Here is a 56,287-nt window from a genome sequence, read left to right on the forward strand (position 1 = left end):
CCGCAGCAGCGGCGTGATCATTGTGAGGTTGATCAGGTCCTGTAGGTAGTTGCGCACGACGTCGTCGATCACAACGCGTTGGCACGCGTCGTTCCAGTATTGGTCGAATTCGGCTCGGGTCGGGGGCCATTGCTCCTCGGTGACCTGCAGGGTAGTGCCCAACGGGAACGCCGACCGGTAAAAGTGCTCGGCAAGTTCGCCGGACAGCTGACCGCGCAGCAGTTGATAGGTGTCCTCCAGGCCGACGAAAAGACATGCTGCTACCCACATCTGGAGGTCACGATCGAAGCCGCTGTACTTCACCGGGCTCGTCGGCTTCGATCGGACTTGGCGGTGCGCGACGTCGACCGCGTCGCGGTAGGCAGCGCGCTCGGCAGGGCTGCCCATGATCGCCACCGCCAGGTAGCTGAACGTGGTGCGCGCCCGCTTCCAGGGATGCTTCATCAGGCTCCCGGAGTCGACCTTGCTCTCGACCACTCCGTAGCCGACCCCGGGCGAGGACAGCTGCATGACGACATTGGCAGCACCGGCAGCAAATGACCAGAAGTCCAGTGCATCGGCCACCGTGGCAGGACGGTCGTCCCAACGTGCTGTGCGCCGAGCGATGTGAATGCGGGTGTCGGCGGTGGTCAGTGGAGCCGATGGGACGTCTGTACTCATGTCATGCACACGTCAGCGAACAGCAGAACCGGCCACGATACGATCGACCCGAGGAAGGACACCACCAGGTCGGCGCCGTGCATGTGGTGCAGATGATCGGTGTGGGTGGTCGACCAAATCATTCCAACCAGCAGGTACGGTGTTCCAACGAGCAAACTTAGCCCGATCAGCTCGGCGATCGTGAGCTGGAAGCCGAGCAGCTGGCGTACCTTGCCCAGCATGGGCGGTTCCCTCCTCGTCGGCACCCTCGGTCAACGGGTTGAATACCAATTATGTTAATGGAGATTCTCACCCCTTGGTAGATTTCGGTTAAGTTTTTCCAGACCTAAATCTGACGCTAGGGTTAGGCGGTGACGACCGCCCGTACCGACTCGGCAGCCGAGGTGCGCCGGCGGCCGAAGGACCGCAAGGCGCAGATCGCCCGGGCTGCTGCCGAAGCGTTCAGCGCGCTGGGCTATCACGCGGTCAGCATGGAAGCCATCGCGACGCGGGTCGGGATTTCCGCGGCGGCGCTATACCGGCACTACTCAGGCAAGTACGAGTTGTTCCGCGGAGCCGTGTTGGCGCTGAGCCAGCAGTTGGTCGACTCGACCGACTTCGTCGACATCGAACCCGCGCACGCTGACCCGGCCGCGACGCTGCGACGGTTGGTCGACGCACTGATCGACGTGACGTTGGCCAACCGGGAGTCCGGCGGACTCTACCGATGGCAGGCCCGCTACCTGCACGGCGAGGACGAGTCCACGTTGAAGGACCAACTCCGACTGGTTAACCGCCGAATCCAACGACCGCTGCTGATGATCCGGCCGGGGCTGACCTCATCGCAGCGGTGGATGCTGTCGTCGGGGCTGCTCAGCGTCATCGGCAGCATCGTCGACCATCGTGTCCGGCTGCCCGACGATGAAATCCGCCCGTTGTTTGCCGAGGCTGCCGCGGCGGTCCTGGACGCCGAGCTTCCGCACCCGGACGACCCCATCGCCCGTCCACCGACCTGGCGCATCTTCGCCTCGGATGCCGGGGTTTACGAAGCGCTGCTACATGCGTCGATGGTGTTGTTCAACCACCATGGCTACCCCGAGACCAGCATGGCGCAGATCGCTTCGGCGGTCGGTATCCCGGTGTCGGGCATCTACCGGTACTTCTCCGGCAAGTGCGAGATTCTTTCCACCGGTCTGCGGCGGGCGGCCGACCGGGTATCGGGCCACCTCTCGGCGATTCTGGGTGATCTCGCCGAACCGCACCAGATGCTGACAGTGTTGATCGAAGCGTTCGTGGCGACATCGTTCGCCAACCCCGAACTGGCCGCCATCTACTACACGGAACGGGTCAATTTGACCCGGGCTGATCAGGAACTACTCCGCGACGTGCAGCGGTCGACGATTGATTCGTGGGTGCGGCTGCTGGCATCGGCACGGCCGGCGCTCAACGAAACACAGGCCCGATTTCTGGTGCACGCCGCGATGGCGCTGGTGGTCGATCTGGGCCGGTTGGTGCAGTACGACGTGCCGGCGGACAACTCGGCCTACCCGCAGGCCTGCGTGCGAAAGCTGATGCAGGCTACTGTGTTTGGCTGTTCCGAATAGCCGTACCGAGCAGGTAGGCCACGTAGCCGATCAACCCGACGATCGCCAGGCTGCGTGTGCGCCGTTCGGAAAAGCCCAGGCCCAACATGGTCTCGATACCGCCGTTGGTGTAGATGTGTTGACGGGTGCCTCGTGGAAACACCGGCTTGCTGATCGGCTCCCACAGCTGCGGGCTGATGAAGTGGGATAACCCGACGCCGGCCAGAGCCAAACCGGAGAATCGGGCCAGGCGCGAGCTGTTGCGGGACATGAATCTCCTTTACGCAATCGCGTAGTCGTCCAACGGGAATCGCGACCCTTCCCGTACCGCGTTGCGCACGGAGGTGGGTCGTAGCAGCGTTGCTTCGCCGCTCGGGTTGAAATAGTAGGACCGCGACGTAACGCAGTCACCGGAGTAGAACACCGAACTGTCCAGGTGTCGGGTCATGCGATCCAGGAAGCGGGCATTGGCCTCTTCGGTAACCTCGAAAGTGGTTGCGCCCCTGCGCTTCACCTCGCCGAGCAACCTGTCCATGTGCCGCATCTGATATTCCATGGTGTTGAAGAACGACAGTCCCGCGAAGGCGTACGGGCTGGCCAGGCTCAGGTAGTTGGGGAAGTACGGGATGGAAACACCCTGATAGGCCTGGAACCTGTGGTCGCGCCACCACTTGCCCAGGTTGCGGCCCTTACGGCCGATTACCTCGATTGCGGGGAAGTTGGCTTCCCACAGGTCGAATCCGGTAGCCAGCACCAGGGTGTCGATGGGAGCCTTGTGCCCGTCCTTGGTGACGATCCCGTCCGGCTCGATCCGCTCGATGCCGCTGGTCTCCAAGTGCACATGGGGTTTGGTGAAACTGCGGTAGTAGTCGTTGGACCAGCTCGGTCGTTTGCAGCCGAGGTCGTAGTCGGGCGTCAGCTTGCGCCGCAACTCCTTGTCGCGCACCTGCGCGAACCGATGCATCTTGCACACGTCCATCCCCCCGATCGCCACACGGCGGAAATAGCGATAGTTCAGCACGGCGGTGAGCGTCATGAACTCGAGCAGCCCGTCGGTGAGCCACCGCAGCGCCCGCTGGGTGAGCGGCACGCGGGCAAACAGTCGCTGCACAGCGGGGGAGATCGGGAAGTCCAGCTTGGGCGCCACCCAGATCGCCGTGCGCTGATAAACCGTCAAGTCGGCGACGATCTTCGCCAGTTCGGGGATGAGCTGGATCGCGGTGGCCCCGGTGCCGATCAGCCCCACCCGACGGCCCGCAAAGTCTTGGCTGTGGTCCCACGCCGTGGTGTGGACGACTTCGCCGTCGAAACCGCTGATACCCGGAATATCCGGGGTGTGCGGCTGGGACAGGAAGCCGGTGGCGGTGATCAAGAATCGTGTGGTCAGCGTCTCGCCGCCGGCCAGCACCACCCGCCACAGCTGCGTCTCCTCATCCCAGTGCGCGCCCTCCACGGTGGTGTTGAACCGCATGTGGCGGCGCACGTCGTACTTGTCGACGATGCGGTCGACGTACTGCTTGATCTCGGGGCCGGGCGCGAACAGCCGCGACCAGTACGGGTTGGGCTCGAACCAGTACGAGTAACTGGTCGACGGGACGTCGACGGCCAGGCCCGGATAGTGGTTGACATGCCAGGTGCCGCCCAGATCTGATTCGCGATCGAGAATGGTGATGTTGTCGAAGCCGAGGCGCTTGAGCTGGATCGCCGCGCCGATTCCCCCGAAGCCCGCCCCGACGATGACACCGTCGTATTGCTTCGTAGTCATAAAAAAACGGTACCTGAGTTGACAGTAAGTATGGAATTAGCGGCGCCTGAGCGATGTTACGTGTCACGGCAATCCGCAAAAGTGCCGTCGGCCACAAATGTCGACAACCGTCGCCCGAAATAGACCGCGTGCGCCACCCCCGACACTGGTGAACAGTGAGTTTGGCAGCGCCCGACCCAAGAGTTGCAGCGCGGCGTCGACCGCCAGCGCCGCTACATCAACGGTCTTCGATGCCAAATCGTGACGTGCGCCGGTGATCTCGACGATCCAGGTCGGCGCCGGGATCAGGGCGGCCGCACCGCGCAACTCGTCGAGAGTGCCGAAGGGATCTGACGTGCCGTGCGTGAAGACCGTCGGCACGCTGATGTCGGGCAGGTGCTCGGTGCGGGCGCGGTCCGGCTTACCGGGCGGATGCACCGGATAGGAGAACAGCGTCAACACGTCCACTGACACCGAACCGTCGGAAACCACCATCGACGTCTGCCGGCCGCCGTAGGAGTGGCCACCGGCGATCAGCGGGCCGTCGGCAAGTCCGCGGCACACCGTGATCGCCTCCACGATGCCGGCACGGTCGGCGGCCGCCGAACCGGACGGCGGTCCTTTGGGCCGGCGTCGCCGGTAGGGCAGGTTGTAGCGCACCGCCAGCCAGCCACGCTGCGCCCATTCGTCGCAAAGTCGTTGTAGCAGAGCAGATTCCCGGCTGCCACCGGCACCGTGTGTCAGCACCACCACGCCGGAGGGTGTGCCCTCGGGTTCGTGAGCGACCCCGGCGATCTGATCCAGGTTCATGTGTCGAGCCGAAACAGCGGAGACACCGGGCCGTGGCCGTGACCGAGTGGATAGGAGGCGCGGAGGCATTCAGTCACCCAGCCTTTGGCGAACGCGACAGCATCCGGAACGGCGTTGCCGTGGGCCAGTGCACAAGCTGTGGCGGCGGCCAGCGTGTCCCCGGCACCGTGGTCATGGGCGGTGTCTACTCGCGGCGACTCGAACTCGTGAAAGTCGGTGCCGTCGAACAGCAGATCCGTGCTGTTGGCCGATCCCTGCAGATGCCCGCCCTTGACCAGCGCCCACTTCGGTCCCAGCGCGTGCAGAGCGCGGGCGGCGTCGTGCTGCGAATCGGAATCGATGACCTCGATGTCGACCAGTAGCCGCACTTCGTGCAGATTCGGTGTCACCAGTGTGGCCAGCGGAAACAGTTCGGCGCGAATCGATTCCAGCCCGCCGGAGTCCAGCAGCGGGTCACCGTGCATCGATGCGCACACCGGATCGACCACCAGAGGGACATCCGGTCCATGGTCACGCCAACTGTCCGCCACCGCGGCGATGATCTCGGCGGAGGCCAGCATCCCGGTTTTCGCGGCCTGCAGGCCGATATCGTGGCACACCACCTCGATCTGCGCAGCGATCACGTTGCCCGGAACTTTGTGGAAACCCCTGACTCCCACCGAGTTCTGCACCGTCACCGCGGTCACGGCGCACAAGGCATGCACACCCAGCAACGTGCAGGTGCGCACGTCGGCCTGCAGTCCGGCACCGCCGCCGGAGTCCGATCCGGCGATGGCCAGCACCCGCAGCGGCGTCGTGCCCGGCGGCGCCAGCGGCAGGTAGTTCACTGTGCGAGCGGTAGATACACCCGATTGCCGTGCTCGGCGAACTCGGCCGACTTCTCCGCCATCGCGGCTTCGATGGCTTCCTCACTGTCGAGTCCGTGCTTGGCGGCGTAATCCCGCACGTCCTGCGTGATGCGCATCGAGCAGAACTTCGGCCCGCACATCGAGCAGAAGTGCGCGGTCTTGGCCGGCTCGGCGGGCAGCGTCTCGTCGTGGAATTCTTTTGCGGTATCGGGATCCAGCGACAATGCGAACTGGTCGTTCCAGCGGAACTCGAACCGCGCCGTCGACAATGCATCGTCCCGCTCCTGGGCACGGGGATGCCCCTTGGCCAGGTCGGCGGAATGCGCGGCGATCTTGTAGGCGATCACCCCGTCTTTGACGTCTTTGCGATCCGGCAGCCCCAGATGCTCCTTGGGTGTGACGTAGCAGAGCATCGCGGTGCCGGCCTGCGCGATGATCGCGGCACCGATCGCCGAGGTGATGTGGTCATAAGCAGGGGCGATGTCGGTGGCCAGCGGGCCCAGCGTGTAGAACGGGGCTTCCTCGCAGAGTTCCTCTTCGAGCCGCACGTTCTCGACGATCTTGTGCATCGGGACGTGGCCGGGGCCTTCGATCATCACTTGGGCGCCATGGGCTTTGGCGATCTTCGTCAGCTCGCCCAGCGTGCGCAGCTCGGCGAACTGCGCGGCGTCGTTGGCATCGGCGATCGAGCCGGGCCGCAGCCCGTCGCCCAGCGAGAACGTGACGTCGTAGCGGGCGAAGATGTCGGCCAGTTCCTCGAAGTGCGTGTAGAGGAAGGATTCCTGGTGATGCGCCAGGCACCAGGCGGCCATGATCGACCCGCCGCGCGACACGATGCCGGTAACCCGCTTGGCGGTCAGCGGTACATACCGCAGCAGCACTCCGGCATGCACGGTCATGTAGTCGACACCCTGCTCGCACTGCTCGAGCACGGTGTCGCGGTAGATCTCCCACGTCAGCTCGGTCGGATCACCCTTGACCTTCTCCAGCGCTTGATAGATCGGAACGGTGCCCACCGGAACCGGCGAATTGCGGATGATCCACTCGCGGGTTTCGTGGATGTCCTTGCCGGTGGACAGATCCATGATGGTGTCGGCGCCCCAGCGGGTCGCCCACACCATCTTGTCGACCTCCTCGGCGATCGAGGAGGTAACCGCCGAGTTGCCGATATTGGCATTGACTTTCACCGCGAACGCCTTGCCGATGATCATCGGCTCGCTCTCGGGATGGTTGTGGTTGGTCGGGATCACCGCGCGGCCGCGGGCCACCTCGTCGCGCACCAACTCGGCCGGCATGCCTTCGCGGTCGGCGATGAATGCCATCTCCGCGGTGATCTCGCCGGCGCGGGCCCGTTGCAACTGCGTGCCGCGGTCGCGCACCACACCGGGACGCGGCGGCAGACCGCGATGCACGTCGATCACCGCGTCCGGATCGGTGTAGGGGCCGGAGGTGTCGTAGAGGTCGAAATGTTCGCCGTTGGACAGGTTTACCCGCCGGAACGGCACTCGAAGAGCGGCCCCGCCGCCGGGCACCTCGATGTCGCGGTAAGCCTTGCTGCTGCCTGCGATCGGGCCGGTGGTCACAGCAGGTTCGACGGTTGCGGTCATATTTCCTCTCCCTACGCCGGCATTACCCGGTCAGGTTCATACGGTCGACGGCCCCCGAGCCGTCCTCTCAGCGCACTTCGGTGCGCTCCCGCGTGGATTGTGGACCCTGCCCACGCTAGCGCAGCACAGCGGCGGTGTCAGAAGCGCTCGGAAACGACGTGCCTAGACCTCTTCCATCGCCTGGCCGAGTTCTTCGAGCAACTTGTTGTGGTGGTTACTGGCCAGGACATGCCCGGCGGCGATGACCAGCGCCACCGGCCAGTCGATGAGCTCGAATGCGGCCAGTGCGGCCAGCCCGCCGTAGTACGCCAGTTGCTCGGGCCGCGGCACCTGCACCTGCCCGACCAGCGGCAGGTTGACCGCGAACGTCTCGCCTTCGCGGATGTGTTCGACCGCTTCGCGTTGCGATGCGGTGCGGCGCGTTTTCTTTTCGACCATCATTTGCCTTTCCGAAACGTTGAGTTTGCCGCTGAGCCGGGTACTGCCGTCACTGTCGGACGTATGTCGACGACCGATGCTCTGGCTGATCCACTAGCTTCAGCGCTCGCTCAGCTGTTGACGGTGCCGGTGACCGAGTTGTACGCGGTGTTGTGGCGCGTCGGCGTTGTGGAGGTCGGGAAACCTGATCGGGTTCCGGCTCCACAGGGCGTTGACCAGCCAATCGCCGGGTTGCAACAGCCACCGCGACGGTTGCCGCCGCGGCTGCTCCCAGCGCTTGCGCCCACGCGAGCGGGCCAAGCGGCGTACAGCCGAGCAGCTGGCTGACCCCCGGAATACTGATGATTGTCGCCATTGCGGCCAGCGAGCCGACGGCGGTGCCCACCACCAGCGGGGCATGTGAGTCGAGCAGTGTCTGGCCCAGCTGAGCGGCCACCAGCGCCACCAGCGCCACGGTGGAGGCGCGCTGGGGGCGCCCGGTGACGCCGGCCATCACCCACGCCGCCGTTGCAGCGGCCGCCGTCGTCGCACCTCGGATCCCGACTGCACGCCATAACGCGCGCTGATCAGGACCGCGTCCCTCCCAGTTGTCCGCCCCGGTCGTCGGACTCACCGCAAGCGCCGCGGCCGGCAGCGCGTCGGTGAGCATGTTCACCAGCAGCAGTTGGCGCGTGTTGAGCGGGGAGCGACCGGTGATCGCGCTGCCGATGACCGAAAAGCCGACCTCGCCGGCATTGCCGCCGAGCAGCACCGACACCGCCGCCTGCACCCGCCGCCAAAGTTCCCGGCCTTCCTCGATGGCCTGCAGTAGCGCCTGGATGCGGCCGTCGACCAGGACCACGTCGGCCGCGGTGCGGGCCGGGTCGCTGCCGCGCGCGACGACGCCGATCCCGACGGTGGCGGCCCGGATGGCGGCGGCATCGTTGGAGCCGTCCCCGACCATCGCGCAGACCTTGCCGGCGCGTTCCAGGGTCTGCACGATCTGCACCTTGTTTTCCGGCGACATGCGGGCGAAGATCACCCGCTCGGCGACTGCGCGTTCCTGGTCCTTGCGGGACAGGTTGTCCCACTCCGTACCGCTGATCACCTGGCTCGGGGGCACCGGCATTCCCAGTTCCCGGGCGATCGCGGTGGCGGTGATCGGGTGGTCGCCGGTGATCAGCCGCACGGCCACCTTCCGCTCAGAGAGCGCCGCGAGCAGGCCGGCGGCTTCCGGGCGCGGGGTGTCGGACAGTCCCAGCAGTCCGGCCAGCGACAGCTCGCCGTCGGCCAGCCCGGCGATGGCGTCGTCGTCGTCGTTCTGCACGGTCTGCGCCTGCGCGGAGGTGAGCCGTCGCCGCGCCACCGCGATCACCCGCAGCCCGCCGGCGGCCAGCCCGTCGACGGTTTTCCACATGTCCGGGCCGACGTCTGCACAGTTGGCCAGCACAACTTCCGGTGCGCCCTTGATGGTCAGCTCTTCTCCCGACACCGATGCCGAGAACGATCGGCCGGAGCGGAACGGCAGATGCGCGTCGGGATCGCGGGCGGGACCGGCGCCGTTCACCGACAGCGCCGCCTCGGCGATGGCCCGATCGGTGGCGTGGATCTGGGGCGTGCCGTTGGACGGCGGGGTGGCATGCGCCGCGTAGTGCAACACCTCTTCGCGGGAATGTCCGCCGACGGGATGCACCTCGGCGACCCGCAGCCGGTTCTCGGACAGCGTTCCGGTCTTGTCGAAGCAGACCACGTCGACGCGGCCGAGCGCCTCCACCGAACGCGGGACGCGGACCAGCGCCCCGAAGGTGGTGAGCCGCCGCGCCGATGCCGCCTGCGCGAGAGTGGCCACCAACGGCATCCCTTCCGGGACCGCCGCCACGGTGACGGCGATGCCGCTGGCAACGGCTTCCCGCAAGCCGCGGCGACGCAAGATTCCCAGCGCGCTGACCAACGCACCGCCGGCCATGCTGACCGGGAACGCCCGATTGGTGAGCTGGCTGAGCTGGTGTTGCAGCCCGACGGTGGGCAGCTCGCCGGACGCCAGTTCGGCAGCGCGCCGGGCCTGGGTGTCGGCGCCGACCGCGGTCACCACCGCGACCGCGGTGCCCGCCACCACCGTGGTCCCCTCGAACAGCAGGCAGCGGCGCTCGGCCAACTCGACGCCCGGGGTGGCGTCGACTTGCTTTTCCACCGACAGCGATTCGCCGGTGAGGGTCGACTCGTCGACTTCGACGTCGACTTCCTCGATGACCCGGGCGTCAGCAGGCACTACCTCATGGGTGCGCACCTCGATCACGTCGCCGGGCCGCAGTTGCTCGGCGGCGACGTCGGTGTAGACCGGTGCGCCGTCGGGGCCGGCCGTTACCTTCCGAGCCGGCGGAACCTGTTGCGCCAGCAGGCGATTGAGCCGACTCTCGGCGCGCAGTCGCTGGCTGGCCGCCAGGACGGCGTTGCCGGTCAACACCGAACCGACGAGCACCGCGTCGACGGGTGAACCCAGCACCGCGCTCGCCGCCGAACCCAGCGCCAGCACCGGGGTCAACGGATCGGACAACTCGGCGCGCACGGCCGTGACGAACTGCCACACCGCGCGACGTGGGCGTCCGGCCAGTTCGACGCCGCGTTGAGCGGTTTCCACGGCGCGACTGGGCTTCGCGATTTCGGGCGTTTCGGGCGGCGGCAGCTCACGGCGAACCTGCTCGACTGTCATCGCATGCCACTCGTGCACAGGCGCCGGCCGCGGCGGGGATGCCCGAACCGTCTGACGGGCCAGCCAGTAACCCGAGAGCAGACCGGCGGCCGCGCCGGTGGTCACCGGACCCGGCCCGCGGCCGCGGACCCCTGGCAGCATCAGCAACGCGCCCAGCGCCGTCGCACCGGTGGAGATCTCGATGCCGCGCCGGCTAGCCGACTTGGCCGCAGGCAGCGCGTGCAGCACCCGCCAGGCAGCGGTCAGATCCGGCAACAGCAGATCGGCGTACCACGGCGGCGGCTCGGAATCGTTGCGCGGCATGATCCCCAACGCGACGTCGGCCGACGACAGCGCCTGGCCGCCGGCCGTCGACAGCACCGCCACCACGTGACCGTCCTGCTGCAGTTCGGCCAAGGCGTCGGTGAGCGCGTCGTCGACGGACCCGACATCCAGCGGCCGGATCTCGTCGAACGCGGGCCGAAGCTCGCCGAGCGAATCGATGTCGACGGAGATCAGATCCACCCCGCAGCGGCGCGCCTCGGCCATCATCGCCGGCGCCATCGGATCGTGGGTCGGGCAGATCAGCGCCTCGACGCGCGACCTCGGTCTTGGGGCTGGCATGCCGGGAATCGGGTGCCAGCCCGCACGCAGGTCGCCGTCGTCCAACAGTGTCTGGGCGCGGTGCCACGCTGCGGTGAGCTCGTTCTCCGGCGCGCCGCGCACGCGGACCACCCGTAGCGTCTCGGTGCACAGCACCCGGGGGTCGACGAGCAGCGCGTCGATCTGGTCGAGCCGGCGCAGGCTTTCCGGCCGCAACGGCAGCACGCCGTGCTGGTCGGCCCAGGCGTATCCGAGTGTCGCGGCGAAGGACTCGCGGGTGGTGCGCAGCGCTTTGGGCGCCGTCACCAGTGCGGCCGTCGACGCCATGTTCAGGCTTCGGGTGCCCGCGCCGATCACCGCGGCCCCGACGGCTTGCGCGACAGCGAAGCGCTGAGCGTGCCGTTGGGCTGCGCCCACCGGTGGCGGCACCGGCCGCGACGACGGGTGGGCTTCGGGGTGGTCGGCATGCCGGGCCAACGCCGGTTCGTGGCGGCGCCAGGCTTGCGCTTCGGCGCGGCACTCGGCGGCCTTGAGTGCCTCCATCATCAGATCCACCGCCAGCGACGCCGGCGACAGCGAGACGATATGTGCCGCAGTCATCGCGACGGTCAGCGCGGTGTCGGTTGCCGCGTGGCCGATGCGGTCTTCGAGCACGCGACGCAGCCGGGGCTGGAAGTCCACCGCCACCACGGCCGCTTCGACACTGTCCGGCAGTCGCGGCCAGCGCAGCGCGCGGCCCGCCATGGCTGCGGCCATGCCCGCTGCGGTGGCACCGACCGCCACCGCCTTGGTGGCCACTACCAGACCGTCACCGGGCAGCGATTTGGGGCGAGGGTCTCTGCCGACGACATCTGTTCTGGGACAGCGCTTTTCGGCTTCGCCGACCACCCGGCACAGGTCGTGCAGCGAAACCCGGTCGCCATTGAGGACGACGACCACCCGCGACAGCGGGCGGTTGAGGCTCGCCGAGGCGACTCCGGGGCGGGCGCGGACGGCGTCGAGGACGATACGGCCGAGTTCAGCGCCGTCGGGACGGTCCAGTCCGCGCACCTCGATCCAGGCGCGGCCCTCGCCCCGCCAGGCATGCCGGCGGGGCGGTGGTCCGGGCAGCTCGCCGGACAAGGCTCTGACGCCTTCCCGGACCGGAATGGTGACCATGCTGGCGCCGATGGACGCCGCGGTGCTCAGAGTCTGGATGCCCACCGCGACCGCGCGCAGCGGCATGGGTCTTCGCACGGATTCGACGGTACTCAATCGCGGAAACTAATGACGGCCGCGTGATTGTGTGCCGCGAGACTGCCGCGTCGATGCCTGTTTGGTCGGCGATGTTCGCCGGGGCTGTGACTTCTTCGCGGCCCCGGTCGATTTGGCCGGGCTCGATTTCGCCGGGGTCGACTTGGCCGGGGTGGACCTGGCCGGCGCTGTGGTGGCGTCGCGCGGACGATTCAGCTGTCGCAGCACCAATGCCCCGCCGCCGACGGCCAACAACACCGGCCATTCGACTAGCCCGCTGACGCCGAGAGCGCCCAGTGTCAACGCGGCGGCCGCCTTCGAGTGGCTCCCGCTGTCGATCCCGCGCTGAATGCCGGCCGCGGCTCCCGTCACGCCGCCGACGACACCACTGACCGCCGCGCCGCCCACCGCGCCCGCGGCGGCAGTCGTCGCCGCTGCGGCGCGACTCACCGTTCGCGTCACGCTGCGCACTGCACCGCCGACGACACCCATGACTTCTATTGTTCCCGCGTTAGCGACAGTTGTATACCTGCGAATATCAGCCGACGGCCGACGTCAGGACCGACCCGGTGCTTTCGGTGATGACTTGGCCGTTGACGGCGGCGCTGGAGGCGATGTTCGCGTCGTGGCGTGCCGGCGTTTCCAAACCCCACCGGCCGGCGGGCAGCCGAGTCGCGACGGCCAACGCGGCGGTCGCCGCAGCCGCCGATCCCGTCGCCTGCGCCCAGCCGATCGGGCCCACCGGCGTACAGCCCAGCAGCTGGCTGACTCCCGGGGTGCTGATCATCAGCATGAATGCGGCCAACGACCCGGCGGAGGTGAGCAGCACCAGCGGCGCCTGCGAATCCACCAGGGTTTGGCCCAGTTCAGCGGACACCAACGCGATCAATGCGACGGTGGACGCGCGTTGCGGCGTCCCGGTGACCGAAGCCATCGTCCACGCCGCCGTGCCGGCTGCGGCGGTGATCGCTCCGCGGACCGCCACTGCCCGCCACAGCGTGCGTTCGTCGATGCCCTGCCGGACGTGCTGTACCGGTCCGCTGGGTGTGCTGACTGCAAGAGCCGTGGCCGGCAGCGCGTCGGTCAACGTGTTCATCAGCAGCAGTTGGCGGGTGTTGAGCGGCGAGTTCCCGGTGATCGCAGTGCCGATGACGGAGAAGATCACCTCGCCGGCGTTTCCGCCGAGCAAGCCGGCCACCGCCGCCTGCACTCCGCGCCACAGTCGGCGGCCTTCGTCGATGGCGGCCACCAGCGACTCGATACGGCCATCGGTCAGCACCACGTCGGCCACGGTGTGGGCCGCGTCGCTGCCGCGGGCGACGACACCGATGCCGATGGTGGCGGCCCGGATCGCCGCCGCGTCGTTCGCACCGTCGCCCACCATGGCCGTCACCCGTCCGGCCCGCTCCAACGTCTGGACGATTTGCACCTTGTTCTCCGGTGACATCCGGGCGAAGATCACTCGCTCGGACACCACTCGCTCCTGATCTTTGCGGGACAACTCGTTCCACTCGGATCCGGTGATGACCTGATCGTGGGTCACCGGCAGGCCCAGTTCCGCGACGATCGCGGTGGCCGTGATGGGATGATCACCGGTGATTAGCCGGATGGCCACTCCCCGCTCGGCCAGGTCGGCCAGCAACTGCGGCGCTTCGGGTCGCGGGGTATCGGCGAGCCCGAGAAAGCCGGTCAGCGACAACCCGTCGTCGCACAAGTCCATGATGGTGTCTTCGTCAGCCTGTACCGCCCGAACCTGTTTGGCGGTCAGCTTCCGCCGTGCCACCGCGATGACCCGCAATCCTTCGGCCGCCAGTTCACGCACCGTGGGGTCCATGCTCGCGCCGACGTCCGGGCAAGCCGCCAGCACCACTTCCGGTGCGCCCTTGACGGTCAACTCCGCTCCCGACACCGACGCCGAGAAGGCCCGACCGGAGCGGAACGGCAAGTGGGCGTCCGGTTCAGACCAGTGACCCGAACCGTTGGCCGCGGCCGCTGCTTCGACGATGGCCTGGTCGGTGGCGTGCGCGTGCGCGGCGCTTTCGGGCGCCGGTGCGGCCTGGGCTGCACAGTGCAGCACGTCCTCGCGCGAATACGTCGACACCGGATGCACGTGCGCGACCCGCAGCCGGTTTTCGCTCAGGGTTCCGGTCTTGTCGAAGCAGATCACTTCGACGCGGCCGAGCGCCTCCACCGACCGTGGCACCCGCACCAGGGCACCGGAACCGGTCAGGCGCTGAGCCGAGGCATGTTGCGCCAGTGTCGCCATCAGCGGCATTCCCTCCGGGACCGCGGCGATCGCGACCGCGATGGCGTTACCCAGTGCTTGGCGCAGGCCTCCGCCGCGCAGCAATCCGAGCCCACCGACCAGCGCGCCACCGCCGACACTGACCGGGAAGGCCCGAGTGACGAGCTGGCTGAGGTGATGCTGCAAGCCGACTTCGGGCAGGTCGCCCGACGCCAGTTCGGCCGCCCGGCGCGTCTGGGTGTCGGCTCCGACGGCGGTGACCAGCGCGAGCGCGGTGCCGGCAACGACGGTGGTGCCGGCGTAGAGCATGCAGCGGCGGTCGGCGAGATCGGCCCCCGGGGTCGCTTCGACCTGCTTGTCCACCGACAGCGACTCACCGGTGAGCGACGATTCGTCGACCTCGAGGTCCTGTTCTTCGATCACTCGGGCGTCGGCGGGCACCACTTCGTTGCTGCGCACCTCGATGAGATCGCCCGGCAGCAACTGCTCCGAGATCACTTCGCTGTATGTCTGCGCACCATCCGCGCCGACCGCGACTTTGCGGGCCGACGGGGTCTGTTGCGCCAGCAGAAGGTTCAGCCGGTTCTCGGCCCGCAGCCGTTGCGCGGCAGCGAGGATCGAGTTTCCAGTCAATACCGTGCCGACCATCACCGCGTCGATCGGCGACCCCAACATCGCGGTGGCCGCCGAACACAATGCCAGCACCGGAGTCAGCGGGTCCGACAGCTCCGCCCGGACGGCCTTGACGAACTGCCAGACCGCGTTGGGTTGCGCCGTGCTCGGTTGGAGGGCATCGCGGGCCCCCTGTGTCTCTGCTTCGGAGTCGGCCGGCACCAACAGCTCGCGGACCTGCTCGACCGACATCGCGTGCCACTCGTAGGCGGGCGCCGGCCTCGGCGAGGCCATCCGGACTACGTCACGGGCCAGCAGGTATCCCGAGAGCATGCCGGCCCCGGCGCCGAGAGTCACGGGTCCGGGCCCATGCCCGCGCCCACGGCGGAGACCCCGGACGCCGGGCACCATCAGCAGCGCCCCCAGCGACGACGCGCCGGTGGAGATCGCGATGCCGCGTTCAGTTGCGGCCCTGGCGGCGGGCAGCGCGCGCAGCACCTGCCACGCGCCGGCCAGGTCGGCCAGGATCAGATCCGCATCCCACGGCGGCGCGGCTTCGCCGGTGGGCATGACACCCAACGCCACGTCCGCGCGGGAAAGCGCTTGTGCGCCGGTTGATGACAGCACCGCAACGGTGCGGCCGGCCTGTTGCAAATCGGTCACCGCGTCGGCCAGCGCCTCGTCGACGGCGCCGTCCCGGACCGGCCGGATGTCGTCGAAGGCGGGCCGCAACTCGCCGAGGATGTCGGCGTCGACCGAGACCATCTCCGCGCCGGACGCGCGTGCCTCGGCCACCACCGCGGACGCCAGGGGCTGCTGCGCGGGCAGGACGAGCGCCTCGACCGCGCCGTTTTGTCGGGATCTGCGGGTTGTTATGCCGGGAATCGGATGCCAACCGGGGCGCAGGCCGGATTGTTCGAGCAGGCGTTGAGCCTGTTCCCAGGCCTCGGTCAGCTCGTCGTCGCGGGCACCGCGGACCCGCACCACACGTAAGGCGTCATCGCACAACGTGCGGGGGTCAATCAACAGTGCGTCGACCTTGTCGAGGCGTCGCAGGCTCTCCGGGCGCAACGGCAGCACCGCGTGCCGGTCGGCCAGGCCTTGGCCAAGCGTCGCCGCGAACGACTCGCGGGTGGTGCGCATGGCTTTGGGCGCGGTGACCACCGCGGCCGTCGCCGCCATGCCGACGTTGCGGGTGAACGCACCGACCAGCGCAGTACCCAGCACCTGGACGACGGCAACGCGCTTGGTGTGTCGTTCGACCGGCCCTTCCGGCGCCGGCACCGGCCGCGACGGCCGGTGAACCTCGGTGTGGTCGGCATACTTGGCCAGATCCGGTTCGTAGCGGGCCCAGGCCTGCGCCTCGGCGCGGCACTCGGCGGCCTTGAGCGCCTGCATCATCAGATCCACCGACAGCGATGCCGGCGACAAGGTGACGATGTGCGCGATCGTGGTGGCCGTCGACAGCACGGTGTCCGTCGCGGTGGTGCCGATTCGGTCCTCGAGCTGGCGCCGCAGCCACGGTTGGTAGTTGGCGATCGCCACGGCGGCGTCGACAGCGGTCGGCAGGCGCGGCCACCGCAGCGCCCGTCCCACCAGTGCGATGCCGAGGCCCGCTGCGTTCAGGCCCACCATCGCGCCGGTGGTCGCCAGCAATAAACCATCGCCCGGCAGGCTGCCGGCCCCGGTGCCGGCGCCGTCGGTCGGCCGGCAGCGCTTTTCGGCGTCGTCGACGACCGGACACAGGTCACGCAGCGACGCCTGATCACCGTCGATTTCGACGACAACCCGCGATAGCGTGCGGTTCAGGCTGGCCGAGGTGACGCCGGGCTGTGCCAGCAGGGCGTCGACCACAGCGCGCCCGCGTTCGTCGCCGCCCGCGCCGTTCAGCCCGCGTACCTCGATCCACGCCCGGTTATCACCGCGCCAGCAACGCCGAGTCAGCGTCGAGCTGGAAATCTCGCCGGACAGTACCTTGACGCCTTCGCGGACCGGAATAGTCGCGATGTCGAACGCGGCCGACGCGACCGTCCCGACGGTCTCGGTGGCGGCTGCCGCACCCTGCATCGTTGCGCCGACGAGCGCGGTGGTTGCCTGCATTCCTTTTGCGGCCGCGCGCAGCGGCGTGGATAGTTGCACGATTCGACGGTACGCAATCGTGAATCAGCGACGGCCGCGCGACTGCGTGCCGCGTGATTGCCGTGCCGTTGCCCGCTTGGACGGAGACTTTTGTCGTGCCGGGGATTTCGCCGCGGACGACTTGGTGGGGCGAGTCGATTTGGTGGGGCCCGACTTGGCCGGGGCCGGCTTGGCCGGCGTGGGCGCCGTGTCGCGCGAATGGTTCAGCCGCCGCAACACCAATGCGCCACCACCGACGGCCACCAGCACCGGCCACTCGACCAAACCGGTGGCGCCCAGGGCGCCCAGCGTCAGTGCGGCCGCCGCCGTCGAGCGATTGTCCCCATTGAGGCCGCGCTGGATGCCGTTCGCGGCGCCTGTCACACCAGTGACGACGGCACCGCCCATCGCGCTCGCGGCGGCAGTGGTCGTCGTTGCCGCGCGGCCCACCGTTCGCCTTACGTTGCGTACTGTGCCGTCGACAACACCCATCATGACTCCTTGACGTTTCATTGTTTTTCGCGTTTGCGCCGGTTGTGTGCCCGTACGCGCGCAGAGTTCACCCGATGAACTCGATTGTGTCCGCATTCGCCGCTCTATTGGGCTACGGAGGCCGAACGCATAGACAACTCATATCAAGCGTCCCGCACGTCCACCAGCACCGGCGCGTGATCGCTGGGGGCTTTGCCTTTGCGTTCTTCGCGGACAATCTGGGCGTCGGTGACCCGGTCGGCCAGCGCAGGTGAGGCGAGGATGAAATCGATACGCATGCCCCGCCGTTTGGGGAACGCCAGCCGGGTGTAGTCCCAGTAGGTGTACACGCCCGGGCCCGGCGTGAAAGGCCGCACCACATCGGTGAATTGCGCGTCGACGATCGCGTTGAACGCTTTACGTTCCGGCTCGGAGACATGCGTGCAGCCCTGGTAGTACTCGACGCTCCAGATGTCGTCGTCGATTGGGGCGATATTCCAGTCGCCCACCAGCGCGATCGGCGCTGACGGATCGGTGCGAAGCCAACCCTCCGCCGTATCACGCAGTGCGGCAAGCCAATCGAGCTTGTATGTGTAGTGGGGATCACCCAGGGCCCGGCCGTTGGGCACGTAGAGACTCCACACTCGGACCCCACCGCAGGTGGCGCCCAGCGCACGGGCTTCGGCTGCGGCCTCTAGTTCCGGCTTACTGCTCCAGGTGGGCTGACCCTCGAAGCCGACCTCGATGTCGTCAAGGCCGACCCGCGATGCGATCGCCACGCCATTCCATTGGTTGAACCCGCAATGCGCCACCTCATAGCCCAATTCGAGAAACGGCAGCGTCGGAAACTGCTCGTCGGAGCATTTGGTCTCCTGCATGGCAAGCACGTCGACGTCGCCGCGTTCCAGCCAATCGAGCACCCGGTCCAGCCGGGAGCGAATCGAATTCACGTTCCAGGTGGCCAGCCGCAGCATCCCTACAGCGTAGGTCGGTGCAGCGATTCGGCTGGATGCGGCTCTGGCGGGGGAATTCATGAAAGACGCGGCCCAGATGAACGACGAGATGGCCACCCTGGCAAATGCCTGCCCGACCTGACCGCCCGAAAGCCAGATAATGGCGGGATGGCTCCACCGGTTCTTCGTATCTTGCTGGGTGTGGTGTCGCTGATTGGCAGCGCGCTGGTGGCGTTCAACCCGGGGCCGCCGGGGTTCCGCGCGAGTCGTTCCTTAACCGGCGTGGGTGTCATGCTCATCGCCGGTGCCGTCTGGATGATCGTCGCAGCGTGGCGCGACCACCGCGACGTGAAAGCTGCGGGCTACGGGCGGCATTCCAGCGGGAACCCATCCCGCCACGCCGCACAAGAGAGCCGAACCAGCAAGATCCGCCTCTGGGCCAGCCTTGCCATCGCTACCCCGGCCAGCTGCTGGATGCTGTGGTGGGGGATCGATTCTGGCTACCTGTCGCTGGTTGGACTGGGAATCATCGGCGTCGCGTTCAGTGTGGTCGCACTCGTCACCTTGGTTCTCTATCCCGACCTCAGATAGACCAGAACACCAAAACCGCTCAACCCGAGCGTGATTCGGGGTCCCACGGATCATCAACGGCGTTAATGGCACCCCATCCGATCGAGTCGCACTTGGCGAAGTCGAGTTGCTCGTCAAGCCCGACAGTGTTGTCGACGATGTAGGCTACATACACCGGAAAGTTCTTCATCCCAGCATGAATTCGAGTTCCTGCCTGCAGGCTCGCGATGACGATCGCCGGTACCCAGACGAACTGGCCGGCCTCATCGATTCGATGGCGATAAACTCCGGTTGTGTTCGGTCCCAGTCGAACTGCGCCGAGGGATGATATTTGACGGGCCTCGTGAAGATCGCCGAGAAGTAGTCGTCGCGATCCGGGCCGGGAATGCGGTCGTAGTCGATATCGACGAGCTCGAAACTCGCCACGCTCACCCCCGTTTGCCGGCGCGTGGGCTTGACGCTACACCCGCCTGCCGGACACCCACGTTGACGATCGGTGATGCATGACCTGCGTCCTAGGCATTCCAGCCGTCGTTGATGCCTATGCTGGGCCCGTGGTGACGGTCCGCGAAACTAATGCGGTCGCGCCGCTGTGGCGGGCGGCGCAGGTGTTTCGTGCACTGAGTTGCCTGTATGCGTTGGGGTTTCAGATCGCGGTCAACTCCGACCTAGAGCAGCCCACGCTGGCGTGGATTCTGTGCACGCTCTTGCTCGGTGTCAGTGCGGTGTACGCGATCGCCTACGTCAAGGGCTTTGGGCGCCGGCCCGCATGGGTGGTCGCGGAGATCGTGATCGTGGTCGCGCTGATGTGGTCCAACAGGATTGTGGCGTCGGTGCAGTGGGCGTCTGACAATCAAACCTGGCCCACCACTCTGTGGGCGACCAACCCGACGATTTCGGCGGCTCTGCTGTCCGGGCCGGTCGCCGGGATGACGACTGGGCTGGTGGTGATGGCCACGAATTTCGCGGTGAAGAACTATTTGACCTTCGACTTCACCCACAATGCCACCCTGATCATCGAGGTCGCACTCGGCCTGGCCATCGGTATGGCCGCCGGCACTGCGCGTCGCGCCCACGCCGAACTGCAGCAGGCAATCCGGCTGTCCGTCGCGGTCGAGGAACGCGAACGCCTGTCTCGTCACGTGCATGACGGCGTGATCCAGGTGCTGGCGCTGGTCACCAAACGGGGCCGCGAGATCGGCGGGGCTGCAGCCGAACTGGCGGACCTGGCCGGCGAACAGGAACGAGCGCTGCGCCGGCTGGTCGCGGCGGCGGACTTCAGTCGCGACGGCGACGCGCAGGCTGTCGATCTGCGCACCTTGTTGGCCCGACGCCAAGACGACCACGTGTCACTGAGTTTGCCGGCCACGCCGGTGCCGCTCGAGCGGCGGGTAGCCGAGGAGCTCGACGCGGCGGTCGGCAACGCGCTGGACAACGTGCGCGCTCACGCCGGCCCACAGGCTCGAGCGTTCGTGCTGCTGGAAGATCTCGAGAATGTGGTCACGGTCAGCGTCCGCGACGACGGGATCGGGATCGGCGCCGGCCGCCTCGAGGAAGCCGCCGGCCAGGGCCATGTTGGTATTTCTCAGTCGATTGTGGGACGGCTGGAGTCGTTGGGGGGCAGCGCGCAATTGAGCACCGACGTCGGCGAAGGCACCGAATGGGAACTCACCGTCCCACACCGGGAGAAACGTCGTGGCTGAGCAGAAGCCTCTGTCGGTGATGGTGGTCGACGACCATCCGATCTGGCGCGACGCGGTGGCCCGCGACCTGGCTGCGCGCGGCTTCACGGTAGCCGCCACCGCCGACAGCGTTGCCGCTGCGCGCCGCCGCGCCGCGGTGGTCAAACCTGATGTGGTGCTGATGGACATGCGACTGGCCGACGGCGACGGCGTGCAGGCGACTATCGAAGTGATCGAGGTCTCGCCGTCATCGCGGGTGCTGGTGCTGTCGGCCTCCGATGAACACGACGATGTCCTGCAAGCCGTCAAAGCCGGCGCGCTGGGGTATCTGGTGAAGAGCGCATCAAGCGCTGAGCTGGCCGAAGCGGTGCGCGCCACCGCGGCAGGGCGTCCGGTGTTTACCGCGGGCTTGGCGGGACTGGTGCTGGGGGAGTACCGGCGTCTGGAACGTTCCCGTCAGGCCGGGCCGGGCACACCCGCGTTGACGGAGCGCGAGACCGAGGTGTTGCGTTTCGTCGCGAAAGGGTTGTCGGCCAAGCAGATCGCTGAGAAGCTCTCACTGAGCCACCGCACTGTGGAAAACCACGTCCAGGCGACATTTCGTAAGCTGCAGGTCGCCAACCGGGTGGAGTTAACCCGCTACGCCATCGAACACGGGCTGCACGAGTAGCCGGCGAAGTCGAGTAGTTCTACTCATCCTTTGCGGCGCGCCGGAAGACATCGTGGCAGGTATGACCCAACCGCACGCTGTCATCACCCGCCTGTCCGCTGATTTCGAGTCGATCTCGCGGCAAATGTCGCGGGTCTCCGGCGACTTGGCTGAACTCGACCGCTACTTCACCAGCTGGGCGGCGGCCGCTGCACCTATTGCGACACCGGCCCCGGAGCAGCCTCGGCCAGCACCCCGTACCGCGCCCCCGCCGGCCGCACAGTCAGCGCAGTGGGGCGAGCCGCCACCGCCGCCGGCCTGGACGCCTCCGCGTGAGCCGCGCGAGTGGCGGCTTCCGGATGCGAGTGTGATCGGCAAGGTTCTGGCTGTCGCCGGGGTCGCTGTCACGTTGGTCGGTGTGGTGTTGCTGCTGGTCCTGGCGGCCAAAGTGGGTCTGCTGCGCCCTGAGATTCGGGTGCTCGGCGGCGCCGCCCTTGCCGCCGCGCTCGTCGGGGTGGGTGCGCGGCTGCACGGCCAACCGGGTGGGCGGATCGGGGCGATCGCGCTGGCCGCCACGGGCATCGCCGCCGGCTACCTCGACGTCATCGCCGTGACCACCATTTACCGGTGGGTGCCGGCCGCGGTCGGACTGGCTGCCGCCGCCGCGGTGGGTGCAGCGGGTCTTGCCGTGGCGCGGCGGTGGAACTCGGAGCACCTCGGTCTTCTGGTGCTGGTCCCGCTGATCGGGCTGGCGCCTGTGATTACCCGTGGCCTCGACCTGATGCTGACCGGTTTCATGCTTGCCCTGTCCGCTGCAGCCCTGGCGGTGCAGTGGGGCAAGGACTGGATCTGGATGTTCGCCGCCCGCATCGCGGCACCCACCGTGCCGCTGCTGATCGCACTGGCCGCCCGTGGCGTCACCGAGAACCCGTGGGTATTCGGCGGCTTATGCGGGCTGGCGGCGCTGCTGGCCATCGTCTCCGGGCTGACGATGATCCCCACCATCACCGCCACGACCGCACTTACTTTGCTGACCGCGGCCGGCACCCTGCCGGTGCTGGCCTGCGGCGTCACCGTGGACCGGTTGCTGGCCACGCTGCTGACTGGAAGTTTGGCCGCTGGCCTGCTCGCACTCGTCATGCTGGGCACCGGCCTGCCGCGCATCGTCGTGCAGGTCTGGTCGGCGTTGTCCGCGGTGTCGGTGCTCATTGCGGTCAACACCGCGTTTCACGGCTACCTGGTAGCTCCTGTGTTGCTGGCGATGGCGATCACGGTCGCCGTCGCAGGGCGCAAGGATGCGATTGCGCGTTGGGTCGCAGCAGGGTTCGGTGGCATCGGAATCCTGGTGTTCCTCAGCGCCGCCCACCCCACCAACCTGCTGCACGGTACCGCGGTGGCGACGTCTGTTGCGGTCGCCACAATGGTCACCAGCCTGCTGGCCATCGCCTACGTGGCCGTCATGTACCCGATGCACGCGCTCGTCGCCGGGCGCGACCCCGACGTCGCACGGGTGCTGGCTGGCGTCGGCGCCGGATATCTCGTCTACTCGGTCACTATGTTCACCGTCACCGCCGGTGTTCTGCTCGGCGGCACCAGCGCCGGGTTCCTGGCCGGGCACATGGTGGCCACCATCTGCTGGATCGCCATGGCCGCAACACTATTCATCTACGCTCGCAGATCCTCAGGCCAGCGGCGCACCATGGCCGTCACCGGCGGGCTGGTCCTGACTGCAGCGGCCATCGCCAAGCTGTTCCTGTTCGACCTGGGCACCCTCGACGGCATCTTCCGCGTCACCGCGTTCATCGTCGTCGGCCTGGCGCTGCTTGCCATGGGCGCGGGCTACGCCCGTTCTCTGGCGCAGTGCGACACCCCGGCCCACTGAATCTGTTCTACAGAAAGGTATTTGGACACATCATGCCCACAATGACGGGTCTTCCCTCTCCTGAGGAGCTGGCCGCGGCCACACCCGCGGAGCGCGATCGCGCCCTGGACGTCATACGCATCACTGCCCTGATCGCCGTCGTCACCGGCCACACCGTGATGGCGATCAGCACCATCCGTGGCGGCGTGCTCATCTGGGACAACCTGCTCACCACATCCGTTGCATTCCAAGCACTCACCTGGGTTTTCCAGATCATGCCGCTGTTCTTCTTCGCCGGTGCCGCCGCCTGCCTGACCTCGTGGCAACCCGGCGCCAACTGGGGCAGCTGGCTGATGACCCGCTGCACCCGCCTGTTCCGTCCGGTGTTCTACTACCTCGGATTCTGGGCCGCAGCACTGTATCTCCTGCATCCACTTGTGCCACAGCACGTCTACGACCCCATCGCCGGCGTCTCCACCCAGGCGATGTGGTTCCTCGGCGCCTACGTGCTGGTGCTGGCCGCGATGCCGATGCTGTACCGGATCACCACCACCGCCCGCCTGGCCGGCGGCGTTGCCGCCGTCTACGGGACCATCGCGATTATCGACGTCATGCGGCTGCATTGGGATGCCGCGTCACCGCTGGGTTACCTAAACCTCGCCGTCTGGCTGATCCCGGCCATGTTCGGCGTCGCCTACCGCCGCCACCTGCTCACGGCACGTACCGCACTCGCGACCGCCGCCGGCGTCTTCGCCATCAACCTGGCCCTGGCCTGGTGGGGGCCATATCAGGTGAGCATGGTCGGCACCGGCGACCACCATCTGTCCAACACCAGCCCCCCGTCACTGCTTCTGGCCGGCCACGCCATCATCCTGAGCCTCATCGCGATCGCCGCCGCCCCCGCCATCGGACGCTGGGCGCGACGACCACGCGTGTGGTGGTGGACCGCACTCGGCAATTCCGGCGCCATGACGCTCTACCTGTGGCACATCCCCGCCCTGCTGGGCATCCACCTGTTGTTCGACGAACTCGGCCTGCCCCGCTACCCCGGCCAGCCCAACTTCGCCGTCATCAGCATTGCGCAACTAGTACTGATGGCCGGCGTCGTCGCCATCCTCTTCGTGGCACTGCGGCCCTTGGAGAACGATCCGCTACCCGGCTGGGACGGCGCCGCACCCGTCGACACCGCCGGTCGAGGCGCCGCGATCGGCGCGCTGCTGTGCGTCGCCGGGGCAACGACATTGGTGGCGATCCACTGGGGCCTCAAAGACGTGGGACTGTACTTCGAAGCCATCACGGTGACCGCTCTGCTGACCGCCCGGGCGCTCGCAACACGGCCCCGCACGCAACTCCACCAGCCAGTCATGGTCGATCCAGCACGCATTCGGCCGTCAGGTAGCGGCAGCGGTGCTGCGGGGTAAAACCCAGCGACTCGAAAACGTTGAGCGCCGCCGCAGTGTCGACAACCTGCGCGTAGCCGCGGGTCGCGCCGCGATCAGCGCCCCAGGCCAGTAGCGCCGCGCACACCGCCCGGGCGTGGCCCTGTCCGCGGTGGTCGGCGGCCACGCGTACCTCTGAGAGGCCCACCCATCGGCTGCCGTCCGGAGCAGCTGTCAGCGCGGCCCGTCCGATCGCGACGCCCACGCGGCTGCCGAACATCACCTCGCCGTCGACGACGGCGGTCAGCACCTCGACCGGCACGTCGCGGGCATAGCAATCCAGCCAGTCGGCTGTCGGGTGTTGCTCCAGCGTGACGCTCGGGTGCGGCTGCTGCTCTAGCGTGACGTTCGGCAGCTCGCACACCAGCATCCGGGTTTCACATTCGGCGGGTGTGTCGTCCGGCAGACGCAGCAGCCGGTCCGGAACGGCCAGTAATGGCCTTAGCCCGCGACTCGTATACCAGTCGACGATTGCGGTGATAGTGGCGGTGCTGGCTGAAAACTCCAGTGGCACAGCACTGTTAGCGCGCCGCGTCGACCCGTGTGCGGCGCGTAACAACCAGCCGTCGAGCCAGTGCTGTTCCACACCGGGCCAGGCCAGCGCGGCAGCGTGCTCGACGGCGCGGATCTGCGAGTTGCGCACCGGCACATCGGTCAGGCGGCGCACCGTCACCGCGTCGGCCGGGGCGAACTCGACGATGTCACCTGCCCGCGTCTGCACCCGCACCACCGGGTCGAGTTGCAGGAGATGACCTACCGCGTCGGTCAGCGGTGGCACCGAACCGGTGGGCCGGCGGTAGCGCACCGTCACCCGGGTTCCGATCGGGGGCCACGAAACCATCAGTGACCGAACGGATCCGGTCCCTCGCCCGGTGTCCAAGACAACCCGGGAACGCCCCAGCCCTGCGATTTGACTGCCCGCTTAGCGGACCGGGCGTGCCGGCCGATCAACCGGTCCAGGTAGAGGAAACCGTCCAGGTGGCCGGTCTCGTGTTGCAGCATGCGGGCGAACAGGCCGGTGCCCTCGATCGTGACCGGATTGGCGTCGGCGTCGAGCCCGCTCACTCGCGCCCAGGCTGCCCGCCCGGTCGGAAACGACTCGCCGGGCACCGATAGACAACCCTCGTCGTCGCGATCCGGATCGGGCATGGTCTCGGGCACCTCGGACGTCTCCAGCACCGGATTGACCACCACCCCGCGGCGGCGTTTCGTCTGCCCCCGGTCGTCCGCGCAGTCGTAGACGAAAACCCGCATTCCCACGCCGATCTGATTGGCGGCCAGGCCAACCCCGTGGGCGGCATCCATCGTGTCGTAGAGGGTCGTGATCAATTCCGCCAAGTCGGCCGGTAGCGAACCGTCCGCGGCCACCGGCACCGGGTTGGTGGGGGTGTGCAGGACGGGATCACCCACGATGCGAATGGGTACGACTGCCATGGTCGGCAAGCTTAAGCCTGCCGGCGATTCGCGCCGCGAAGTGGCGTGGCAATCGAAACTTCGCCGAGCGACTCGCGGGCGAGGGTTACGTGTCAACACTTATCGCCGTGGTTGAATATTCGCCGATACAGCGTGCATTCGAGGTTCGAACGGTCTTGGAAGGGTCACAGGAGCGATATGGACAGCGCCATGGCGCGGGCTAATCGATCGGGGGACAACTCTGAAATCGCCGATGGGCTAACCCGCCGCGAACACGACATCCTGGCCTTCGAGCGGCAATGGTGGAAATACGCCGGCGCCAAAGAAGAAGCCATCAAAGAGTTGTTCTCGATGTCGGCGACCCGCTATTACCAAGTGCTCAACGCACTGGTCGATCGACCCGAAGCGTTAGCCGCCGACCCGATGCTGGTGAAGCGGCTGCGACGGCTGCGCGCCAGCCGGCAGAAAGCCCGAGCCGCGCGGCGGCTCGGCTTCGAGGTCACCTGAGGTCCTGTTGAGGTGCGACGCTTCCCGGCGTCGTTGTGGGTTCTGGCCCAGTCCTGGATACAGTGGCGTCGATGAATGAACGCGTTCCGGATTCTTCCGGGCTTCCGCTGCGGGCCATGGTGATGGTGCTGCTGTTTCTCGGCGTCATTTTCCTGTTGGTCGGCTTTCAGGCCATGGGATCGGGCGGAAACTCCGACGACGACTCGTCGGGTTCGGCCGTGTCGACCAGCGCCATGCCGCCGAAGACGCGGACACCGGCCAAGGCGCAGGTGCGAGTGTTCAACATTTCCGATCAAGAGGGCATCGCCGGTCGCACCGCCGACCAGCTCAAGGCTGAGGGCTACGACGTCACCGAAGTCGGCAACCTCCCGTCGTTAGACGATGTCACGGCGACCACGGTGTATTTCACCGATGCGCCCGGGGAGCACGAGACAGCCGACGCCGTGGGCAAGCTGCTGGGCGCGCCGGTCGAACCGCGAATCCCCGACATCGCCGACCAACCGCCCGGCGTGATCGTTGTCGTCACGGGCTAGTCTTTTCCCATGCTGAAGCCCGCCAAAAGCCGCACCGTCGTCGTCGCTGCACTCGCAGCACTTACCGCTCCCGTTGCGTTGCTGAGTGCGTGTTCGCCGCCCAACGAGTCGCCGGCCTCGTCGCCCGGCACCACGCCGTCGGTGTGGACCGGATCGCCGGCGCCGGCCAATACGCCGCCCGAAGGTGGACCGGTCCCGCCAGACACGCTGACCGCGCACCTGAAGTCACCGGACGGCACCAAGGTCGCGACGGCAAAATTCGAGTTCGACCAGGGGTATGTGACCGTGACAGTTCAAACCACCGGCCTGGGCCAGTTGACGCCCGGCTTCCACGGGATGCACGTCCACAAGGTGGGCAAGTGTGAGCCCGACTCGGTCGCTTCGCCCGGCGGAGAGTCGGGCAACTTCAACTCGGCCGGCGGGCATTACCAGGCGCCCGGGCACAGCGGGGGCCCCATGAGCGGTGACCTGACGTCGCTGCAGGTGCGTAAGGACGGTGCGGCGCTGCTGGTGACCACCACCGACGCGTTCACCAAAGAGGACCTGACGTCCGGCGAGGGCACCTCGATCGTCATTCACGCCGACGCGGACAACTTCGGCAACATCCCGGACCGCTACCAAGTCAACGGAACACCGGGTCCCGATCAGACCACCATGTCCACCGGCGACGCCGGCAAGCGGGTGGCGTGCGGTGTCATCGGCGCCGGTTAGCGAATCAGCTGGCAGGGTACCCACGCGTGTGGATTTCGCCGCCTCACCACGGCCGACGCTCGGCGTCGAATGGGAGTTCGCGCTGGTCGACGCGCAAACGCGTGACCTGAGCAACGAAGCCGCTGCTGTCATGACTGACATCGGCGAAAACCCGCGCGTCCACAAGGAACTGCTGCGCAACACCGTTGAAATCGTCAGCGGTGTCTGCGACTACACCGCCGAGGCGATGGAGGATCTCGGCGCCACCCTGGGCACCGTCCGCCAGATCGTCCGCGACCGGGGCATGGAATTGTTCTGTGCAGGTGGACACCCGTTCGCGCGGTGGTCCACTCAAAAGTTCACCGACGCACCGCGTTACGCCGAGCTGATCAAACGCACCCAGTGGTGGGGACGACAGATGCTGATCTGGGGTGTGCACGTGCACGTCGGGCTGTCCTCGGCCCACAAGGTGATGCCGATCATGTCGTCGTTGTTGAACTATTATCCGCATCTGCTGGCGCTGTCGGCGTCGTCGCCGTGGTGGGGCGGCGAGGACACCGGATACCCGAGCAATCGGGCGATGATGTTTCAGCAGCTGCCCACCGCCGGGCTGCCGTTTCAGTTCCAGACCTGGGCGCAGTTCGAAAGGTTCGTGTACGACCAGAAGAAGACCGGCATCATCGACGACATCAACGAAATCCGTTGGGACATCCGGCCTTCGCCCCACAACGGCACCCTGGAGGTGCGGGTCTGCGACGGGGTGTCCAACGTGCGCGAACTGGGCGCGCTGGTGGCATTGACGCACTGCCTGGTCGTCGATCTGGACCGGCGACTCGACGGCGGTGAGGCACTGCCGACGATGCCGCCCTGGCACCACCAGGAGAACAAGTGGCGCGCCGCCCGCTACGGACTGGATGCGGTGATCATCCTCGACGCCGACAGCAACGAACGCCTGGTCACCGACGATCTGGTCGACCTGCTCAACCGCCTTGAGCCCATTGCAAAATCGCTGCGCTGCACCGATGAACTGGCCGCTGTCGCAGATATCTGGCAGCTGGGGGCGTCGTATCAGCGGCAGCGCCGCGTCGCCGAAGAACATGACGGCGACCTGCGTGCAGTCGTCGACTCGCTGGTCGCCGAGTTGGATATCTGATCATGGCTCCCGCGGCCGTCTATCCAGAACCCTTCGCGCTGGCGATGTTTCCGCTCGAGTCGGCGCTGTTGCCCGACGAGGACCTGCCACTGCGTATCTTCGAACCCCGCTATACCGCACTGGTGGCCGACTGCATGCGCAGCTCCGATCCGCGGTTCGGAGTTGTGTTGATCTCGCGCGGCCGCGAGGTCGGCGGCGGTGATGCGCGCTGCGAGGTGGGTACGCTGGCCGAAATCACCGAATGCACCGAGCTCGGTTCTGGGCGGTATGCGCTGCGCTGCCGGACGCGCGAGCGAATTCAGGTGTGCGACTGGCTGTCTGACAACCCCTACCCGCGGGCGATGGTGCGGGTCTGGCCCGATGAGCCAGGCGCCTCGCTGACCGACAGCCAGCTAAGCGAACTCGAGGAGCGGGTGATGGCACTGTTCGAGCGGATCGCTGCCGCACGTGGTGTGGCACTCCCGAGTCGCGATGTGCTGCTGGGTATCGGCGATGCGGCCGATCCCGGCGCGCGACTGTACGCGTTGGCATCGCGTGTCCCGCTCGGCCAAGCCGATCGCTACGCGGTGTTGTCGGCGCCGTCCGTGGCCGATCGGCTGGCGGCTCTCGACGAGGCCATCGAGACCGTCGCCGCGATGATCGAGTTTCAGCTGTCCGACTAACTTTCGTCTTGCCGATCAGCACTGGACGACACCGGCACCACCGGCAGCGCTGCCAGCGGGAACAACCCGCTTACCGCGAACGCCAACGGGTAGCCCGCCACCATGATCAGTTCGGCGAACAGCGGTGGCGCAACCGCCACCACCAGTCGCTCGAAGGTGTTCTGTTTGCCCAGCGCCCATCCGCTCCAGAACGGCCCGGCAATCTCCGGGATCTTGGTGAACGGCAACCCGTTGTCGCCGGTGATCCCGGCTGCGACGACCATGACCGCCACTGCAATCGGCGAGCCCAGCTGATCGGCACACGCCAGCGCCAGCATGACCACGGTGGTGGCGACGGCGATCTTGCGGACCGGCCGCATCCGCGATCCGATCCGATCCGCCCATCGGCCGGCGGCGATGCGGCCTAACGCGCCGAGGATTTGCGAGGTGCCCACCAACACACCCGCCCACGCCAGCGATAGGTGGTGCTCGCTGATGAACCAAATCAGCATGAACGTCAGAACCACCGGCTGGGGCACCATCAGTAGCGCCGACGCGAAATGAATTCGCCACAGCGGTGTTCCGCGGTAGAGGTCGGCCAGCTCGTGCGCCTTGACTTTCGGCCGCTCGGGACGCGGCGGGTCGTGCACCCCTACCGCGCTGGCCACCGCCGCCACCGCGCACAGTGTTGCCGGAAACAGCAGCGCCACCGAGAAATTGCGTTTGGCCAATTCCGGCACCACGATCGCGGCAACCGCGATGCCGAGCGGCTGCGCGGTCTGGCGGATACCCATCGCCAGGGCGCGTTGGTCATCTCCGAACAAGCCGGTCACCAGCCGGCCGCTGGACGTGATGGTGCTGGCCGCGGCCATGCCGCCGAGGACCAGAAACGCCCCCATCGCCATCATTGAGTGCACCGACGCGGCGGCAAAGCCGGCCGCCGCAGTGAGTCCCAAGCCCACCGTGAGCACGATCCGCTCACCGAGCCGGTCGAGTAGATAACCCCAGGGGATCAGGGTCAGCATCATGCCGAAGCTCGGCGCCGACGCCAGCAGCGCGGCCTCGGCCAGGCTGGTGCCATGGCGAGCCAAGGCGGGGATCAGGAAAGCCACGCCGTTGATGAAGACGTTGGCGGCCAGCGTCGCTGCCAACGAGACGGCCAGCATCGACCAGCGCCTGGTGGCGCTGATCCCTTCGGTCGTCTCGGTGCTCAAGGTCGCGCTCTCCCGGTCGTTGGGTCCGCCACCGTGACTCGGACGGCGTAGACAACTGCGCTGGCGGCGAACATGACAGCAGTGAGCATCAGCCAGCGTCCGAGGAAGGGTTCTTGCGTCAGTCCGGTGTCTTCGAAATACAGTGTTGCGCCTTGCCGGATGATGTCGGGGAAGAAAATGAGCAGTATCAGCCCGGATCCCAGCGCCGGCACCCGCAGATAGTTGCGCACCGGGACACCGGACGGCTCGCGCCGTCGGCCCGGGATGCCGAGCAGTCGATCGGCGAGCGCATAGATCGGAAACAGTACGAGGTCATGCAGGATGATCGCGGCGGCGAACCACAGCGCCATCGATTTCCACCAAGTGCCTTCCGGCACCCACAACGTCGACGGTTTGGCCGTGACGATGATGTAGCCCAGCAACGCAAAGCCGGCCAGCATCGTCAGCAGGTGTAACGGATTGGAGCCGTATAGCCTGCGGAAAGCTGTTGCCGCCCCGGACATCTCAGATTGTCTCAAAATCGATGGAGGTGACCCACTTGGTGTTGTGGACACCATTGAGCGCCGGAACGATGATCCGCGCCGGATAACCGTGGTCGAGGGACAGGTCGGCGCCGTTGACCCGCAGCGCCAAGAGTGAATTCGGGTGGCTGATCTGCTTGTGTTCCAGTGTTGCGTGGTTGAATTTGCCTTTGCGCCCGAGTGACTGCACCGTGGCCGAGCGTGGTGCCGTTACTCCGGCCAAAGCGGCCAGGTCGGCCAGTCGCACTCCACTCCAGCCTTGGACGGTGGACCATCCTTGGACGCAGGCGATCGGCAGTCGTGCGCTGTGTTGCGACATTGCCGTCAGCTGATCGCGAGTCAGAACCACCGGCGCCGGGCCGCCGCGCAGCGTCAACCGCCAGGTGCCCCTAGTCTGGGCGGGATCGACGCCCACTCCCATCGCTGTCTTGTTGATGCGGAAGTCGTTGGGGCCGCTGCCGGTGGTGTCACCGGTGGGCAGCATCAGCGGAAAATGGCGGGCGATGCCGCCGACCGTCTGTCCGACGGTGACCAGAGCCGTCAGCAATACACCGCCGCCGACCAGCGCGAGCGCGCCGCGGCGGCTCATCGTCGCCGGTGCCGGTTCGGCGGCGACCAGACCGGTGGCATCCGGCGGATCGGCTTGGGTGTCAGCGGTGTTGGTGCGCAGCACTTCTCGTATTGACCGGGATCGCAGCCCGGCCACCATGCGGGGGATCTTGATGGTGATGTGCATTAAAAAGCCGGCAATGAACACCCAGGCGCCGTAATAGTGCGCGGGAAAGAAGCTGAACCCGTAGATGTAGTCGTATTGGATGTAGAGCACCCCGGTGACGATCTCGAACAGGATGCCGCCGACCAGCATCGCAATCGAAAGTCGTTCCAGTACTTGGGCGATCGAGCGGGCAGGCGGCCAGGTGAACAGCTTGGGGATCACCGACCACAGTTTGGCCAGCACGACCGGGATCAGCACCAGTCCCAGGCCCACATGCAGGCCCTGGCTGAGTCGATATAACCACGCCGGGCGGGTGGGCCAGTCGAAGGTCGGTAGTTTCAGCCACCCCACGTCTGCGGGTACTGCAGTTCCGAATTGTGGCGCGTAGACGATGTAGGACACCAGCCCGGTCACGATGACGACGGGCAACGTCGCCAGCAGCACCGCACCGAACACCGACGTCAGCCACGGCCCGCGCAGCGGGCTACGCCAGCGGTGCAACCGGTCGATTCCGGGCGGCGGATGGCCACCCAGTCTGCGCCATAGCCCGACCGGGAAACCGTAACCGCCGGCATCGGTCGGCCGCTCCGACTGGGTGCCTTGCGGCAAAATTTCACCCCCGCTGCTGACGGTGCCGTCACGGTCCATGATGGACGCGGCATTTGCCAGCCATACCCTTATCGGCGCGGCACTAATCGCCGAAAGGGCGTGCACCCCATTCGCCAAACAGAAGTCACGGTCGTGATCTCCGGCAGGATCGCAGCCCTCGCTTCTGCTTCGCGGGACTGGGGGCTAGTCGTCGTCAGTCCGTGTCATCGCCGCTTTCCATCTGGTCGACGGTGAAGCGCTGACGAATGTCTTGTTCGCGATATGCCAGTTGTCCGACCCGGTGCGCAACCACCGGGGCGGTGAGCACGGTGAACGCCCCGGTCAAGACGAGCATCCCGACGTCGTAGTTGCCGCGCAGCCGGATCGCGGCTCCGGCCAACACCAAAAGCAGGCCCAGCACCTGCGGTTTGGTCGCCGAATGCATTCGTGACAACGTGTCGCTGAAGCGGACGACGCCAATGGCCGCGGTCAGCGCCAGCGCGGATCCGCCCAGCACCAGCACCCCGGAGATGATGTCGAGGATGTTCATCGCGGTCCTTTGTCGGGGACCCGGAAGCGCGCCACGCTGACCGATCCGACGAAGCCGATCAGCGCCAGCGCCGCCAGGCTGTAGGTCACGGTGCTGTCGAGGGTGAATGCCGCCCAGGTGCCGATTGCGCACATCGTCACCGCGATCAGCGTGTCCAATGCGACCAGTCGGTCCAGGGTGCTCGGGCCGGCCAGCAGGCGGAACATCGTGATGGCCGCCGCCGCGCCCAGCAGTACCCCCGCGATCAGCCAGACCGTATTCATGCGGACACCCCCTCGGCGGGCCGCCAATCGTCGTCTCGCTCGTAGGCGGCCATCAGCAGCCGCTCAACCTCGGCGACCTGGCGGTAGAAGCGGCCGATCGAACGGTCCGAACCGACGTCGACCACATGGCAGTAGAACACTCGTCGCACCTGGTCGATCTCCAACACGATCGATCCCGGGATCATCGTCAAGATGTTGACGGCCAACACCAGCACCAAGTCGGATTTGATCGACACCTGCGCTCGCAACACGCCGGCCGGTGGCGGCGGGCCGGGTTTGATCGCCAACCACGAGACATGAATGCTGGACACCACCAGATACCACGCGACCCGGATGAGCAGCCGCAGCACCGACAGTGGGTGCACCCGGCCCTGCACGGGCACCGGCGGCATCGGCAAGAGCCACGTAATCGTCAGCGCGACAACCACTCCGCTGAGCGCGTTGGCCGCCGAGTAGGTTCCCCACAGCAGCACCCACACGCCGGTCAGGGCGAGCAGGGTGCTGATCCGCAGAGCGGCGGCCCGCCTCATCGCACCGCCCCCAACACCGCAGAGATGTAGTGGCCGCGGTCGAGCACCTCGGCGGCGGCCCGGTCGCTGTAGGCGAAAAGCGGTCCGGCGAACACCGTCAACGCCACTCCGACGCCGATGAGCGCGACGGTGGCCGCGATCATGCTGATCGGCATTCGGCCGACGTCGTCGCGTTCGTCGAATGCGATGTCTTCGGTGTCCTCGAGCAATACCGCCGCGCGCGCCGCCACCAGGTCACCGTCGGGAGCATCGACGCGAGGGCGCCAAAACGCTTTGGTCCACACCCGCGACACCACATACAGCGTCAGCAGGCTGGTCACCACACCACCGCCGACTAGTACCCAGGCCAGCACCGACCCGTCGACCGTGCCGGCCCGCAACAGGGCAACCTTCCCGATGAATCCTGAAAACGGCGGTATCCCGCCAAGATTCAGTGCAGGGAGCAGAAATATGAAGGCCAGCAACGGGTTTGCGGCCAGACCACCGAGTCGCTGCAAGCTCGACGCGCCGCCTTGGCGTTCGATCAGGCCGGTCGCCAAAAACAGCGTGGTCTGCACGACGATGTGGTGCGTCACGTAGTAGATGGCACCGGACATGCCGACCTGACTGGACAGCGCCACCCCGAACACCATGTAGCCGATGTGGCTGACCAGGGTGAAGGACAGTAGACGTTTGATGTCGCTTTGCGCGATGGCGCCGAGAATGCCGACCAGCATGGTCAGCAACGCGGCCACCAGCAGCAGGTGGTTCAGCCCGGCATTGGGGAACAACAGTGAATGCGCCCGGATGATCGCATAGATACCAACCTTGGTCAGAATCCCGGCGAACACTGCGGTGACCGGTGCCGGTGCGGTGGGGTAGGAGTCGGGCAGCCACGCCGACAGTGGGAAAACCGCGGCTTTGATGCCAAAGGCGATGAGCAGCACCGCGAACATCGCGCTGCGGGTGCCGGCGCTGAGGCTGCCGATCCGCACTGCCAGCTCGGCCATGTTCAGCGTGCCGGTCGCGGCGTAGATCAGCGCGATGCCGAGTAGGAAAATCAGCGACGAGACCAGCGACACCATCACATAGCCGATGCCGGCTCGTATCCGAGCGGCGCTGGCGCCGATGGTCAGCAGCACATAGCTGGCGCTCAACAGCACCTCGAACCCGACGAACAGGTTGAACAGGTCACCGGCCAGAAACGCCATACACACACCGGACGCCAGCGCGAGATAGGTGGGCAGAAAGATCGACACCGGCTGGCGGTCCCCGCCGTCGCGGATACCTTGACCGATTGCGTACACCACCACGGTCAGCAACACGATTGACGACACCACCAGCATCAGCGCCGAGAGCCGATCGACGACCAGCGTGATGCCCAGCGGGCCCAACGCGGTCGGTCCCCAACCGCCGACATGCAATGCCAACGTGCCGTCCCGGTCGGTCAGGTAAAGCAGCGCCGCGCAGATCACCACGATCATCGAGAGCGCGGCCAACGTGACCGCGCGCTGCAGTCGTGGCCGTCGACCCGCGACCAGCGTCACGGCCGCGCCGATGGTGGGCACCAGCACCGGAAGCGGGACAAGGTTGGCTGCCAATGTCATCGCGACCCCTGGTGGCCGGGCAGCGCGTCGAGCTCGTCGGGTTCGTCGGTGTCGGGGTAGGGCTCCGACGGGTCGGCGTCGACGTCGGCGGCTTCCTCGTCCGACAGCTGCGCGACGCGGGTGTCCTCGGGGTCTTTGCCGACGGCCTCGGCGGCGGTCAGTCGGTAGGAGCGGTAGGCCAAGGCCAGCACGAAGGCCGCAACGCCCATCGTGATCACGATCGCAGTCAGCACCATGGCCTGCGCCAGCGGGTCAGCGGCCGGCTTGACCGGGGTGTCGTGACCGTAGATCGGCGAATCACCGGGCGGGCCGCTGACATTGACGATCAGCAGGTTGAAGGCGTTGCTGATCAGCAGCAGGCCCAGCAACATCCGGGTCAGCGTGCGTTCCAGCAGCAGGTAGACCCCGCAGCTGGTGAGGCCGCCGATCGCGAGCAATGGGACCAGGTCGACGGTCATGGCGCCCGCACCGCCGAAGCCGGATCGGTCAGGTCCTCGCCGACCCGGACGCCAAGGCTGCGCAGCACGTCGAGCACCAGGCCAACCACGATCAGATACACGCCGAGGTCGAAGAACACCGTGGTGACGAACTTGACGTTGCCCAATACCGGAATGTCGAAGGCCAACACCGCCGACGACAGCGCCGGTGCGCCGAGCAGCAGGGATGCGATCGCGGTGCCCGCCGACAGCCCGAGTCCGACCCCGAGAATCTTGCCGGCGTCCAGCGGCAGCGTCTCGCCCAGTTCGTAGGGCCCACCGGCCAGATAACGCAACACCAGCGCCAGCCCCGCGGTCAGACCGCCGGCAAAGCCGCCGCCGGGATGGTTGTGGCCGGTGAAAAAGAAATACACCGACACCACCATGATCAGCGGGAAGATGATCCTGGTGGTGACTTCCAGGACCAGCGAGCGGTAACGAGGGTCGCGGTATTCGCTGCCGCGCAGCCAGGTGGTGTCGCTGATCGCCGGGCTGTAGGGGGTGGCCGGAAGCGGCCCGATATCGGGTTGACCGTTTTGCGGGATCCGCGGCGCCGAGCCGAATCGGCGGTGCCGGAACACCAGCGACGCCACACCGGTCGCCGCAACCAGCAGCACCGAGATTTCGCCGAGGGTGTCCCAGGCCCGGATGTCGACCAGTAGCACGTTGACGGTATTGGCGCCGTGACCGCGCAGATAAGCCGCGTCGGGCAGCAGGCTGGCGATCGAGGTACCGGTGCGGGCAGCGATGGCGAACATCGCCAGCACGGTCACGGTGGCGCCGACGGCCACGGCCAGCGCCGCGCGGGGCAGCCGCCGGTGGGTGATGTCGTCGACGTCGGCCGGCAGGGTCCGCAGCACCAGCACGAAGACGACCAGCGTCACGGTCTCCACCAGGAACTGCGTCAGCGCCAAATCGGGTGCGCCGTGGAACGCGAACACCGCACCACAGGCATAGCCTGTCACGCCGACCGTCAGCACGGCGGCCAGCCGATTGCGCATCACCGTCGCGCCCAGCGCGCCGGCCAGCAGCAAGCCGGCCAGCACTCCTTGCAGCGGAGAATCCCACAGCCGCAACGACAATCGATCCCGAGCCCCCAGCGCCAGCGCTGCCGTCGGGACCAGCACCAGCGTCGTCAGAATCACCGACTGGGTGGCCGGGATCGAGCCGCGCTGGGTCCCGCCGGTCAGCCGCACCGACACCACGTCAAGGCCGCGGACGGCCGCGTCGTAAACGCGGTCGGCGTTGCCCAGTGGCATCCACCCCAGCCGCGCGCGCCGCAACCAGGCCCGCCCGAAGAACGCCGCCGCGCCCAGTGCCACGACCAGCGCCGAGAGCACCAGCGGCAGACCCACCCCGTGCCACAGCGCCAGCCGGTAGCCGCTGCCGGCGTAATCGTTCAGCACCCGGCCCAGCGGTGCGGGCGCCAGGCCGAGCAGCAGACCGACGGCGGCCAGGACCGCCGGCGCGATCAGGAACGTGGCGGTGGGCCGGTGCAGAGCGGCGACCGGGGCGCTCGGGGCGTCGCGGCTCTTACGCGCAAATGCGCCCCAGAGAAACCGCAGGCTGTAGATCATCGTGAACACTGACCCGACCGCGATCGCGCCCAGCACGTACGGCGCGGCCGTTCCCAGCGACGAACTGTGCGCCAGCGCAGCAAATCCGGCCTCTTTGGCCACGAAACCCAGAAACGGCGGCAGCGCCGCCATGCTGGCGGTGGCCGCGGCGGCGATCACCAGCAACGACGGGCAGCGATTCCCCAGCCACGCCAGCCGGCGCACGTCCCGGGTGCCGGTGGCGTGGTCGATGATGCCCACCACCATGAACAGCGCGGCCTTGAATATCGCGTGCGCGCACAACACGACCAGGCCGGCCAGCATCAGATTGCGGTCGCCGCTGCCGACCAGCACGGTGATCTGTCCGAGTTGGCTCACCGTTCCGAACGCCAGGATCAGCTTCAAGTCGTATTCGCGGACCGCGCGCCAGCCGGCCAGCAACATGGTGACCGTCCCGAGGATCACCACGGTGGGGCGCCAGCCCGGCGAGTCCGCGAATCCGGGTGTCATCCGGGCAACCAGATACACCCCGGCTTTGACCATGGCGGCGGCGTGCAGATAGGCGCTGACTGGAGTCGGCGCCGCCATCGCGCCCGGTAGCCAGAAGTGCAGCGGCACGATCGCCGATTTGCTCAGCCCGCCGACCAGAATCAGTAACACCGCGACGGCGACCGCCGTACCCGACGGGGGATTGGCTATCACGTCCGACAGCAGATAGCTGCCGGCGGCCTGGCCCACAATGATGATCCCCGCCAGCATCGCCAATCCGCCGGCCGTCGTCACCAGCAGGGCTTGGCTGGCGCCGCGGCGGCTGTTCAGACGGTCGGCGTAGTGCCCGATGAGCAGGAACGACAACACCGTCGTCAGCTCCCAGAAGACGTAGAGCATCAGCATGTTGTCGGCCACCACCAGGCCGAACATGGTGCCGGCAAACGCGACCAACTCGGCGGCAAAGCTGGGCAACCGGTTCTCAAGATGTCCGTCGTGGTGGCGAAAGTAGTCGGCGCAATAGACCAGCACCAGCGCGCCGACGCCCAAAACCAGCGCGCTCAAGATCGCGGCGAGCGGGTCGAACCGCAGCGCGACGTTCATGGACAGCTCGGGCACCCAATTGAACTGCACGGTGTGGTCGGTGTTGCTGGGCCAATTCAGCACCACCCAGCTCAGCGACCCCAGCGGCACCAGCGCGAGCGGATAGAACGCCCACCGGCCGTATCTGCGCACCAGCAGCGGCGCCAACGCAGCGGCAGCCGCGTGGGCAAGCAGGATGGCGAGCATGGCACTCCGGTGTCGGGGTGTCGTTGAGCCCCCGCGCAAGAGGGCAAAGCGGGGCGTCACCCTGTAGGGCAATATCGCCCGGCAGTCTACCGATGAATCCGGTATCGCGCGACGTCAGCTAACACCTGTTTCGTTGCTACGCCAACGGAACAGCAAGCGTCGCAGGCAGTTTCACGACTTCATCGAATTACTCGGACGGTACCCGGAGTTGCGCTCGTGCCCGTCGGTACAGTAGAAGTCTAACCGGGCGAAGCGATGAGGCGTCAAACCGATTGTCCGGGTGAGTTATCGAGATGCAGGTACATCTTCAAGTCGACGGATCGCCGGTCCGTGCGCGGGCAAACTCTGCAGAGATCGCCGCGACCGGCGCCGACGGGCTGTTCACCTTCGAGGGCCCGCACGACGTGTTCTTTCCACTGGTCACCGCGGCCGATGCGACCAGCCTGGAGCTGATGACCAACGTCGCGATCGCCGGCCCCCGTAGCCCGCTGCATCTGGCGCACGCCGCTTACGATCTGCAGGTCTACAGCGGTGGCCGGTTCCGGCTCGGACTGGGTTCGCAGATCAGGCCGCACATCGAAAAGCGTTACGGCAGTCGATGGGAGCGACCGGCCGCGCGAACGGCCGAGACCATCGCCGCAGTCAAAGCAATATTCGCGGCGTGGGAAGGGCAGTGCCGCCTGGATTTTCGCGGTGAATTCTTCACGCACACGTTGATGCCGCCCAATTTCAACCCCGGGCCCAATCCATTCGGACCGCCTCCGGTGCTGATGGGCGCACTGGGTCCGGTGATGACGCGCACGGCGGCGGAAGTCGCCGACGGCCTGCTCGTCATGCCGTTCAACAGTGCCCGCCACTTCGCCGAACGCACGATCCCCGCCGTGGAAAAGGGGCTGCGGCGTGCACAGCGGCCGTCCCGGGAGTTTGCGATCATCGCTCAGGCCATGGTTGCCGTTGGCCGTGACGACGCCGATTTGGCAGCCGCGATTGACGGGGTGGCATCCCTCATCGCGTTCTACGGCTCGACCCCGGCCTATCTGCCCGTGCTTGAGGCCGAGGGGTGGGCCGATGCCCAGCCTGAGCTCAATGCGCTGTCCAAGCAGGGCCGCTTCACCGAGATGCGCAATCTGGTCACCGAAGCGATGGTGGCGCGGATCGGGATTGTGGGAACTCCCGAGCAGTGTGCGCAGCAGATCGCCGCGCGGTTCGGCGGGCACGCCGCCGAGGTGTGCTGTTATTTCCCCGGCTACACGCCCCGCAGCGCCGACGTTGCCGACTTTATCGACACCCTGCACCGGACCCCTGTTCTGTAATGAACAGCTTGGGGCACAGCGTGTTTCGCGCTGCTTATAAGACAGACCGCTGGGCGGTGGCGCCTTTACGGGCGCTGAGCTCCATCAGCCGCGGTGCGAGCATCCGATGCAGTGGGCCGGCCAGAGCCCACACCGTGCGGGCGGCGATTTTGTGCCGATAGTGCAGACGCGTGGTGAGGATGGCGCGCCGGCCATCCGCACGCCGCAGCGTCAGTTCGCCGTGCATGAGCGGTCCGTCCGTGGCCAGCACGACCTCGTCGTGCTCTGAATGCATGATCGTCCAACCGATAGCGGAGGCGTGCGGTGCCAGGCGAAACCTCAAGATGTGGCGGTGGACCCAGAACACCAGCCTTCCCAGCGCAACAGGTGTGTCCAGCGCGTCACGAAAAGCTTGTTCGGCAGTGCGCTCGTCGCCGTCACGGATCGGAGCTTCGAATGTGTCCGTGTAATCGGCCGCGGTTTCCACGAGCTGCGCCGACGCGGCAATCACTGCCGCCGCAATGCGTTTGAGCATCAAGCGCACCACGACGCGATGCGCGCCGCTGCCGATGACCAACGCGCGGTAGATCGCGCCGTGCAGACCCGGAAATGCCGCCCACGTCTGCGAGCGCACCCGGGTGCGCCGCGGGCCTTCGGAGTCCAATTCGAATACCCACCGATAGACCGCGAACGGGTGCCGGCCTTTCAACACCAGCCGTACCGGCGGCGTCGCTTCGCCGAGGACAAAGCCCACAGGGACGGTCGAAGGGTCGTTCGGGTCGGTGCAGATCACTCGAATCACCGCCGACCACGTGTCTGCCGCGGGAGCGTCGATCGTTATGGCATGCTCGTCGATATAGGACAATCGTTTCATATAGAAGGACTGTACTAGATCATGGCGCCGCCGCGAAAGCATGAGACCGATGTGATTCTCGACGCAACGCGATCGTTGGTCTTGGTGGATGGACCGCGGGCGGCCAGTGTCGCGGCGATCGCGAAGGCGAGCGGCGCGCCGGCCGGGACGTTGTATCACCGCTTCGGTAACCGCAACGGCATCCTGACCGCCGCCTGGCTGCGTGCGCTCGCACGTTTCCAGGCGCGGGCGATCGCCGCCGCCGGCGATAGCCCCCTCGAGACCGCCATCGCGATGGCCGTGGCGGCGATCGACTTCATGCGCGAGCACCCCGAGGATGCCCGGCTGCTGCTGACCATCCGGCCGGGTGACCTGCTCGACGGCGAACCTGACGCCGCATTTCAGCAGATCCTCACCGCCCGCAACGCGCCGCTGCTCGAACGGCTGCGCGCGTTGGCCCGCGAGCTGTACGGCAGCAGCGATCCGCGCTGCGTCGACGCCGTCGCCAGAGCTGTCGTCGACCTGCCCTACGCCGTGGTCCGGCGGCACGCGCATGACGAGCTGATCCCGGACTGGCTGGAGGAGGACGTCGCCGCGGCCGTGCGCGCGTTGCTAACGAGTTATCGGGCCTCGGCATAAGCGCGCAGGGCAGCCACTTGCGCAGGATCCAGCGAGGGCCGCACGGTTTCTCGTGCCGCGGCAATATCCGCGGCGGTGATGTCGGCGGCGTCGATGTTGCGCCGCATCGCCGCCAGCGCGGCTTCCCGCAGCAGCGCCGCGCAGTCCGCGGCGCTGTACCCGTCCAAATCGCCTGCCAGCACGGCCAAGTCGACGTCGGTGTGCAGCGGAACCGACTTGCCGGCGGTGCGCAGGATGTCGTGGCGGGCGGCGGCGTCGGGTGGCTCGACGAACACCAGCTTCTCCAACCGGCCCGGCCGCAGCAGCGCGGCGTCGATCAGATCGGGCCGGTTGGTGGCGCCGATCACCACGACGTCGCGCAGCGGCTCGATGCCGTCGAGCTCGGTGAGCAGCGCGGCCACGACTTTGTCGCTCACGCCGGAGTCGAAGCTCTGCCCGCGCCGCGGCGCCAGCGCGTCGAGCTCGTCGAGGAACACCAGCGACGGCGCCGAATCGCGTGCGCGCCGGAACAACTCGCGGACCGCCTTCTCCGAGGAGCCCACCCATTTGTCCATCAACTCCGAGCCTTTGACGGCGTGCACGCTCAGTTGACCGGTGCTGGCAAGCGCGCGGACCAGAAACGTCTTGCCGCAGCCGGGCGGGCCGTAGAGCAACACCCCGTGCGGCGGCTCGACGCCGAGTCGGGCGAAGGTGTCGGGGTGTTGCAGCGGCCAGAGCACCGCTTCGGTGAGTGCCTGTTTGGTGGCCGCCATATCGCCGACGTCGTCGAGGGTCACGTCACCGGGCGACGGCTGGCCGCCGGTCGACCGGGACAACGGCCGGATGACGGTCAGCGCACCGAGCAGGTCGTCTTGAGTCAGCTGCGGCGGCCGGCCATCGATGCTGGCGCGGGAGGCGGCCCGCAATGCCGCCTCACGCACCAGAGCGGCCAAATCCGCGACGACGAAACCCGGTGTGCGGCTGGCGATCTCGGCGAGGTCATGGTCGGCGGCGGGAACACCCTTCAGCAGGCCCGTCAACAGGGAGCTTCGGGTGGCGGCGTCGGGCAGGCTCAATCCCAGTTCGCGGTCGCACAGGTCGGGCCCTCGCAGCCGCGGGTCGAGGTTTTCCGGCACCGCCGAGGTGGCGATGAACGCCACTCCCGCCGTGGCCACCGCCGATCGCAGCTCGGCCAGGATCAGGGTCGCCACCGGTTCGGCGGTCGCGGGCAGCAGCGCGTCGATGTCGGCGATCAGCAGCACCCCACCGCGGTCGCGCACGCCCGCAACGGCGGCGGCAACAGCGTTCCGGCGTTCGTCGGCAACCAGAGCACCGACCTCGGGACCGTCCAGCTCGACCAGTCGCCGGCCGGCGCACACCGCTCGCACCAGCGTCACTTTCCCGACGCCGGCCGGGCCGGATACCAGGACACCCAGATTGGTTGTGGCGCCCAGGGTTTCGAGTAGGTCCGGCTGGTCCAGCGCCAGCTTGAGCCACTCGGTGAGCTTGGCGGCCTGGGCCGCAGAGCCTCTGAGGTCCTCGAGTGTGACCGTCTCTCGGTCGGCGGCTGCACTGACCGCTGCCGCCGGGACACCGGTACCCCAGCTCACCAACGAATTAGGTTGCACGCTGACTGGCCCGGCCGGGTCCACGCCGGTCACCGTGAGAAGCTCGGAGGTCCAGCTGATGCCGACCGCCGACGCCAGCGCGCGGCTGGCCTCGGTCGTCGACGTCCCCGGTCCCAGGTCGCGAGGCAGCAGCGATACGGCGTCGCCGACGGTGACCACCTTGCCGAGCAGAGCCTGCCGCAACGTGGCCGGTGGAACCGACTGGGTGGCGAGCGTCGAACCGCTCAGCGTCACCGAGCGGGCGCCGCACACGGCGGCCGGGCTGATGATGACGGCGCCGTCCTGGCGCAACCCGGCGTTGGACAGCGTCACATCGTCGAGCAGCGCGGCGAACACCGGTATGTCGGCGACTGTTACGGCGGCTACCGCCGCGGTGGTCCGCGATCCGGTCAGCGACACCGCGTCCCACTCCCGAATCCCCAGCGCTGCGATGGCTTCCGGGTGCAAGCGCACCACACCGCGGCGCGAGTCGACCGCCGACGTGTTCAGCCGCGCGGTCAGGGTCAGCTGCCGGCCACCCCTGGGCGGCGGTGTCATGGGGTCCGGCCGGGCTTACGCAAACCCAGCCGCGCCATCGACCGCCGGTTGGGCTGCGCCCGGCGGATCGCGCGGCGCACCGCGCGCCGCTGCTTGGGCTCGTGCTCCCAAGCCTCGGGATGCTCGGCCAACCAGCGGTGGCTGCGCACCGAGAACGGGATGTGGAGCAGGTAGGCCACGATCGCGACCATGACCAGGATGTAGGGGAACAAGAACGCTGCCGCGGCAACGATCGCCAACGCCGCCAACAGCACCGCCGCCAAATTCGGCGGCACCGACACGGCGTGCATCTTTTTCATCGGCAGCCTGCTGACGACCAGGACCGAGCAGCCCGCGATCCAGGCGCAGACGAACCACGGCGTCGTCCACCAACCGTCGCCGAACTGCAATTTGGCGGCCAGTGGGCCCAGTGTCGCGATCGCCCCGGCCGGGGCCGGCATCCCGACAAAGAATTCGCGCGTGTACGCCGGCAGCGTGGCGTCGTCGAGCAGCGCGTTGAACCTGGCCAGCCGCAGCACAATGCACACCGCGTAGAGCAGCACCAACACCCAGCCTGCCGGCGACGCCGCCAGCAGCGTCACATAGACCACCACCGCGGGCGCCACCCCGAAGTTCACCGCGTCGGCCAGTGAATCGATCTCCTCGCCCATCCGCGACTCGGCGTCCAGGATGCGGGCCACCCGACCGTCCAGCCCGTCGAGGATGGCGGCCGCGGCGATCAGCGCCATCGCGACGTGCGGCTGGGCCTCCAGCGCGAACCGGATCGAGGTGAGCCCGGCGCAGATCGCCAGCACGCTCATCGAGCTGGGCAGGATGCGCAGGTTGACCGATCGGCGGGTCCGGGGTCTGGTGATCATGACAGTTGGGCCAGCACCGTTTCGCCGGCGAGTGTCCGCTGCCCGACCAGGACCGAAGGTTCGGTTCCGGCCGGGAGATACGTGTCTAGCCGGGAGCCGAACCGGATCAGGCCGTAGGTGTCACCGATCGACAGTTTGTCGCCGGCTTGCGCGTCGCACACGATGCGCCGGGCCAGCAGCCCCGCGATCTGCACGACGACGATCTCGGCGCCGTCGGCGGTGCGGATCTGCATGCTGATGCGTTCGTTGTCTTCGCTGGCCGCGGCCAGGTCGGCCGAGCCGAATTGGCCGGGCCGGTGTTGCACGGCGAGCACCTCGCCGCTGACCGGGGACCGTTGCACGTGCGCATCCAGCAGCGACAGGAAGATGCTGACTCGTGGCAGCGGGGTGTCGGGCAGGCCGAGTTCGGCGGGCGGCGCGGCCGTATCCACCAAGCAGACCAGGCCGTCGGCAGGTGCGACGACGACACCCGGGCGGATGGGCGGCACCCGCGGCGGATGGCGGAAGAACCCCGCGCAGGCGCCCGCAGCCAGCAGACCGGCCCGGCGAAACCATCGGTGGTTGCGGCCGGCCACGGCAAGGCCCAAGCCGGCGGAGATGAACGGCAGCCCGGCCGGATGTACCGGCGGAACGGTCGAGCGCAGCAGTGCTACCAGGCGTTGCGGGCCGGAGAGACCGGCGGGGCGGGGGCGTCGTGCCACCCGGTCATCTTACGGAGCGCCGCGGGCGCTCAGCGCAGATCCCAGATCCGTAGCTCCGATCCGGCCGGGAGCTGCTCGATGTCCTCGGAAATGTCGAGCAGGCAGTTCGCCGACGCGAACCACCGCAGATGGTGTGACGCCGGTGGGCCCCAGCTGGTGACGGTGCCGGCGTCGGCGTCGAACACCCCGCGCCGGAACTGGCGCTTACCGCGAGGCGACCGCAGCGCTTCGGTGAGCACCGCCGACCGTCGCGGCCGGTGCGCATCCGGCAGGCCCATCGCGGTGCGCAGCGCGGGGCGGATGAACACCTCGAAAGACACCAGTGCGCTGACCGGGTTGCCGGGCAGCGTGATGATGGGCGTGCCCGCCACCCGGCCGGTGCCCTGCGGCATGCCGGGCTGCATGGCCACCTTGACGAAGTCCACGCCCTGATCGCCGTCGCGGCCAAACGCGTCCTTGACCACTTCGTAGGCGCCCGCGCTGACGCCGCCGCTGGTGATGATCAGATCCGCCTCGGCGGCGTAGCGGTCCAGCACCGCGGCGAACTGCGCGACATCGTCGCTGACGGCCGGTGTGGCGACGACGTCGGCGCCGGCCTCGCGGACCGCCGCGGCCAACATGATCGAGTTGGACTCATAGATCTGGCCCGGCTGCAGCGGCGTGCCCGGCGACACCAACTCCGACCCGGTGGAAATCACCAGCACCCGCTGCCGGGGTAGCACCGGCAACTCGTGCAGGCCCAGCGCTGCGGCCAACCCCACCGCCGCCGGGGTGATTACCTGCCCGGCCCGTAACACCGTGATGCCCGCCGCGACGTCCTCGCCGGCGCGGCGGATGTGGCGCCCTTCGTCGGCGGCCTCGCGGATCGCCACCACGTCGGTCCGCCCGTCGGTGGCCTCGACCGGCACCACCGCCGTCGCCCCAGCCGGCATCGGCGCGCCGGTCATGATGCGGTGCGCGGTTCCGGCCTCGAGGATGGGAATGTCGGTGCGCCCGGCCGGAATGTCTTCGGCCACCGGCAGTTTCACCGGCTGCTCGGGTGTCGCGTCGGCGATGTCGGCAGCCCGCACCGCGTAGCCGTCCATTGCGGAGTTGTCGAACACCGGCAGCGACACGGCCGCCGCCACGTCGTCGGCCAGCACCAGGTGCTCGGCTTCGGCGAGGCCCGCGGTGGCGGCTGGACGCGCGCCGATCAGCTCGTCGACGACACGCTGATGTTCCTCGACCGAACGCATCAGACCGGGAACGTCACGTCGGTGAGTTCCTCGGAGACCGCCCACAGCCGGCGCTGCAACTCCTCGTCGTGGGACTGCGCGCTGGAGGACACCAGCTTCGGGTGGCCGCGCTGCTCGCCCAGACCATCGGGGCCGTAGTACTGCCCGCCCTCGACGTCGGGGTCGGTGGCCGCCCGCAGCGTGGGGAGCGCGCCCATCGCCGCGCTTTGGAAAATCAGCGGACCCAGTACGGAAGCAACTGGTCTCAGGATGGTCGGGATGTTGCGCGCCAGTTCGGTGTTGGAGCCGCCCGGATGCGCCGCCACCGCGATGGTGTTCTTCTGCTGCTCAGCGAGCCGCCGCTGCAGTTCGTAGGTGAACAGCAGGTTGGCCAGCTTGGACTGGCCGTACGCGGCGATCCGGTCGTAGCGGCGTTCCCACTGCAGGTCGTCGAAGTGGATGGCCGCGCGGATCCGGTGGCCCATGCTGCTGATCGTCACCACCCGCGAACCGCGGACTGGCAGCAGGTGGTCGAGCAGCAGCCCGGTCAACGCGAAGTGGCCGAGATGGTTGGTGCCGAACTGCATTTCGAACCCGTCGGCGGTGACCTGTTTGGGTGTCCACATCACGCCGGCGTTGTTGATCAGCAGGTCGATGCGCGGGTAGGCCGTACGCAGCCGGTTGGCGGCGGTGCGGACCGAATCCAGCGAGCTCAGGTCGAGTTGCTGCAACGTGACGTCGGCCGGCGGGTGGGCGGCGACGATGCGCGCCAGCGCGGCGTTGCCCTTCTCCAGGTTGCGCACCGCCAATACGACGTGCGCGCCGCTTTGGGCCAGCGCCGCGGCGGTGTGATAGCCCAGGCCGGTGTTAGCACCGGTGACGATCGCGACCCGGCCAGTCTGGTCCGGCACGTCGGCATGTGACCATTTGCCTCCTGAGCTCATGGCGCCAAACGATACCCACGGATGATCGGTTGTGCCCGACGGCGTCTCGATGGGGTGTACGACGGCACGCCGTGGCCGGACGTGGTGGGCATGGCCGACCCCGCCGGGTCAACCCGAGGTGCCGCGATACCCCGAGCCGACGTTGACCATGTTGCACCAGGCGCCTGTGCCGGCGTTCTTGGGTGCGTTGTTGGTCTTCGAGACGACCGTCCGCCCCCCGACGGAAACCCGGCACGTCACCGACCCCGGATCGCCGCCGGGATGAACGCCGCTGAAACTCAGCGAAGGTGCGCTTCCGTTGTAGTCGTACGCCGTCGACCACGGCAAACCCACGACAGCGGTTTCGGGCTCGTCGTCGGCGCCGAAGTACGACACCTGCACGCCCTCGGTGAAGGTGCCCGTCAACTCGAACGTGATCGGAGTCGACGCGAACGCCGTTGCCGGCGCTGTCAGCAGCATCCCGCCACCAAGCCCGAGGACAGCAGCCAACCTGCCTATGCGGCCTGCGGCAAATTTCATTCTCATGCGTAAATTGCAGCACCGTTCGCAGCCCATCGTCAGGCAATCGGCGTATCGGCTACAGATTGCGGGCCGCCTCGATGCGGGTCTTGAGTTGATCGGTGGTTGCCGCCGCAACCGGCGGTCCGCCGCAGATGCGCCGCAATTCGTTGTGAATCCAGCCGTGTGGCTTGCCCGTTCGGTGATGCGCCGCCGACACCAACGCGTTGAGCTCGCGGCGCAGATCGCGCAGCTGACCGTGCCGGATGACCGGCTCGGCGTCACTGCCGCGCCGCTCAAGCTGCTCGGCCTGGCGGCGACGCAACAGGTCTCGCATCTGCCCGGCATCCAACAGGCCCGGGATGCCGAGGTAGTCGTCCTCGTCGCCGCCGGTGCCGAACGACGCGCCGTCGAAGATGACCTGGTCCAGCTCGGCGTTGGCGCCCAGCGAGGTGAATCCGTTCTCGATCTCCGACGGCTCGCTCTGGCGGCGCTGCGCGGCGACCAACTCGTCGGTCTCCCGGTGCGGCTTACCCAGCACATGGTTGCGTTGCGCCTCCAGCTCGCTGGCCAGCAGCAGCAGCGAGGGCACCGACGGCAGAAACACACTCGCCGTTTCCCCGGGCCGCCGGGACCGGACAAACCGGCCGATCGCCTGCGCGAAGAACAGCGGGGTCGAGGCGCTGGTCGCGTAAACCCCCACTGCCAGCCGCGGGACGTCGACGCCCTCCGACACCATGCGCACCGCGACCAGCCAGCGGCTGGTGTCCGCGGCGAACCGCGCGATGCTTTCCGACGCACCCGGATCGTCGGAAAGCACGACGGTCGGTGCCTCGCCGGTGATCCTGGTCAGCAGGCCGGCGTAGGCCCGCGCGGCCTTCTGGTCGGAGGCGATCACCATGCCGCCGGCGTCGGGCATGCCGGCACCGCGCAACTGCCGCAACCTGGTGTCGGCCGCGGAGATAACCGCCGGCATCCACTCGCCGGCCGGGTCCAGCGCGGTGCGCCAGGCCCGGGCGGTGTGCTCGACGCTCAGCGGCTCGCCGAGCCGCGCGGCGTACTCCTCGCCGGCGCTGTCCCGCCAGCGGGCCTCACCGGAGTAGGCCAGAAACACCACCGGCCGCACCACGCCGTCGGCCAGCGCCTCGGTGTAGCCGTAGGTGTGGTCGGCCTGCGAGCGCAGCAGGCCATCACCCTCGGGCGCGTAATGCACGAACGGGATGGCGGCGTCGTCGCTGCGAAACGGTGTGCCGGTCAATGCCAGCCGCCGGGTGGCGTCGCCGTAGGCCTCCCGGATGGCCTCGCCCCAGCTTTTGGCATCGCCGCCGTGATGGATCTCGTCGAAGATGACCAGGGTTCGTTTGCTCTCGGTACGCACCCGGTGCCGCGCCGGGTGGCTGGCCACCTGGGCGTAGGTGACGACGACGCCGTCGTATTCGGCCGAGGTGTGCGCGGCGGTATTACGAAACTTCGGGTCCAGCGCGATGCCGTCGGCGGCTGCGGCCAGCGCCCATTGCACCTTGAGGTGTTCGGTGGGCACCACCACGGTGATCGCCTCGATGCTGCGCTCTGCCAACAGCTCTGCGGCGATGCGCAGAGCAAACGCGGTCTTACCCGCACCCGGGGTGGCGACCAGCAGGAAATCGCGCGGTTTGCCGGTTAGATAGCGCACCAAGGCTCGCCGCTGCCAGCCCCGCAACGCTCGGGTGCTGGGCGCATCGGTTGCCCGCACCCGAGGACTCCTATCTGTCGAGATGCACTGTAGTGCAATGGCATCGGAGCGTGCATAGGCCGTAGCATCATTGCGGTGGGGAAACTGGTCGCCGAGGAAAGCGTTCGGGTGGAGCGGCTTCTCGACGCGCAAGGCAAAGCGGCGCGGCTGTTCGAGGAGATCGAACGCCGGGGCATGCCGCGCGCCGGTATCAGCGAGCGGGAGCTCTCCGACGAGGTCCGCGACCTGGCCGCCGACATGGTCGGGATGGCGCAGCACTGGCACAAGCGGGTCGTGCGGGCCGGCGAGAACACTCTGCAGCCGTTTGCCGAAAACCCGCCGGATCGCGTGATCGCCGCCGACGACATCGTGTTCTGCGACTTCGGCCCCATCTTTGAGCAGTGGGAGGCCGACTTCGGGCGCACCTTCGTGCTGGGCGACGACCCGGACAAGATCGCCCTGCGCGACGCGCTGCCCCGGGTGTGGCGGGCCGGGCGAGCCTACTTCGATGAGCATCCGGAGATCACCGGCGCCGAACTGTTCGACCACGTCGTCGGGCAGGCCCGGGCCGAAGGCTACGAGTGGGGCAGCCCCATCGCGGGGCACCTGGTGGGCCAATTCCCGCACAAGAAGCTCGCCGGCGACGGCGCGCAGTGGTACATCAAACCGGGATCCGGCCGGCCGATGCGCCGCCTGGACAGCTCAGGGCTGCCCTGCCATTGGATCCTCGAGGTCCATCTCGTCAACCCGGTGCGCGGTTTCGGCGGGTTTTACGAAGAGCTGCTCGACCTGCCCTGAGCCGGGCGAGAGCCCGGCGTATGTGACCTTGCACTCTCCATGGGCGAGTGCTAAGAATGTGTTGGCACTCGCGACCGGCGAGTGCTAGGTCGGGACGGTGAGGCACGGGCCGCGCCAGCGGAAACACACCCGAGCCGTCCGTCGCGGGCACTGCGCCCGGCCAGGACGTGTCATCCCCAATCGGAGGAATCACTTCGCAATGGCCAAGACAATTGCGTACGACGAAGAGGCCCGTCGCGGCCTCGAGCGGGGCCTGAACAGCCTCGCCGACGCGGTAAAGGTGACGCTGGGTCCCAAGGGCCGCAACGTCGTCCTGGAGAAGAAGTGGGGCGCTCCCACGATCACCAACGATGGGGTTTCCATCGCCAAGGAGATCGAGCTGGAGGACCCCTACGAGAAGATCGGCGCCGAGCTGGTCAAAGAGGTCGCCAAGAAGACCGACGACGTCGCCGGTGACGGCACCACCACGGCCACGGTGCTGGCCCAGGCGCTCGTCAAAGAGGGCCTGCGCAACGTCGCGGCCGGCGCCAACCCGCTGGGCCTGAAGCGCGGCATCGAGAAGGCCGTCGAGAAGATCACCGAGACGCTGCTCAAGGGTGCCAAGGAGGTCGAGACCAAGGAGCAGATCGCTGCCACCGCGGCCATCTCGGCCGGCGACCAGTCGATCGGCGACTTGATCGCCGAGGCGATGGACAAGGTCGGCAACGAGGGTGTCATCACCGTCGAGGAGTCCAACACCTTCGGCCTGCAGCTCGAGCTCACCGAGGGTATGCGGTTCGACAAGGGCTACATCTCGGGCTACTTCGTGACCGACGCCGAGCGTCAGGAAGCGGTGCTCGAGGAGCCCTACATCCTGCTGGTCAGCTCTAAGGTGTCCACCGTCAAGGACCTGCTGCCGCTGCTGGAGAAGATCATCCAGTCCGGCAAGCCGCTGCTGATCATCGCCGAGGACGTCGAGGGCGAGGCGCTGTCCACCCTGGTCGTCAACAAGATCCGCGGCACCTTCAAGTCGGTGGCCGTCAAGGCTCCCGGCTTCGGTGACCGCCGCAAGGCGATGCTGCAGGACATGGCGATCCTGACCGGCGGCCAGGTCATCAGCGAAGAGGTCGGCCTCTCGCTGGAGACCGCTGACGTGTCGCTGCTGGGCAAGGCCCGCAAGGTCGTGGTGAACAAGGACGAGACCACCATCGTCGAGGGCGCCGGTGACTCCGACGCCATCGCCGGCCGGGTGGCCCAGATCCGCGCCGAGATCGAGAACAGCGACTCCGACTACGACCGCGAGAAGCTGCAGGAGCGGCTGGCCAAGCTGGCCGGCGGCGTTGCGGTGATCAAGGCCGGGGCCGCCACCGAGGTGGAGCTCAAGGAGCGCAAGCACCGCATCGAGGACGCGGTGCGCAACGCCAAGGCCGCCGTCGAGGAGGGCATCGTCGCCGGTGGTGGCGTGACCCTGCTGCAGACGGCACCGGCGCTGGACGAGCTGAAGCTGTCCGGTGACGAGGCCACCGGCGCCAACATCGTCAAGGTGGCGCTGGAGGCTCCGCTGAAGCAGATCGCCTTCAACTCCGGGCTGGAGCCCGGCGTGGTGGCCGAGAAGGTGCGTAACTCGAAAGCCGGGACCGGCCTGAACGCCGCCACCGGTGAGTACGAGGACCTGCTCAAGGCCGGCGTCGCCGACCCGGTCAAGGTGACGCGTTCGGCGCTGCAGAATGCGGCGTCCATCGCGGGTCTGTTCCTGACCACCGAGGCCGTTGTCGCCGACAAGCCGGAGAAGGCGGCCGCTCCGGCGGGCGACCCGACCGGCGGTATGGGCGGCATGGACTTCTGAGTCTGGTTGTCAACGGGAAGGCCCGGTCTGCTTCGGCAGGCCGGGCTTTTTCGTGCGCCATTGTTGACTCTGCGTGCACCAGGCAAAAGTGCGGGTGGGCTGTCTGGTACGTGCAGAGTCAACGACAATAACGGCGTGGAGATCCTGTTGTTGGGCACCGGCAGCAGCGACGGCTGGCCCAGCCCGTTCTGCCGCTGCGCCTCCTGCCGGTCGGCGATGGCTGTCGGCGAGAGCCGCGGTCAGACCGCCGGGCTGCTCGACAACACCGTGCTGCTGGACTGCGGACCCGAGGCGCCCCGGGCCGCGGTGCGACGCGGCCGCTCGCTTGCCGATGTCCGCCACATCCTGTTCACCCACGGCCATTTCGACCACGTCGGGCCGGCGGCGCTGCTGATGCGGCACTGGGCCGGCCGGACCGAGCCGCTGGACGTGCTCGGGCCGCCGAGCGCACTGAAGCAATGCCAGGATTGGGTCGCCCCCGACGATCCCGTCCGGTTCGTCGCGGTCCACCCCGGCGACGACGTCACGTTGGACCGGTACCGAGTGCGGGTTCTGGAGGCGGCCCACGATTCCGAGCTCGGCGCCGATGCCGTCCTCTACGACATCGCACGCGGCGACGACCGGATCCTGTGGGCCACCGACACCGGTCCGCTGCCGGACAGCGTGCACGCCGCGATCGCGGGCGCCGGCTTCGACGCGGTGTTCCTGGAGGAGACGTTCGGGACATTCACCGACCACGGCACCGAGCACCACGACTTGCCGACATTTGCGCGCACACTCGCGCAACTGCGCCAATCCGGTGCCGTCGTCGACAGCACCGACGTCGTCGCAATCCACCTGAGCCACCACAACCCGCCCGGTGCCGAACTGGGGCACGTGCTGGGCCAGTGGGGGGCACGTCCGGGGCGCGACGGTGAAGTGGTGCAAACGGGCGCGGTCCGGCGCAATACGCCGCTTCCGGTCCGCACCCTGGTGCTCGGCGGTGTGCGGTCGGGCAAGTCGGCCTACGCCGAGACGCTACTGGCCGCCGAGCCCGAGGTGATCTATCTGGCTACCGGCGGCACCCGGGACGGCGACGGAGAATGGGCAGAACGGGTGTCGCTGCACCAGGCGCGCCGGCCGGAAACTTGGCGGACCATCGAAACCGCCGATGCGGCAGCGCAATTGCGCGTTGCCGGGGCGCCGGTGTTGCTGGATTGCCTGGGCACCTGGCTGACCGCCCGGATCGACGTCCACCAGGCGTGGGACGGCGACGGGCTGGACGCCGTGCATGCCGATGTCGACGAACTGGTGGCGGCCTGGCGCGACTGCCCGCTGGCGGTGGTGGCGGTGAGCAACGAGGTGGGCAGCGGTGTCGTCCCGGCTACCGCGTCCGGGCGGTTGTTTCGTGATCTGCTCGGCACGGTGAACGCGCGCATCGGTGCTCAGAGCGACAGTGTCGTGCTCATGGTTGCCGGGATGGCGGTGCCGCTGCGCGGATAACGTGGCTGCAGGCATCTGCCTGATCACGAAAGGACCCACCCCAATGAAAATCTCTGCAACGTGCTTGTGGCCCATTGCGATCAGCGTGGCTGCCGTCTGTGCGCTGGGTGGCGTGGTGACGTCGCGGACGGCCGATGCTGCACCCGACCCATGCACCGCTGCCGGCCTGGCGACTACCGCCAGCGGTGTGCTCAGCGACGCCGGTGGATACCTCGGCAGCCACCCGGGAGCCAACGATGTGCTGACCAACGCGGTCCAGCAACCACCGGCAGACGCCCGGGCGTCCGTCCGGGGCTACTTTGCCGGCCACCTCGACGAGCTGACTGATCTGCAACACATCGCGCAGCCGCTGAGCAACCTGCGCAACCAGTGCGGTGTTTCGGTGTCGCCGGGGCAGCTGGCCACCCTCTTCGAGGCGCTGTCGGGCTAGACCTGTGCGGCGAGGTTCACGCAGTCGTAGGCGGGGCTGCAGGTGCTCGGCGGCGAGTCCGCGGTGGCGGGCCGGTGCAGCACGGCGCGGGTGGGCCTGACCGTCAGCGGGTCGATGTTCTCGGCGTGGCCGTCGACGATCAGCGAGTAGCCGCCCGCCACCTGCGGCGGCCACAGCACGGTGACGTCGCGGTGGGCTTCGGTGTTGGCGCGGGTGTGCCGACCGACCGGCCCGATCTGCAGCACGCCGTCGTCGAGGGTCGGGGTGACGGCCGCGGTGTGCGCCCGGTAATCGTCATCGACGCTGATCACGTAGGCGAAGCCGTAGTCGCGCAGGGTGTCGGCGAGCCGGTCGAGATCCACCTTCTTGCTCATGAATCGAGCTTACTTCGGCAGGATGGGGCGTATGGAATTCCGCTACCTAGGCAACTCGGGTCTGCAGATCTCGGAGATCACCTACGGCAACTGGCTCACTCATGGCTCACAGGTCGAAAACGACGTCGCCACCGCCTGTGTGCGTGCGGCGCTCGACTGTGGCATCACCACGTTCGATACCGCTGACGTGTACGCCAACGGCCGCGCCGAGGAGGTGCTCGGCGCGGCGCTGAAGGGTCAGCGGCGTGAGTCGCTGGAGATCTTCACCAAGGTGTACTGGCCCACCGGGCCCGACCAGTTGGGCAAGAATGACACCGGCCTGTCGCGCAAACACATGATGGAGAGCATCGACGGGTCGCTGCGCCGGCTGCAGACCGACTACGTCGACCTGTACCAGGCCCACCGCTACGACTCCTTCACCCCGCTGGAGGAGACGATGCAGGCCTTCGCCGACATCGTCCGCGCCGGCAAGGCGCTCTACATCGGGGTCAGCGAGTGGACCGCCGCGCAGATCCGGGCCGCGCACGCTTTAGCCCGTCAACTCGGGGTGTCGTTGATCTCCAGTCAGCCGCAGTACTCGATGCTGTGGCGGATCATCGAGCCCGAGGTCGTCCCGGCTTGCCGCGAACTGGGGCTGAGCCAGATCGTCTGGTCGCCGATGGCCCAAGGTGTGCTGTCCGGCAAGTATCTTCCCGGTCAGCCGCCGCCGGCCGGGTCACGCGCCACCGACGAGAAGGGCGGCGCGAACTTCATCAAGCGGTTCATGACCGACGACGTGCTCGAGCGGGTGCAGCAGTTGCAGCCGATCGCCGAGGAGCTGGATCTGACAACGGCGCAACTGGCCGTCGCGTGGGTGCTGCAGAACGACGACGTCGCCGCGGCGCTGGTCGGTGCGTCGCGGCCGGAGCAGGTAGCCGAGAACGTCAAGGCGGCCGGGGTGCAGATTCCCGACGAGCTGCTGGCCCGCATCGACCAGGTGCTCGGCGACGTGGTCACCCGCGACGCGGAGCTGGTGGCGAGGTCGACCCCGTCGCAGCGCATCGTCTGACGGTTCCGGCACGCCATTGAGATTGCATCCAGGGTCGTGATGCCGACGAGTTCACAACCCCATGCGCAATCTCAACGACTACGCGATGCGGTGGGCGCAGTCAGGAGGCGGTGGGCACGGCTTGCCGCCCGCGCACCAGCCGGCCCGGGCGGGCGTCGGTGGGCGCACCGTCGCGGGCGATCACCTCGCCGGCGACGATCGTCGCCACATACCCGTCGGCGGTCTGGTCGAGGCGGCGCCCGCCGGCGGGCAGGTCGTGGGTGACCACCGGCTTGCGCAGCCGCAATCCGGCGTGGTCGATGACGTTGAGGTCGGCCTTATAGCCGACGGCGATGCGGCCGCGGTCTCCCAGCCCGGCGACCCGGGCCGGCACCGACGTCAGCTCGCGGATCGCCTCGGCCACCGACAGCCGCCCCGACGCCCGGTCGCGCGCCCAGTGTGTCAGCAGGTACGTCGAATAGCTTGCGTCGCAGATCATTCCGTAGTGGGC

53 protein-coding genes, 2 pseudogenes and 1 riboswitch (2 of these 56 cut by a window edge) are annotated in these 56,287 nt (G+C 67.7%); of the genes and pseudogenes, 19 read left to right on the top strand and 36 right to left on the bottom strand.

The features are described 5' to 3' along the window. A protein-coding gene (locus AC5Y42_RS01080; RefSeq protein WP_499895124.1) for an oxygenase MpaB family protein crosses the window boundary here: on the bottom strand, positions 1 to 660 show its 5' portion. The gene continues 228 nt to the left of window position 1, outside the view; only the first 660 of its 888 coding nucleotides appear in the window; the start codon lies at positions 658 to 660; the stop codon falls past the left edge of the window. Continuing rightward, positions 657 to 881, bottom strand: a complete 225-nt coding sequence (locus tag AC5Y42_RS01085; protein ID WP_499895126.1) for a hypothetical protein — start codon at positions 879 to 881, stop codon at positions 657 to 659. Before AC5Y42_RS01085 ends, AC5Y42_RS01080 begins: the two co-directional genes overlap by 4 nt. A 162-nt stretch (positions 882 to 1,043) precedes the next feature. On the opposite strand from AC5Y42_RS01085, the gene AC5Y42_RS01090 reads away from it, so the two are divergent. Then, positions 1,044 to 2,243 (top strand): TetR/AcrR family transcriptional regulator, encoded by a 1,200-nt coding sequence (locus AC5Y42_RS01090; protein ID WP_499895807.1) that lies wholly within the window; start codon positions 1,044 to 1,046, stop codon positions 2,241 to 2,243. On the opposite strand, the gene AC5Y42_RS01095 is transcribed toward AC5Y42_RS01090, so the two are convergent. From AC5Y42_RS01095 to AC5Y42_RS01120, 6 genes and pseudogenes are all read right to left on the bottom strand, one after another. Beyond that, positions 2,218 to 2,493, bottom strand: coding sequence for a hypothetical protein (locus AC5Y42_RS01095; protein WP_499895128.1), 276 nt, complete (start codon positions 2,491 to 2,493; stop codon positions 2,218 to 2,220). The genes AC5Y42_RS01090 and AC5Y42_RS01095 overlap by 26 nt on opposite strands. 9 nt (positions 2,494 to 2,502) lie before the next feature. Next, positions 2,503 to 3,987: a flavin-containing monooxygenase gene (locus AC5Y42_RS01100; RefSeq protein WP_499895130.1), complete on the bottom strand. Its 1,485-nt coding sequence runs from the start codon at positions 3,985 to 3,987 to the stop codon at positions 2,503 to 2,505. 180 nt (positions 3,988 to 4,167) lie between these two features. Then, positions 4,168 to 4,776: pseudogene (locus AC5Y42_RS01105) on the bottom strand (alpha/beta hydrolase family protein); the annotation flags it as partial. Beyond that, a complete protein-coding gene (gene thiD, locus AC5Y42_RS01110) occupies positions 4,773 to 5,603 on the bottom strand; it encodes a bifunctional hydroxymethylpyrimidine kinase/phosphomethylpyrimidine kinase (protein ID WP_499895132.1) in 831 nt (276 codons plus the stop codon). The gene thiD and the pseudogene AC5Y42_RS01105, both read right to left, overlap by 4 nt. Next, positions 5,600 to 7,231 (bottom strand): phosphomethylpyrimidine synthase ThiC, encoded by a 1,632-nt coding sequence (gene thiC, locus AC5Y42_RS01115; protein WP_499895133.1) that lies wholly within the window; start codon positions 7,229 to 7,231, stop codon positions 5,600 to 5,602. The genes thiD and thiC overlap by 4 nt, the downstream gene beginning before the upstream one ends. After that, a riboswitch (TPP riboswitch) is annotated at positions 7,223 to 7,333 on the bottom strand. (Overlaps the previous gene by 9 nt.) Before the next feature lie 60 nt (positions 7,334 to 7,393). Beyond that, positions 7,394 to 7,669 carry a hypothetical protein gene (locus AC5Y42_RS01120; RefSeq protein ID WP_499895809.1) on the bottom strand — a complete coding sequence of 92 codons (276 nt, stop codon included), beginning with the start codon at positions 7,667 to 7,669 and terminating at the stop codon, positions 7,394 to 7,396. Between AC5Y42_RS01120 and AC5Y42_RS01125 the strand changes: the two are divergent. Further along, positions 7,616 to 7,804, top strand: a pseudogene (locus tag AC5Y42_RS01125) (hypothetical protein); the annotation flags it as partial. The gene AC5Y42_RS01120 and the pseudogene AC5Y42_RS01125 overlap by 54 nt on opposite strands. Here AC5Y42_RS01125 and AC5Y42_RS01130 read toward each other — a convergent pair. The 5 genes from AC5Y42_RS01130 to AC5Y42_RS01150 form a co-directional block, all read right to left on the bottom strand. Further along, positions 7,719 to 12,164: a cation-translocating P-type ATPase gene (locus AC5Y42_RS01130; protein WP_499895810.1), complete on the bottom strand. Its 4,446-nt coding sequence runs from the start codon at positions 12,162 to 12,164 to the stop codon at positions 7,719 to 7,721. The pseudogene AC5Y42_RS01125 and the gene AC5Y42_RS01130 overlap by 86 nt on opposite strands. 39 nt (positions 12,165 to 12,203) lie before the next feature. Next, positions 12,204 to 12,665 (bottom strand): hypothetical protein, encoded by a 462-nt coding sequence (locus AC5Y42_RS01135; protein WP_499895135.1) that lies wholly within the window; start codon positions 12,663 to 12,665, stop codon positions 12,204 to 12,206. A 46-nt stretch (positions 12,666 to 12,711) separates the two neighbouring features. Beyond that, the gene (locus AC5Y42_RS01140; RefSeq protein ID WP_499895812.1) at positions 12,712 to 17,130 is read right to left on the bottom strand and encodes a cation-translocating P-type ATPase; all 4,419 of its coding nucleotides are present in this window, start codon (positions 17,128 to 17,130) and stop codon (positions 12,712 to 12,714) included. Between the two features lie 63 nt (positions 17,131 to 17,193). Further along, a complete protein-coding gene (locus AC5Y42_RS01145; protein ID WP_499895137.1) occupies positions 17,194 to 17,640 on the bottom strand; it encodes a hypothetical protein in 447 nt (148 codons plus the stop codon). Between the two features lie 143 nt (positions 17,641 to 17,783). Continuing rightward, positions 17,784 to 18,590, bottom strand: a complete 807-nt coding sequence (locus AC5Y42_RS01150; protein WP_499895814.1) for an exodeoxyribonuclease III — start codon at positions 18,588 to 18,590, stop codon at positions 17,784 to 17,786. A gap of 150 nt (positions 18,591 to 18,740) precedes the next feature. Between AC5Y42_RS01150 and AC5Y42_RS01155 the strand changes: the two genes are divergently transcribed. Further along, positions 18,741 to 19,163 (top strand): hypothetical protein, encoded by a 423-nt coding sequence (locus AC5Y42_RS01155; protein ID WP_499895139.1) that lies wholly within the window; start codon positions 18,741 to 18,743, stop codon positions 19,161 to 19,163. 19 nt (positions 19,164 to 19,182) lie between these two features. Here AC5Y42_RS01155 and AC5Y42_RS01160 read toward each other — a convergent pair whose 3' ends face one another. Then, a complete protein-coding gene (locus tag AC5Y42_RS01160; protein WP_499895142.1) occupies positions 19,183 to 19,332 on the bottom strand; it encodes a hypothetical protein in 150 nt (49 codons plus the stop codon). Beyond that, positions 19,329 to 19,568 carry a hypothetical protein gene (locus AC5Y42_RS01165; RefSeq protein ID WP_499895143.1) on the bottom strand — a complete coding sequence of 80 codons (240 nt, stop codon included), beginning with the start codon at positions 19,566 to 19,568 and terminating at the stop codon, positions 19,329 to 19,331. The genes AC5Y42_RS01160 and AC5Y42_RS01165 overlap by 4 nt, the downstream gene beginning before the upstream one ends. A gap of 131 nt (positions 19,569 to 19,699) precedes the next feature. On the opposite strand from AC5Y42_RS01165, the gene macS reads away from it, so the two are divergent. The 4 genes from macS to AC5Y42_RS01185 all read left to right on the top strand — a co-directional run bounded on the left by macS (position 19,700) and on the right by AC5Y42_RS01185 (position 24,755). Beyond that, positions 19,700 to 20,845: a MacS family sensor histidine kinase gene (gene macS / locus AC5Y42_RS01170; RefSeq protein WP_499895145.1), complete on the top strand. Its 1,146-nt coding sequence runs from the start codon at positions 19,700 to 19,702 to the stop codon at positions 20,843 to 20,845. Positions 20,846 to 20,864: 19 nt separating this feature from the next. Then, positions 20,865 to 21,494: a response regulator gene (locus AC5Y42_RS01175; RefSeq protein WP_499895816.1), complete on the top strand. Its 630-nt coding sequence runs from the start codon at positions 20,865 to 20,867 to the stop codon at positions 21,492 to 21,494. 61 nt (positions 21,495 to 21,555) lie between these two features. After that, entirely contained in the window at positions 21,556 to 23,355 is a 1,800-nt protein-coding gene (locus AC5Y42_RS01180) for a DUF2339 domain-containing protein (protein WP_499895146.1), read from the top strand. A gap of 32 nt (positions 23,356 to 23,387) precedes the next feature. Beyond that, entirely contained in the window at positions 23,388 to 24,755 is a 1,368-nt protein-coding gene (locus tag AC5Y42_RS01185; RefSeq protein WP_499895148.1) for an acyltransferase family protein, read from the top strand. On the opposite strand, the gene AC5Y42_RS01190 is transcribed toward AC5Y42_RS01185, so the two are convergent. Further along, on the bottom strand, positions 24,697 to 25,614 hold the full coding sequence (locus AC5Y42_RS01190; RefSeq protein ID WP_499895150.1) for an N-acetylglutamate synthase, CG3035 family: 918 nt from the start codon (positions 25,612 to 25,614) through the stop codon (positions 24,697 to 24,699). The two genes, AC5Y42_RS01185 and AC5Y42_RS01190, sit on opposite strands and share 59 nt — an antisense overlap. Beyond that, complete coding sequence (locus tag AC5Y42_RS01195) at positions 25,614 to 26,207, bottom strand: peptide deformylase (RefSeq protein ID WP_499895152.1); 594 nt, start codon at positions 26,205 to 26,207, stop codon at positions 25,614 to 25,616. Before AC5Y42_RS01195 ends, AC5Y42_RS01190 begins: the two co-directional genes overlap by 1 nt. Before the next feature lie 177 nt (positions 26,208 to 26,384). Between AC5Y42_RS01195 and napA the strand changes: the two genes are divergently transcribed. From napA to AC5Y42_RS01220, 5 genes are all read left to right on the top strand, one after another. Next, positions 26,385 to 26,693 (top strand): nucleoid-associated protein NapA, encoded by a 309-nt coding sequence (gene napA, locus AC5Y42_RS01200; RefSeq protein WP_499895154.1) that lies wholly within the window; start codon positions 26,385 to 26,387, stop codon positions 26,691 to 26,693. 71 nt (positions 26,694 to 26,764) lie between these two features. Next, the gene (locus AC5Y42_RS01205) at positions 26,765 to 27,226 is read left to right on the top strand and encodes a LytR C-terminal domain-containing protein (protein WP_499895156.1); all 462 of its coding nucleotides are present in this window, start codon (positions 26,765 to 26,767) and stop codon (positions 27,224 to 27,226) included. 9 nt (positions 27,227 to 27,235) lie between these two features. After that, positions 27,236 to 27,937 (top strand): superoxide dismutase[Cu-Zn], encoded by a 702-nt coding sequence (sodC, locus tag AC5Y42_RS01210; protein WP_499895158.1) that lies wholly within the window; start codon positions 27,236 to 27,238, stop codon positions 27,935 to 27,937. Continuing rightward, positions 27,918 to 29,069, top strand: coding sequence for a glutamate--cysteine ligase (locus AC5Y42_RS01215; RefSeq protein ID WP_499895160.1), 1,152 nt, complete (start codon positions 27,918 to 27,920; stop codon positions 29,067 to 29,069). The genes sodC and AC5Y42_RS01215 overlap by 20 nt, the downstream gene beginning before the upstream one ends. Positions 29,070 to 29,071: 2 nt before the next feature. Beyond that, entirely contained in the window at positions 29,072 to 29,731 is a 660-nt protein-coding gene (locus tag AC5Y42_RS01220; RefSeq protein ID WP_499895161.1) for an LON peptidase substrate-binding domain-containing protein, read from the top strand. Here AC5Y42_RS01220 and AC5Y42_RS01225 read toward each other — a convergent pair. From AC5Y42_RS01225 to AC5Y42_RS01265, 9 genes are all read right to left on the bottom strand, one after another. Further along, positions 29,728 to 30,876: an MFS transporter gene (locus AC5Y42_RS01225; RefSeq protein ID WP_499895817.1), complete on the bottom strand. Its 1,149-nt coding sequence runs from the start codon at positions 30,874 to 30,876 to the stop codon at positions 29,728 to 29,730. The genes AC5Y42_RS01220 and AC5Y42_RS01225 overlap by 4 nt on opposite strands. Before the next feature lie 44 nt (positions 30,877 to 30,920). Then, positions 30,921 to 31,427 (bottom strand): hypothetical protein, encoded by a 507-nt coding sequence (locus tag AC5Y42_RS01230; RefSeq protein ID WP_499895163.1) that lies wholly within the window; start codon positions 31,425 to 31,427, stop codon positions 30,921 to 30,923. 1 nt (position 31,428) lies between these two features. Continuing rightward, positions 31,429 to 32,808, bottom strand: a complete 1,380-nt coding sequence (locus tag AC5Y42_RS01235) for a molybdopterin-dependent oxidoreductase (RefSeq protein WP_499895165.1) — start codon at positions 32,806 to 32,808, stop codon at positions 31,429 to 31,431. Between the two features lie 154 nt (positions 32,809 to 32,962). Then, positions 32,963 to 33,298, bottom strand: a complete 336-nt coding sequence (locus tag AC5Y42_RS01240) for a monovalent cation/H(+) antiporter subunit G (protein WP_499895167.1) — start codon at positions 33,296 to 33,298, stop codon at positions 32,963 to 32,965. Continuing rightward, complete coding sequence (locus AC5Y42_RS01245) at positions 33,295 to 33,561, bottom strand: monovalent cation/H+ antiporter complex subunit F (protein WP_499895169.1); 267 nt, start codon at positions 33,559 to 33,561, stop codon at positions 33,295 to 33,297. Before AC5Y42_RS01245 ends, AC5Y42_RS01240 begins: the two co-directional genes overlap by 4 nt. Beyond that, entirely contained in the window at positions 33,558 to 34,091 is a 534-nt protein-coding gene (locus AC5Y42_RS01250; RefSeq protein WP_499895171.1) for a Na+/H+ antiporter subunit E, read from the bottom strand. The genes AC5Y42_RS01245 and AC5Y42_RS01250 overlap by 4 nt, the downstream gene beginning before the upstream one ends. After that, positions 34,088 to 35,677 carry a Na+/H+ antiporter subunit D gene (locus AC5Y42_RS01255; RefSeq protein ID WP_499895173.1) on the bottom strand — a complete coding sequence of 530 codons (1,590 nt, stop codon included), beginning with the start codon at positions 35,675 to 35,677 and terminating at the stop codon, positions 34,088 to 34,090. The genes AC5Y42_RS01250 and AC5Y42_RS01255 overlap by 4 nt, the downstream gene beginning before the upstream one ends. Continuing rightward, positions 35,674 to 36,135, bottom strand: coding sequence for a Na(+)/H(+) antiporter subunit C (locus tag AC5Y42_RS01260; RefSeq protein ID WP_499895174.1), 462 nt, complete (start codon positions 36,133 to 36,135; stop codon positions 35,674 to 35,676). The genes AC5Y42_RS01255 and AC5Y42_RS01260 overlap by 4 nt, the downstream gene beginning before the upstream one ends. Beyond that, entirely contained in the window at positions 36,132 to 38,987 is a 2,856-nt protein-coding gene (locus AC5Y42_RS01265) for a Na+/H+ antiporter subunit A (RefSeq protein ID WP_499895176.1), read from the bottom strand. Before AC5Y42_RS01265 ends, AC5Y42_RS01260 begins: the two co-directional genes overlap by 4 nt. Before the next feature lie 293 nt (positions 38,988 to 39,280). Between AC5Y42_RS01265 and AC5Y42_RS01270 the strand changes: the two genes are divergently transcribed. Next, positions 39,281 to 40,300 (top strand): TIGR03617 family F420-dependent LLM class oxidoreductase, encoded by a 1,020-nt coding sequence (locus AC5Y42_RS01270; RefSeq protein ID WP_499895178.1) that lies wholly within the window; start codon positions 39,281 to 39,283, stop codon positions 40,298 to 40,300. Positions 40,301 to 40,334: 34 nt separating this feature from the next. Here AC5Y42_RS01270 and AC5Y42_RS01275 read toward each other — a convergent pair whose 3' ends face one another. After that, positions 40,335 to 41,153 carry a hypothetical protein gene (locus AC5Y42_RS01275; RefSeq protein ID WP_499895180.1) on the bottom strand — a complete coding sequence of 273 codons (819 nt, stop codon included), beginning with the start codon at positions 41,151 to 41,153 and terminating at the stop codon, positions 40,335 to 40,337. A 21-nt stretch (positions 41,154 to 41,174) separates the two neighbouring features. Here AC5Y42_RS01275 and AC5Y42_RS01280 point away from each other — a divergent pair, with 21 nt between their 5' ends. After that, complete coding sequence (locus tag AC5Y42_RS01280; protein WP_499895181.1) at positions 41,175 to 41,771, top strand: TetR/AcrR family transcriptional regulator; 597 nt, start codon at positions 41,175 to 41,177, stop codon at positions 41,769 to 41,771. Here the strand turns inward: AC5Y42_RS01280 and AC5Y42_RS01285 are convergent. From AC5Y42_RS01285 to AC5Y42_RS01315, 7 genes are all read right to left on the bottom strand, one after another. Then, positions 41,753 to 43,915 carry an AAA family ATPase gene (locus AC5Y42_RS01285; RefSeq protein WP_499895183.1) on the bottom strand — a complete coding sequence of 721 codons (2,163 nt, stop codon included), beginning with the start codon at positions 43,913 to 43,915 and terminating at the stop codon, positions 41,753 to 41,755. The genes AC5Y42_RS01280 and AC5Y42_RS01285 overlap by 19 nt on opposite strands. Then, positions 43,912 to 44,772 carry a CDP-alcohol phosphatidyltransferase family protein gene (locus AC5Y42_RS01290; protein ID WP_499895184.1) on the bottom strand — a complete coding sequence of 287 codons (861 nt, stop codon included), beginning with the start codon at positions 44,770 to 44,772 and terminating at the stop codon, positions 43,912 to 43,914. Before AC5Y42_RS01290 ends, AC5Y42_RS01285 begins: the two co-directional genes overlap by 4 nt. Then, entirely contained in the window at positions 44,769 to 45,473 is a 705-nt protein-coding gene (locus AC5Y42_RS01295) for a phosphatidylserine decarboxylase (protein ID WP_499895186.1), read from the bottom strand. The genes AC5Y42_RS01290 and AC5Y42_RS01295 overlap by 4 nt, the downstream gene beginning before the upstream one ends. 29 nt (positions 45,474 to 45,502) lie before the next feature. Continuing rightward, a complete protein-coding gene (gene moeA, locus AC5Y42_RS01300; RefSeq protein WP_499895187.1) occupies positions 45,503 to 46,708 on the bottom strand; it encodes a molybdopterin molybdotransferase MoeA in 1,206 nt (401 codons plus the stop codon). After that, positions 46,708 to 47,631, bottom strand: coding sequence for an SDR family NAD(P)-dependent oxidoreductase (locus AC5Y42_RS01305; protein WP_499895188.1), 924 nt, complete (start codon positions 47,629 to 47,631; stop codon positions 46,708 to 46,710). The genes moeA and AC5Y42_RS01305 overlap by 1 nt, the downstream gene beginning before the upstream one ends. A 108-nt stretch (positions 47,632 to 47,739) precedes the next feature. Beyond that, positions 47,740 to 48,156, bottom strand: a complete 417-nt coding sequence (locus AC5Y42_RS01310) for an MmpS family transport accessory protein (RefSeq protein ID WP_499895190.1) — start codon at positions 48,154 to 48,156, stop codon at positions 47,740 to 47,742. A 52-nt stretch (positions 48,157 to 48,208) separates the two neighbouring features. Next, positions 48,209 to 49,861 carry a DEAD/DEAH box helicase gene (locus AC5Y42_RS01315; protein WP_499895191.1) on the bottom strand — a complete coding sequence of 551 codons (1,653 nt, stop codon included), beginning with the start codon at positions 49,859 to 49,861 and terminating at the stop codon, positions 48,209 to 48,211. Positions 49,862 to 49,945: 84 nt separating this feature from the next. Here AC5Y42_RS01315 and AC5Y42_RS01320 point away from each other — a divergent pair, with 84 nt between their 5' ends. From AC5Y42_RS01320 to AC5Y42_RS01335, 4 genes are all read left to right on the top strand, one after another. Continuing rightward, entirely contained in the window at positions 49,946 to 50,638 is a 693-nt protein-coding gene (locus tag AC5Y42_RS01320; protein ID WP_499895819.1) for a M24 family metallopeptidase, read from the top strand. Between the two features lie 199 nt (positions 50,639 to 50,837). Then, positions 50,838 to 52,463: a chaperonin GroEL gene (gene groL / locus AC5Y42_RS01325; RefSeq protein ID WP_499895193.1), complete on the top strand. Its 1,626-nt coding sequence runs from the start codon at positions 50,838 to 50,840 to the stop codon at positions 52,461 to 52,463. Between the two features lie 135 nt (positions 52,464 to 52,598). Continuing rightward, positions 52,599 to 53,945 (top strand): bifunctional adenosylcobinamide kinase/adenosylcobinamide-phosphate guanylyltransferase, encoded by a 1,347-nt coding sequence (locus tag AC5Y42_RS01330; RefSeq protein WP_499895195.1) that lies wholly within the window; start codon positions 52,599 to 52,601, stop codon positions 53,943 to 53,945. Between the two features lie 43 nt (positions 53,946 to 53,988). After that, positions 53,989 to 54,375 (top strand): heme-binding protein, encoded by a 387-nt coding sequence (locus AC5Y42_RS01335; protein ID WP_499895196.1) that lies wholly within the window; start codon positions 53,989 to 53,991, stop codon positions 54,373 to 54,375. Here AC5Y42_RS01335 and AC5Y42_RS01340 read toward each other — a convergent pair. Further along, positions 54,372 to 54,749 (bottom strand): pyridoxamine 5'-phosphate oxidase family protein, encoded by a 378-nt coding sequence (locus tag AC5Y42_RS01340; protein WP_499895197.1) that lies wholly within the window; start codon positions 54,747 to 54,749, stop codon positions 54,372 to 54,374. The two genes, AC5Y42_RS01335 and AC5Y42_RS01340, sit on opposite strands and share 4 nt — an antisense overlap. A gap of 31 nt (positions 54,750 to 54,780) precedes the next feature. Here AC5Y42_RS01340 and AC5Y42_RS01345 point away from each other — a divergent pair, with 31 nt between their 5' ends. Then, positions 54,781 to 55,797 (top strand): aldo/keto reductase family protein, encoded by a 1,017-nt coding sequence (locus AC5Y42_RS01345; RefSeq protein WP_499895198.1) that lies wholly within the window; start codon positions 54,781 to 54,783, stop codon positions 55,795 to 55,797. Between the two features lie 100 nt (positions 55,798 to 55,897). Here the strand turns inward: AC5Y42_RS01345 and AC5Y42_RS01350 are convergent, their stop codons facing one another. Further along, a protein-coding gene (locus AC5Y42_RS01350) for an N-acyl-D-amino-acid deacylase family protein (protein WP_499895199.1) crosses the window boundary here: on the bottom strand, positions 55,898 to 56,287 show its final stretch. The gene runs 1,341 nt beyond the window's last position; only the last 390 of its 1,731 coding nucleotides appear in the window; its start codon lies off the right edge, out of view — the gene reads right to left on this strand; the stop codon is at positions 55,898 to 55,900.

The sequence above is a fragment of the Mycobacterium sp. NGS48 genome (genome assembly GCF_059812585.1).

Coding starts and splice junctions, on each gene's coding strand:
- AC5Y42_RS01205 (WP_499895156.1), top strand. CDS start 26,765: ATGAATGAACGCGTTCCGGATTCTTCCGGGCTTCCGCTGCGGGCCATG.
- AC5Y42_RS01230 (WP_499895163.1), bottom strand. CDS start 31,427: ATGTCCGGGGCGGCAACAGCTTTCCGCAGGCTATACGGCTCCAATCCG.
- napA (WP_499895154.1), top strand. CDS start 26,385: ATGGACAGCGCCATGGCGCGGGCTAATCGATCGGGGGACAACTCTGAA.
- AC5Y42_RS01120 (WP_499895809.1), bottom strand. CDS start 7,669: ATGGTCGAAAAGAAAACGCGCCGCACCGCATCGCAACGCGAAGCGGTC.
- AC5Y42_RS01265 (WP_499895176.1), bottom strand. CDS start 38,987: ATGCTCGCCATCCTGCTTGCCCACGCGGCTGCCGCTGCGTTGGCGCCG.
- AC5Y42_RS01270 (WP_499895178.1), top strand. CDS start 39,281: ATGCAGGTACATCTTCAAGTCGACGGATCGCCGGTCCGTGCGCGGGCA.
- sodC (WP_499895158.1), top strand. CDS start 27,236: ATGCTGAAGCCCGCCAAAAGCCGCACCGTCGTCGTCGCTGCACTCGCA.
- AC5Y42_RS01245 (WP_499895169.1), bottom strand. CDS start 33,561: ATGAATACGGTCTGGCTGATCGCGGGGGTACTGCTGGGCGCGGCGGCG.
- AC5Y42_RS01185 (WP_499895148.1), top strand. CDS start 23,388: ATGCCCACAATGACGGGTCTTCCCTCTCCTGAGGAGCTGGCCGCGGCC.
- AC5Y42_RS01135 (WP_499895135.1), bottom strand. CDS start 12,665: ATGGGTGTCGTCGGCGGTGCAGTGCGCAGCGTGACGCGAACGGTGAGT.
- AC5Y42_RS01100 (WP_499895130.1), bottom strand. CDS start 3,987: ATGACTACGAAGCAATACGACGGTGTCATCGTCGGGGCGGGCTTCGGG.
- AC5Y42_RS01155 (WP_499895139.1), top strand. CDS start 18,741: ATGGCTCCACCGGTTCTTCGTATCTTGCTGGGTGTGGTGTCGCTGATT.
- AC5Y42_RS01130 (WP_499895810.1), bottom strand. CDS start 12,164: ATGCCGCTGCGCGCGGTCGCGGTGGGCATCCAGACTCTGAGCACCGCG.
- AC5Y42_RS01235 (WP_499895165.1), bottom strand. CDS start 32,808: ATGGACCGTGACGGCACCGTCAGCAGCGGGGGTGAAATTTTGCCGCAA.
- AC5Y42_RS01280 (WP_499895181.1), top strand. CDS start 41,175: ATGGCGCCGCCGCGAAAGCATGAGACCGATGTGATTCTCGACGCAACG.
- AC5Y42_RS01285 (WP_499895183.1), bottom strand. CDS start 43,915: ATGACACCGCCGCCCAGGGGTGGCCGGCAGCTGACCCTGACCGCGCGG.
- AC5Y42_RS01310 (WP_499895190.1), bottom strand. CDS start 48,156: ATGAGAATGAAATTTGCCGCAGGCCGCATAGGCAGGTTGGCTGCTGTC.
- AC5Y42_RS01260 (WP_499895174.1), bottom strand. CDS start 36,135: ATGACCGTCGACCTGGTCCCATTGCTCGCGATCGGCGGCCTCACCAGC.
- AC5Y42_RS01190 (WP_499895150.1), bottom strand. CDS start 25,614: ATGGTTTCGTGGCCCCCGATCGGAACCCGGGTGACGGTGCGCTACCGC.
- AC5Y42_RS01140 (WP_499895812.1), bottom strand. CDS start 17,130: ATGCAGGCAACCACCGCGCTCGTCGGCGCAACGATGCAGGGTGCGGCA.
- AC5Y42_RS01345 (WP_499895198.1), top strand. CDS start 54,781: ATGGAATTCCGCTACCTAGGCAACTCGGGTCTGCAGATCTCGGAGATC.
- AC5Y42_RS01180 (WP_499895146.1), top strand. CDS start 21,556: ATGACCCAACCGCACGCTGTCATCACCCGCCTGTCCGCTGATTTCGAG.
- AC5Y42_RS01145 (WP_499895137.1), bottom strand. CDS start 17,640: ATGGGTGTTGTCGACGGCACAGTACGCAACGTAAGGCGAACGGTGGGC.
- AC5Y42_RS01175 (WP_499895816.1), top strand. CDS start 20,865: ATGGTGGTCGACGACCATCCGATCTGGCGCGACGCGGTGGCCCGCGAC.
- AC5Y42_RS01340 (WP_499895197.1), bottom strand. CDS start 54,749: ATGAGCAAGAAGGTGGATCTCGACCGGCTCGCCGACACCCTGCGCGAC.
- AC5Y42_RS01160 (WP_499895142.1), bottom strand. CDS start 19,332: ATGAAGAACTTTCCGGTGTATGTAGCCTACATCGTCGACAACACTGTC.
- AC5Y42_RS01220 (WP_499895161.1), top strand. CDS start 29,072: ATGGCTCCCGCGGCCGTCTATCCAGAACCCTTCGCGCTGGCGATGTTT.
- AC5Y42_RS01290 (WP_499895184.1), bottom strand. CDS start 44,772: ATGATCACCAGACCCCGGACCCGCCGATCGGTCAACCTGCGCATCCTG.
- AC5Y42_RS01085 (WP_499895126.1), bottom strand. CDS start 881: ATGCTGGGCAAGGTACGCCAGCTGCTCGGCTTCCAGCTCACGATCGCC.
- AC5Y42_RS01305 (WP_499895188.1), bottom strand. CDS start 47,631: ATGAGCTCAGGAGGCAAATGGTCACATGCCGACGTGCCGGACCAGACT.
- AC5Y42_RS01250 (WP_499895171.1), bottom strand. CDS start 34,091: ATGAGGCGGGCCGCCGCTCTGCGGATCAGCACCCTGCTCGCCCTGACC.
- AC5Y42_RS01275 (WP_499895180.1), bottom strand. CDS start 41,153: ATGAAACGATTGTCCTATATCGACGAGCATGCCATAACGATCGACGCT.
- AC5Y42_RS01195 (WP_499895152.1), bottom strand. CDS start 26,207: ATGGCAGTCGTACCCATTCGCATCGTGGGTGATCCCGTCCTGCACACC.
- AC5Y42_RS01255 (WP_499895173.1), bottom strand. CDS start 35,677: ATGACATTGGCAGCCAACCTTGTCCCGCTTCCGGTGCTGGTGCCCACC.
- moeA (WP_499895187.1), bottom strand. CDS start 46,708: ATGCGTTCGGTCGAGGAACATCAGCGTGTCGTCGACGAGCTGATCGGC.
- AC5Y42_RS01240 (WP_499895167.1), bottom strand. CDS start 33,298: ATGAACATCCTCGACATCATCTCCGGGGTGCTGGTGCTGGGCGGATCC.
- AC5Y42_RS01095 (WP_499895128.1), bottom strand. CDS start 2,493: ATGTCCCGCAACAGCTCGCGCCTGGCCCGATTCTCCGGTTTGGCTCTG.
- groL (WP_499895193.1), top strand. CDS start 50,838: ATGGCCAAGACAATTGCGTACGACGAAGAGGCCCGTCGCGGCCTCGAG.
- thiC (WP_499895133.1), bottom strand. CDS start 7,231: ATGACCGCAACCGTCGAACCTGCTGTGACCACCGGCCCGATCGCAGGC.
- AC5Y42_RS01335 (WP_499895196.1), top strand. CDS start 53,989: ATGAAAATCTCTGCAACGTGCTTGTGGCCCATTGCGATCAGCGTGGCT.
- AC5Y42_RS01225 (WP_499895817.1), bottom strand. CDS start 30,876: ATGCTGGCCGTCTCGTTGGCAGCGACGCTGGCCGCCAACGTCTTCATC.